48 protein-coding genes and 1 pseudogene (1 of these 49 cut by a window edge) are annotated in these 56,139 nt (G+C 72.7%); 26 read left to right on the plus strand and 23 right to left on the minus strand.

Features of this window, described 5'->3' with window-relative positions; translation table 11 throughout:
• Positions 1 to 125: 125 nt before the first annotated feature.
• Genes ACZ4VI_RS22800 through ACZ4VI_RS22830 form a run of 7 tightly spaced genes read right to left on the minus strand, consistent with a single transcriptional unit; the run spans position 126 to position 8,104 of the window.
• A complete protein-coding gene (locus ACZ4VI_RS22800; protein ID WP_468001793.1) occupies positions 126 to 932 on the minus strand; it encodes an HpcH/HpaI aldolase/citrate lyase family protein in 807 nt (268 codons plus the stop codon).
• A complete protein-coding gene (locus ACZ4VI_RS22805; RefSeq protein WP_468001795.1) occupies positions 929 to 2,134 on the minus strand; it encodes a CaiB/BaiF CoA transferase family protein in 1,206 nt (401 codons plus the stop codon). Before ACZ4VI_RS22805 ends, ACZ4VI_RS22800 begins: the two co-directional genes overlap by 4 nt.
• Positions 2,131 to 3,051: a ribokinase gene (gene rbsK, locus ACZ4VI_RS22810; RefSeq protein WP_468001797.1), complete on the minus strand. Its 921-nt coding sequence runs from the start codon at positions 3,049 to 3,051 to the stop codon at positions 2,131 to 2,133. The genes ACZ4VI_RS22805 and rbsK overlap by 4 nt, the downstream gene beginning before the upstream one ends.
• Positions 3,048 to 4,406, minus strand: coding sequence for an ADP-ribosylglycohydrolase family protein (locus ACZ4VI_RS22815; protein WP_468001798.1), 1,359 nt, complete (start codon positions 4,404 to 4,406; stop codon positions 3,048 to 3,050). Before ACZ4VI_RS22815 ends, rbsK begins: the two co-directional genes overlap by 4 nt.
• On the minus strand, positions 4,403 to 5,563 hold the full coding sequence (locus tag ACZ4VI_RS22820) for an ADP-ribosylglycohydrolase family protein (RefSeq protein WP_468001800.1): 1,161 nt from the start codon (positions 5,561 to 5,563) through the stop codon (positions 4,403 to 4,405). The genes ACZ4VI_RS22815 and ACZ4VI_RS22820 overlap by 4 nt, the downstream gene beginning before the upstream one ends.
• Positions 5,538 to 7,097: an ADP-ribosylglycohydrolase family protein gene (locus ACZ4VI_RS22825; protein ID WP_468001802.1), complete on the minus strand. Its 1,560-nt coding sequence runs from the start codon at positions 7,095 to 7,097 to the stop codon at positions 5,538 to 5,540. Before ACZ4VI_RS22825 ends, ACZ4VI_RS22820 begins: the two co-directional genes overlap by 26 nt.
• The gene (locus ACZ4VI_RS22830) at positions 7,094 to 8,104 is read right to left on the minus strand and encodes an ADP-ribosylglycohydrolase family protein (RefSeq protein WP_468001804.1); all 1,011 of its coding nucleotides are present in this window, start codon (positions 8,102 to 8,104) and stop codon (positions 7,094 to 7,096) included. The genes ACZ4VI_RS22825 and ACZ4VI_RS22830 overlap by 4 nt, the downstream gene beginning before the upstream one ends.
• Positions 8,105 to 8,347: 243 nt before the next feature.
• Here ACZ4VI_RS22830 and ACZ4VI_RS22835 point away from each other — a divergent pair, with 243 nt between their 5' ends.
• The 3 genes from ACZ4VI_RS22835 to ACZ4VI_RS22845 all read left to right on the plus strand — a co-directional run bounded on the left by ACZ4VI_RS22835 (position 8,348) and on the right by ACZ4VI_RS22845 (position 15,532).
• Positions 8,348 to 9,076, plus strand: coding sequence for a VIT1/CCC1 transporter family protein (locus ACZ4VI_RS22835; protein WP_468001805.1), 729 nt, complete (start codon positions 8,348 to 8,350; stop codon positions 9,074 to 9,076).
• A 431-nt stretch (positions 9,077 to 9,507) separates the two neighbouring features.
• Complete coding sequence (gene gltB, locus ACZ4VI_RS22840; RefSeq protein ID WP_468001807.1) at positions 9,508 to 14,079, plus strand: glutamate synthase large subunit; 4,572 nt, start codon at positions 9,508 to 9,510, stop codon at positions 14,077 to 14,079.
• Positions 14,072 to 15,532, plus strand: a complete 1,461-nt coding sequence (locus tag ACZ4VI_RS22845; protein WP_468001809.1) for a glutamate synthase subunit beta — start codon at positions 14,072 to 14,074, stop codon at positions 15,530 to 15,532. The genes gltB and ACZ4VI_RS22845 overlap by 8 nt, the downstream gene beginning before the upstream one ends.
• A gap of 227 nt (positions 15,533 to 15,759) precedes the next feature.
• Here the strand turns inward: ACZ4VI_RS22845 and ACZ4VI_RS22850 are convergent, their stop codons facing one another.
• The 3 genes from ACZ4VI_RS22850 to ACZ4VI_RS22860 are packed head-to-tail and all read right to left on the minus strand — an operon-like array spanning position 15,760 to position 18,472.
• Complete coding sequence (locus tag ACZ4VI_RS22850; RefSeq protein ID WP_468001811.1) at positions 15,760 to 16,623, minus strand: alpha/beta hydrolase; 864 nt, start codon at positions 16,621 to 16,623, stop codon at positions 15,760 to 15,762.
• Positions 16,620 to 17,345, minus strand: coding sequence for a glucose 1-dehydrogenase (locus ACZ4VI_RS22855; RefSeq protein ID WP_468001813.1), 726 nt, complete (start codon positions 17,343 to 17,345; stop codon positions 16,620 to 16,622). Before ACZ4VI_RS22855 ends, ACZ4VI_RS22850 begins: the two co-directional genes overlap by 4 nt.
• Positions 17,342 to 18,472, minus strand: coding sequence for an LLM class flavin-dependent oxidoreductase (locus ACZ4VI_RS22860; protein WP_468001815.1), 1,131 nt, complete (start codon positions 18,470 to 18,472; stop codon positions 17,342 to 17,344). The genes ACZ4VI_RS22855 and ACZ4VI_RS22860 overlap by 4 nt, the downstream gene beginning before the upstream one ends.
• 88 nt (positions 18,473 to 18,560) lie before the next feature.
• Between ACZ4VI_RS22860 and ACZ4VI_RS22865 the strand changes: the two genes are divergently transcribed.
• Positions 18,561 to 19,157 (plus strand): PadR family transcriptional regulator, encoded by a 597-nt coding sequence (locus tag ACZ4VI_RS22865; protein WP_468001896.1) that lies wholly within the window; start codon positions 18,561 to 18,563, stop codon positions 19,155 to 19,157.
• Between the two features lie 223 nt (positions 19,158 to 19,380).
• Here ACZ4VI_RS22865 and ACZ4VI_RS22870 read toward each other — a convergent pair whose 3' ends face one another.
• From ACZ4VI_RS22870 to ACZ4VI_RS22880, 3 genes are read right to left on the minus strand one after another with little or no spacing between them, the layout of a single operon-like run.
• A complete protein-coding gene (locus ACZ4VI_RS22870) occupies positions 19,381 to 20,157 on the minus strand; it encodes a hypothetical protein (protein WP_468001817.1) in 777 nt (258 codons plus the stop codon).
• Positions 20,157 to 20,570 (minus strand): hypothetical protein, encoded by a 414-nt coding sequence (locus ACZ4VI_RS22875; protein ID WP_468001819.1) that lies wholly within the window; start codon positions 20,568 to 20,570, stop codon positions 20,157 to 20,159. Before ACZ4VI_RS22875 ends, ACZ4VI_RS22870 begins: the two co-directional genes overlap by 1 nt.
• Positions 20,571 to 20,597: 27 nt before the next feature.
• On the minus strand, positions 20,598 to 23,651 hold the full coding sequence (locus ACZ4VI_RS22880; protein WP_468001820.1) for a CHAT domain-containing protein: 3,054 nt from the start codon (positions 23,649 to 23,651) through the stop codon (positions 20,598 to 20,600).
• Positions 23,652 to 23,732: 81 nt separating this feature from the next.
• On the opposite strand from ACZ4VI_RS22880, the gene ACZ4VI_RS22885 reads away from it, so the two are divergent.
• Together ACZ4VI_RS22885 and ACZ4VI_RS22890 are read left to right on the plus strand one after the other, a co-directional pair.
• A complete protein-coding gene (locus tag ACZ4VI_RS22885) occupies positions 23,733 to 24,452 on the plus strand; it encodes a vWA domain-containing protein (protein ID WP_468001822.1) in 720 nt (239 codons plus the stop codon).
• A 94-nt stretch (positions 24,453 to 24,546) separates the two neighbouring features.
• Entirely contained in the window at positions 24,547 to 25,062 is a 516-nt protein-coding gene (locus ACZ4VI_RS22890; RefSeq protein ID WP_468001824.1) for a pyridoxamine 5'-phosphate oxidase family protein, read from the plus strand.
• On the opposite strand, the gene ACZ4VI_RS22895 is transcribed toward ACZ4VI_RS22890, so the two are convergent.
• Together ACZ4VI_RS22895 and ACZ4VI_RS22900 are read right to left on the minus strand one after the other, a co-directional pair.
• Positions 25,057 to 26,271: an acyl-CoA dehydrogenase family protein gene (locus ACZ4VI_RS22895; RefSeq protein WP_468001826.1), complete on the minus strand. Its 1,215-nt coding sequence runs from the start codon at positions 26,269 to 26,271 to the stop codon at positions 25,057 to 25,059. The two genes, ACZ4VI_RS22890 and ACZ4VI_RS22895, sit on opposite strands and share 6 nt — an antisense overlap.
• A complete protein-coding gene (locus ACZ4VI_RS22900) occupies positions 26,271 to 27,410 on the minus strand; it encodes an acyl-CoA dehydrogenase family protein (RefSeq protein WP_468001827.1) in 1,140 nt (379 codons plus the stop codon). Before ACZ4VI_RS22900 ends, ACZ4VI_RS22895 begins: the two co-directional genes overlap by 1 nt.
• 57 nt (positions 27,411 to 27,467) lie before the next feature.
• Between ACZ4VI_RS22900 and ACZ4VI_RS22905 the strand changes: the two genes are divergently transcribed.
• The 6 genes from ACZ4VI_RS22905 to ACZ4VI_RS22930 all read left to right on the plus strand — a co-directional run bounded on the left by ACZ4VI_RS22905 (position 27,468) and on the right by ACZ4VI_RS22930 (position 33,326).
• Positions 27,468 to 28,604, plus strand: coding sequence for an acyl-CoA dehydrogenase family protein (locus tag ACZ4VI_RS22905; protein WP_468001898.1), 1,137 nt, complete (start codon positions 27,468 to 27,470; stop codon positions 28,602 to 28,604).
• The gene (locus ACZ4VI_RS22910; RefSeq protein WP_468001829.1) at positions 28,601 to 29,386 is read left to right on the plus strand and encodes an SDR family oxidoreductase; all 786 of its coding nucleotides are present in this window, start codon (positions 28,601 to 28,603) and stop codon (positions 29,384 to 29,386) included. Before ACZ4VI_RS22905 ends, ACZ4VI_RS22910 begins: the two co-directional genes overlap by 4 nt.
• Positions 29,387 to 29,401: 15 nt before the next feature.
• On the plus strand, positions 29,402 to 30,037 hold the full coding sequence (locus ACZ4VI_RS22915; protein WP_468001831.1) for a TetR/AcrR family transcriptional regulator: 636 nt from the start codon (positions 29,402 to 29,404) through the stop codon (positions 30,035 to 30,037).
• 26 nt (positions 30,038 to 30,063) lie between these two features.
• Entirely contained in the window at positions 30,064 to 31,221 is a 1,158-nt protein-coding gene (locus ACZ4VI_RS22920) for an acetyl-CoA C-acetyltransferase (protein WP_468001833.1), read from the plus strand.
• Between the two features lie 196 nt (positions 31,222 to 31,417).
• Entirely contained in the window at positions 31,418 to 31,621 is a 204-nt protein-coding gene (locus ACZ4VI_RS22925) for a cold-shock protein (RefSeq protein ID WP_290114082.1), read from the plus strand.
• 103 nt (positions 31,622 to 31,724) lie between these two features.
• Positions 31,725 to 33,326, plus strand: a complete 1,602-nt coding sequence (locus ACZ4VI_RS22930; protein WP_468001835.1) for a DEAD/DEAH box helicase — start codon at positions 31,725 to 31,727, stop codon at positions 33,324 to 33,326.
• Here the strand turns inward: ACZ4VI_RS22930 and ACZ4VI_RS22935 are convergent.
• From ACZ4VI_RS22935 to ACZ4VI_RS22955, 5 genes are read right to left on the minus strand one after another with little or no spacing between them, the layout of a single operon-like run.
• Positions 33,323 to 34,219 carry a tyrosine-protein phosphatase gene (locus tag ACZ4VI_RS22935; protein ID WP_468001836.1) on the minus strand — a complete coding sequence of 299 codons (897 nt, stop codon included), beginning with the start codon at positions 34,217 to 34,219 and terminating at the stop codon, positions 33,323 to 33,325. The two genes, ACZ4VI_RS22930 and ACZ4VI_RS22935, sit on opposite strands and share 4 nt — an antisense overlap.
• A gap of 43 nt (positions 34,220 to 34,262) precedes the next feature.
• Entirely contained in the window at positions 34,263 to 35,312 is a 1,050-nt protein-coding gene (locus ACZ4VI_RS22940) for an NAD(P)H-dependent flavin oxidoreductase (RefSeq protein WP_468001838.1), read from the minus strand.
• Positions 35,312 to 36,034: a CoA-transferase subunit beta gene (locus ACZ4VI_RS22945; protein ID WP_468001840.1), complete on the minus strand. Its 723-nt coding sequence runs from the start codon at positions 36,032 to 36,034 to the stop codon at positions 35,312 to 35,314. Before ACZ4VI_RS22945 ends, ACZ4VI_RS22940 begins: the two co-directional genes overlap by 1 nt.
• Positions 36,031 to 36,876, minus strand: coding sequence for a CoA transferase subunit A (locus tag ACZ4VI_RS22950; protein ID WP_468001842.1), 846 nt, complete (start codon positions 36,874 to 36,876; stop codon positions 36,031 to 36,033). The genes ACZ4VI_RS22945 and ACZ4VI_RS22950 overlap by 4 nt, the downstream gene beginning before the upstream one ends.
• Positions 36,873 to 37,622, minus strand: coding sequence for an enoyl-CoA hydratase family protein (locus ACZ4VI_RS22955; protein ID WP_468001844.1), 750 nt, complete (start codon positions 37,620 to 37,622; stop codon positions 36,873 to 36,875). Before ACZ4VI_RS22955 ends, ACZ4VI_RS22950 begins: the two co-directional genes overlap by 4 nt.
• Positions 37,623 to 37,690: 68 nt before the next feature.
• Here ACZ4VI_RS22955 and ACZ4VI_RS22960 point away from each other — a divergent pair, with 68 nt between their 5' ends.
• The 6 genes and pseudogenes from ACZ4VI_RS22960 to ACZ4VI_RS22985 all read left to right on the plus strand — a co-directional run bounded on the left by ACZ4VI_RS22960 (position 37,691) and on the right by ACZ4VI_RS22985 (position 41,634).
• Positions 37,691 to 38,455 carry an SDR family oxidoreductase gene (locus ACZ4VI_RS22960; protein ID WP_468001846.1) on the plus strand — a complete coding sequence of 255 codons (765 nt, stop codon included), beginning with the start codon at positions 37,691 to 37,693 and terminating at the stop codon, positions 38,453 to 38,455.
• Position 38,456: 1 nt separating this feature from the next.
• The gene (locus ACZ4VI_RS22965; RefSeq protein WP_468001848.1) at positions 38,457 to 39,338 is read left to right on the plus strand and encodes an SDR family oxidoreductase; all 882 of its coding nucleotides are present in this window, start codon (positions 38,457 to 38,459) and stop codon (positions 39,336 to 39,338) included.
• 93 nt (positions 39,339 to 39,431) lie between these two features.
• Positions 39,432 to 39,596 (plus strand): hypothetical protein, encoded by a 165-nt coding sequence (locus tag ACZ4VI_RS22970; RefSeq protein ID WP_468001902.1) that lies wholly within the window; start codon positions 39,432 to 39,434, stop codon positions 39,594 to 39,596.
• 108 nt (positions 39,597 to 39,704) lie between these two features.
• Positions 39,705 to 39,860, plus strand: coding sequence for a hypothetical protein (locus ACZ4VI_RS22975; protein WP_468001904.1), 156 nt, complete (start codon positions 39,705 to 39,707; stop codon positions 39,858 to 39,860).
• Positions 39,851 to 40,087: pseudogene (locus ACZ4VI_RS22980) on the plus strand (guanyl-specific ribonuclease); the annotation flags it as partial. The gene ACZ4VI_RS22975 and the pseudogene ACZ4VI_RS22980, both read left to right, overlap by 10 nt.
• A 77-nt stretch (positions 40,088 to 40,164) precedes the next feature.
• Positions 40,165 to 41,634: a PE-PGRS family protein gene (locus ACZ4VI_RS22985; RefSeq protein ID WP_468001850.1), complete on the plus strand. Its 1,470-nt coding sequence runs from the start codon at positions 40,165 to 40,167 to the stop codon at positions 41,632 to 41,634.
• A gap of 290 nt (positions 41,635 to 41,924) precedes the next feature.
• On the opposite strand, the gene ACZ4VI_RS22990 is transcribed toward ACZ4VI_RS22985, so the two are convergent.
• Together ACZ4VI_RS22990 and ACZ4VI_RS22995 are read right to left on the minus strand one after the other, a co-directional pair.
• Entirely contained in the window at positions 41,925 to 43,610 is a 1,686-nt protein-coding gene (locus tag ACZ4VI_RS22990; protein WP_468001852.1) for an ankyrin repeat domain-containing protein, read from the minus strand.
• A gap of 50 nt (positions 43,611 to 43,660) precedes the next feature.
• On the minus strand, positions 43,661 to 44,536 hold the full coding sequence (locus tag ACZ4VI_RS22995) for a hypothetical protein (protein ID WP_468001853.1): 876 nt from the start codon (positions 44,534 to 44,536) through the stop codon (positions 43,661 to 43,663).
• 142 nt (positions 44,537 to 44,678) lie between these two features.
• Between ACZ4VI_RS22995 and ACZ4VI_RS23000 the strand changes: the two genes are divergently transcribed.
• On the plus strand, positions 44,679 to 45,479 hold the full coding sequence (locus tag ACZ4VI_RS23000; RefSeq protein WP_468001855.1) for a S1 family peptidase: 801 nt from the start codon (positions 44,679 to 44,681) through the stop codon (positions 45,477 to 45,479).
• Positions 45,480 to 45,525: 46 nt separating this feature from the next.
• Here the strand turns inward: ACZ4VI_RS23000 and ACZ4VI_RS23005 are convergent, their stop codons facing one another.
• Positions 45,526 to 47,268 carry a glycoside hydrolase family 35 protein gene (locus ACZ4VI_RS23005; protein ID WP_468001857.1) on the minus strand — a complete coding sequence of 581 codons (1,743 nt, stop codon included), beginning with the start codon at positions 47,266 to 47,268 and terminating at the stop codon, positions 45,526 to 45,528.
• Positions 47,269 to 47,374: 106 nt separating this feature from the next.
• On the opposite strand from ACZ4VI_RS23005, the gene ACZ4VI_RS23010 reads away from it, so the two are divergent.
• From ACZ4VI_RS23010 to ACZ4VI_RS23040, 7 genes are all read left to right on the plus strand, one after another.
• Positions 47,375 to 48,262, plus strand: a complete 888-nt coding sequence (locus ACZ4VI_RS23010; protein WP_468001859.1) for a helix-turn-helix transcriptional regulator — start codon at positions 47,375 to 47,377, stop codon at positions 48,260 to 48,262.
• A gap of 11 nt (positions 48,263 to 48,273) precedes the next feature.
• Entirely contained in the window at positions 48,274 to 48,582 is a 309-nt protein-coding gene (locus tag ACZ4VI_RS23015; protein ID WP_468001860.1) for a chorismate mutase, read from the plus strand.
• 13 nt (positions 48,583 to 48,595) lie between these two features.
• A complete protein-coding gene (locus ACZ4VI_RS23020) occupies positions 48,596 to 49,756 on the plus strand; it encodes an asparaginase (protein ID WP_468001862.1) in 1,161 nt (386 codons plus the stop codon).
• Positions 49,757 to 49,827: 71 nt separating this feature from the next.
• Entirely contained in the window at positions 49,828 to 52,305 is a 2,478-nt protein-coding gene (pepN, locus tag ACZ4VI_RS23025; RefSeq protein WP_468001864.1) for an aminopeptidase N, read from the plus strand.
• A gap of 205 nt (positions 52,306 to 52,510) precedes the next feature.
• The gene (locus tag ACZ4VI_RS23030; RefSeq protein ID WP_468001865.1) at positions 52,511 to 53,350 is read left to right on the plus strand and encodes a nuclease; all 840 of its coding nucleotides are present in this window, start codon (positions 52,511 to 52,513) and stop codon (positions 53,348 to 53,350) included.
• Between the two features lie 158 nt (positions 53,351 to 53,508).
• On the plus strand, positions 53,509 to 54,912 hold the full coding sequence (locus ACZ4VI_RS23035; protein WP_468001867.1) for a pyridoxal phosphate-dependent decarboxylase family protein: 1,404 nt from the start codon (positions 53,509 to 53,511) through the stop codon (positions 54,910 to 54,912).
• Positions 54,909 to 56,139: the 5' portion of a lysine N(6)-hydroxylase/L-ornithine N(5)-oxygenase family protein gene (locus ACZ4VI_RS23040; RefSeq protein WP_468001869.1), read on the plus strand. The gene runs 191 nt beyond the window's last position; the window shows 1,231 of its 1,422 coding nt (coding positions 1-1,231); its start codon is at positions 54,909 to 54,911; the stop codon falls past the right edge of the window. The genes ACZ4VI_RS23035 and ACZ4VI_RS23040 overlap by 4 nt, the downstream gene beginning before the upstream one ends.

Here is a 56,139-nt window from a genome sequence, read left to right on the forward strand (position 1 = left end):
ACCCCCCCCCCCCCCCCCCCCCCCCCCCCCCCCCCCCCCCCCCCCCCCCCCCCCCCCCCCCCCCCCCCCCCCCCCCCCCCCCCCCCCCCCCCCGGCCCTGTGTCGTACCCGGGCGCGCCCCCGGGTCAGGACGGTCTTGCCGCCAGGGTCAGGACGCGGCGGGCGCCCTCGACGACTGCCGCGTCGACGAAGCGGCCGTCCGGGAGGGCCAGGGCGCCCTCCTCGGTCTGGGCGGCCTTCACGACCTCCTCGGCCGCCGCGACCTCGTCGGGCGTGGGGAGATAGGCCTGCTCGATGACCGGGAGCTGGCGGGGGTGGATCGCCGCCCGGCCCAGGAAGCCCATGGCGCGGCCCCGCGCGCAGCTCGCCGCCAGGGCGTCCAGGTCGCGGATGTCGGGATGGACCGACTGGACCGGCGGTGGGAGGGCCGCCGCGCGGGCGGCGACCACGAGGCGGCCGCGCGACCAGTCGAGGCCGCTGTCGTGCCGTACCCCAAGATCGGCGCGGAGATCCGCCTCGCCGAGGGCGATGCCGTGGACGGCGGGATGGGCGGTGGCGATGGTGTACGCCCGCTCGACGGCGAGGGCGTTCTCCAGGAGGGCGTAGAGCGGAGTTCCGGCGGTGACCTCGGCGATCCGGTGGATGTCAGTGGCGTGTGTCACCTTGGGAACACGAAGACCACGGAGGCCGGGGAGGGGGGCCAGTGAAGGGATGTCGCGTGGGGTGTGGATGCGGACATGGATCGGTACGGGGTGGGGGTCGGAGAGCAGATCGGCCGTCGCGTCCAGCGCGTACGCCTTGCGGTCCGGGGCCACCGCGTCCTCGAGATCGACGATCACCACGTCCGCGCCCGAGACCAGGGCCTTCTGGACGACGGCGGGGCGGTCCCCGGGGGCGTACAGCCAGGTGAGGGGGAAGTGCGAGCCGCTCATACGGCTCCTTCGCCGCGCAGGGCACCGATCTCGGCGGGGGTGAGGCCGAGTTCGGCGAGGACCTCGGCGGTGTCCGCGCCGTGCGGGCGGCCGGCCCAGCGGATCGCGCCGGGCGTCTCGGAGAGCCGGAAGAGGACGTTCTGCATCCGGATCGGTCCCAGCTCGGGGTCCGGGACCTCGGTGACGGTGTCCAGGGCGCGGAACTGCGGGTCGGCCATGACGTCCCGGACGTCGTAGACGGGTGCGATCGCCGCCTCCGCCTTCTCGAAGGCGGCCATCGCCTCGTCGCGGGTGTGGCGGGCGATCCAGGAGCCGACCGCCTCGTCGAGGACGTCCGCGTGGGCGGCCCGGCCGGCGCCGTCGGCGAACCAGGGCTCGTCGATCAGCTCGGGGCGGCCGACGAGGCGCAGCACGCGTTCGGCGATCGACTGGGCGGAGGTGGACACGGCGACCCAGGAGCCGTCGGCGGTGCGGTACGTGTTGCGGGGGGCGTTGTTGCGGGAGCGGTTTCCGGTGCGGGGCTGGACATAACCGAGCTGGTCGTACCAGAGGGGGTGGGGGCCGATGACGGAGAGCATCGGTTCGATGATGGCCATGTCGACGACCTGGCCGCGGCCGGTGGTCGTCCTGGCGGTGAGCGCGGTCATCACCGCGTACGCCGTGGCCAGGGCGGCGATCGAGTCGGCCAGGCCGAAGGGGGGAAGGGTGGGCGGACCGTCCGGTTCGCCGGTGATCGCGGCGAAGCCGCTCATCGCCTCGGCGAGGGTGCCGAAGCCGGGACGGTGGGAGTACGGGCCGAACTGGCCGAAGCCGGTGACCCGGGCCAGGACCAGTCCGGGGTTGACGGTGGAGAGCTCCTCCCAGCCCAGATCCCAGCGTTCGAGGGTGCCCGGGCGGAAGTTCTCCACGATCACGTCGGCGTCGGCGGCCATCCGCAGGAGGGTGTCCCGGCCGCCGGGGGTGGAGAGATCGAGGGTCACGGTCCGCTTGTTGCGGCCCAGGACCTTCCACCAGAGACCGACGCCGTCCTTGGCGGGGCCGTGGCCGCGGGACGGGTCGGGCTTGCGGGGGTGCTCGATCTTGATGACGTCGGCGCCGAAGTCGCCGAGCATCATCGCCGCGAGCGGGCCGGCGAAGAGGGTGGCGAGATCGAGGACGCGCAGTCCGTGGAGGGGAGGTGTGGTCTCGGAGATACGGGTCATACGGCGTCGACCTCCTGGTTGGTGAGGGAGTCGTAGGCCGCGTCGATCTCGGAGCGGTACGGCATCGAGGACGAGGCGCCTTCGCGCTGGACGGAGAGCGCGGCAGCGGTCGAGGCCCAGGCCAAGGCGTCGCGGACGGGCCGGCCCTCGCCGAGGGCGACGGCGAGCGCGCCGACGAACGTGTCGCCCGCGGCGGTGGTGTCCACGGCCCGGACGTGCGGGGCGGGGACCGCGAACGGCTTGCTGTCGCGGGACGCGTGGAGACTGCCCGCCGCGCCGAGGGTGATGACCACCTCGGGGACGCGGCCGAGCAGGGCGGTGGCGGCGGCGTGGGGGTCGGCGATGCCGGTGAGCGCGGTGGCCTCGTGCTCGTTGGGGACCAGGAGGTCGGTGGCGGCGAGGAGTTCGGGGGGCAGCTGCTGGGCCGGGGCGGGGGTGAGGACGGTGCGCACGCCGAGGCGGCGGGCGGTGACGGCGCCTTCGGTGACCACGGAGAGGGGGAGTTCGAGCTGGAGGAGCAGCGCGTCGGCGGTGGCGATCAGCGCCTCGTCGCCGTGGGTGAGGGAGGTGACGGTGCCGTTGGCGCCGGGGACGACGACGATCGCGTTGCCGCCCTCGTCGTCGACGACGATGTGGGCCGTGCCGGAGGGGCCTTCGGCGGTGCGCAGCAGGTCGGTCTCGACCCCGGCCCCGTCGAGCGCGGCCCGGAGCCGTACGCCGAAGTCGTCGGCGCCGACCGCGCCGATCATCGACACGTCGGCGCCGGCCCGGGCGGCGGCGACGGCCTGGTTGGCGCCCTTTCCGCCGGGGATCGTCCGGAACTCCCGTCCGGTGACGGTCTCGCCGCGCGCGGGGGCCCGGGGCACGAAGGCGACGAGGTCCATGTTGGTGCTGCCGAGCACCACGATGCTGGTCATGGGCGTACTGCCTCCAGATACGTCAGTTCGGCGAGGGCGTCGAATCCGATGCCGTCGAAGGACGGGATCGAGGTGGAGAGCCGGTTCTTGAGGGGGGAGGTCCAGCGCTCGGGCAGCCGGTCGGGGTGACCGGCGAGGAGACCGGCGACGGAACCGGCGGTGGCGCCGTTGGAGTCGGTGTCCCAGCCGCCGGAGACCGCCGCGCAGATGGTGCGGGAGAAGTCGCCGTCGCCGTGGGTGAGGGCGGCGGAGAGGACGGCGGCGTTGGGGACGGCATGGACCCAGTGATACCCGCCGAGGGTGGCGTGGAGCTGGTCGACGACCGTGTCGAAGTCGGGTGTGGTGCGGGCGGTTTCGATGCCGAGGCGGACGGCGCGGGCGAGCCGCGAGTCGGGCGGGATCACGGCGAGGCCGGCGGCGAGGGCCTGGTGGACGTCGGCGGTGCCGGTGGCGGCGGTGGCGATCGTCGCGGCGACGAACTGGGCGCCGTAGAGGCCGTTGGCGGTGTGGGTGAGCGCCGCGTCCCGGTAGGCCTGCTCGGCGGCGGCCCCGGGGTCGCCGGGGTGCGTCCAGCCGTGGACGTCGGCGCGGATCTGGGCGCCGATCCATTCGCGGAAGGGGTTGCGGGTGGTGGCGGTCAGCGGGGGTTCGATGCCGTCGAGGAGGTTGCGGTAGGCGACGCGCTCGGCGGTGAAGGTGCGGCCGGCGGGGAGTTCGTCGAGCCAGAGGCGGGCGACGTCGGCGGTGGTGAAGTCGCGGCCGTACCGCTGGAGGAGGAGCAGGTTGAGAAGGGGGTAGTTGAGGTCGTCGTCCTCGGGCATCCCGTCGATGTTCTCGGCGAGGGAGGTGGCGGCGGACCGGCGGTTCCAGGGGTGGGCGGCGAGGAGGTGCGGGGGGACGCCTCGCGCGGTGAACCAGGTGGTGAGGGGCCAGTTCCCGGCGGCGCGGGCGAGTGCGCGGATGGCGGGGAGCGGAAGCTTCTCGACGGGCTTGCCGAGCAGACAGCCGGCGGCCCGCCCGAGCCAGGCGGCATGCAGCCGATCGAGCAGGGCATCGGGTTCCCCCGCGCGTCCCCTCCGCGTTTCGCGTGCGGGGGCAGGCTTCGGGGACGTCCATGGCCGGAGTGCGGGTTCCGCGGTGGGGAGGGCGGACAGTTCGTCGAGGAGGGTCTCGGCCAGAGCGCGGAGGTCGGGGCGGGGGGTTGGGGAGGCGCCGGCTGTCGACGGGGCGGGGTGGCCGCCCGCCGCGTACCAGCGGGCGGCCAGCGCGGAGGCGTCGCGGCCGTCCTCCGCGGCCTGGCGGAGTTCGTGGCCGACCAGGTCCTCCGGCTGGACCCAGGTGACGCGCAGGTTCATCGGACCGCCGCGCTCGTCAGGGCCGCGAACGCCGACTCGTGCGCCCGGCGGCGGGCCGTGTCGCGGGCGAAGACCTCGTGCGCGACGGCCGTCAGCGCCCGCGCCGGAGCGTGCAGGTCCAGGCGGCTCGCCTCCGCGACCTGCTTCGCCCAGTCGGAGGGGATCGCGGACTCGCCGGCCAGCGCACCCACGATCGCGCCCGCCATCGTCGCGATCGAGTCGCAGTCACGGCCGTAGTTGACCGCGCCGAGGACCGTACGCCGGTAGTCGCCGCCGCCGACGAGCAGCATGCCCAGCGCAATCGGCAGTTCCTCGATCGCGTGGAGGCGCGACGGGCGGCGCGCCCCGAGCGACGGCGCGCGATAGTCCGGGCCCACGGTGTCGAACGGCGCCACCGCCCTGCGGAGAGGGGCGAGGGCGGTCTCGAAGTCCGTGTGCCCGCACGCGACTTCGCACACCGACTCGATCGCCGCGCGTGTACCGTCCTTCGCCAGGGAGAGGGCTGTCGAGACGACGGAGTCCGGAGTCGCTCCCGGCTCGCACGCCGCCGCCACCGCCGCCGCGAAGACCCCCGCCGCCTCCCGGCCGTAGGAGGATTGGTGGGGGGCTGCGATGTCGAGAGCCTCCGCGTATGCCGCTTCCGGGTTCGCCGCGTTCACCAGCCCGACCGGCGCCATGTACATCGCCGCACCGCAGTTGACGATGTTTCCGCTGCCCGCCTCACGCGGGTCGACATGGCCGTAGTGGAGCCGGGCCACCAGCCACTTCTCCGCCAGGAAGATCCGGTGGAGAGGGAGGGCCTCCGTCTCGAGTTCCGGGATCCAGCGCGGGGTGGTGAGCAGATCGGGGACCAGGTGGTCCGCGACGGCGTACGCGTCGAGGTGGTCGCGGACCTTCTCGTACACCCTGATCAGCGCGTGGGTCATCAAGGTGTCGTCGGTGATGTGCCCGTCGCCCTTGTGGTACGGCGCGATGGGACGGGCCGTGCGCCAGGCGTCGCCGTTCCAGGGGCCGACGATGCCGGTGACGCGTCCGCCGTGACGTTCCAGGATCTGTTCGGGGGTGTAGCCCTCGACGGGGCCGCCGAGGGCGTCGCCGACGGCGGCCCCGATCAGACTGCCGGTGATGCGGTCATCGAGTGGAGGTGTGGGGGTCATGTCGGAATTGTCCACCCTGGGTGGTCAGTTCCGTGTCTCCGAGGAGCCCGGCGAGTTCGACGAGATCCGTGCCGGCGAGGCGGGGGAGCGCGCAGCCGGCGAGCGTGCGGCAGGCATCGCGCCAGGTCGCCGGGAGGGAGTCGGCGCCGCCGAGCGCACCGGTCAGCGCGCCCGCGAGCGCCGGCGCGGAGTCCGCGACACGCGAGAGGCAGGCGGCGGCGGGCACGGCCCCGGACGCCTCGCCGCGCGCGGCGAGCGCGAGCGCGAGGGCGACGGGGACGGTCTCGGCGGCGGCGATGCCGTAGCTGTAGACGTGGTCGACGATCTGGTGCTCCAGGAGGGGGACGAGTTCGAAGGCGCTCGTCGCGTCCTGGGCCATCTTCACGGCCTGCTGGGCGTTGCGGCCGATCTCGGTGGCGGACGGGAGTTGGGCGAGCGCCGCCTCCACGGCCTCGTCGACGGCCGCCCCGCCGAGGGCGACGGCCACGGCGGCGGCCATCGCGCGGGCGCCGTGGACGCCGTCGCCGTCCTGGGTGTACCGGGCGTCGAACTCGGCGAGTTCGGCGGCGGCGGCCGGGTCCCCGGGGTGGACGAGCGCGAGCACGGCGGCGCGGACGCAGGCGGCGTCGTCGAAGTAGTGCGGGTTGTCGTGGCCGGTCGCGGGTGGGCGGAGCCCGGTGGCGAGGTTGCCGAGACCGGCGCGTACGGAGATCCGGGCGCGGAGGGGGAGGACGGCGGACTCGACCTCGGGAGCGCGGTCGGACGCGGCGGCGATCTGGCTCGCGAGGGAGTTCCAGGCGAGGTCGACGGCGGCGCGGAGGCGGCGCTCCGGGGGGAGGGTGGCGAAGAGGGGGCCGGTGGCGGCGAGGACCGCCTCGGCGGTGAAGACCGCCCATTCGGCGTCGTCGGAGGGGCCGAGGCGGAGGGGTTCGGGGGGCTGGTTGAGGGCGATGGGGACCGGGAGGGTGGTGGTGGCGTTCTGTTCGGCGAAGGTGTCGAGTTCGCGGGTGAGGCGGCGGGTCCATTCGGGCATGCGGGCGGCTCGGTGTCTGGCCGCGGGCCAGCCGGCGGCGTCGCCTGCGGCGAGCCCGAGCAGGAGGCCCTCGATGGCCTCGCGCCGCGCGGGGCCCTTGCCTCGGGCGCCCGGACCTGGGGTGGGCCCCCGGCCCCCGTGGGCACCGTCCCTGTCCGGGGCGCCCGCACCCGGGGTGGCCCCCAGGCCCCCGTGGGCGCCGTCCTTGTCCGGGGCGCCCGGTCTCGTGGGCTGTGCCCACCCGTCCCGCCCTGCGGGACGATTGCCCACAGCTGGCGCAGCGGCAGCGGCAGCGGCGGCGGGAGTCGGAGTGGGGGTGGCGGGGCGGTTGCCCGCAGCAGCGGCGGCCCGGGCGGGGCGGTTGCCCACAGCGGCGGCGGCAGCGCGGGCGGGGCGGGTGCCCGTAGCGGCGGGGGTGGGGCGGGGGTCCACAGCGGGAGCGGGAGCGGGTGCGGGGGTGGCCGAGCCGTAGGCGCGGTGCGTGGGGTTCGTTGGGGTCATGCTGCTTCCTCCTCGTCCGTTGTCAGGAGGTCCGCGATGTCCAGGACGTGGTAGCCGCGCATCGACGGGAGGCAGCTGCCCGTCACCGGGGCGATCGCCGTCGCCCACTCCTCCGGGATCGCCGAGACGCCCGAGGCCGCGCCCGCGAGCGCGCCCGCCACCGCCGCCGTCGTGTCGGCGTCGCGGCCCATGTTGACCGCGGTCAGGACCGCCGTACGGAAGTCCCCGCGGGCCGCCGCGAAGGCGCCGAAGGCGAGGCCCACCGCCTCGGGGGCCAGGTCCGTCCACGGGTAGCCGGCGATGACGACCGCCGAGCGGACCGTGCGCTCCCGGGTCAGAGGGTCGGGCTGGATCCGCTGCGCCGCTACCACCGCGCGGCGCATCGAGCGGGCCGTCCAGGAGTCCATCGGGACCACCGAGAGGGCCGCCGCGATGACCGAGGTCACCGACGCGCCGCCCATCGCCGCCGCGACACCCGCCGCCACCGCCTGCCCACCGTAGATGCCCTCGCCGTCGTGGCTGACGCTGCCGTCGATCGCGACGAGCCGGGCCGCCTCCGAAGGGCGGCCCGCCGCGAACACCCCGAAGGGCGCGGCCCGCATCGCCAGACCGTCCGACCACGCGTGCCGGTGCTGCGCCGAGATGGGGGCCGCCAGACCGCGGCGGAGGTTCTCCAACGTGCCCCGCTCGCTGAAGCCCGCGCCACGGAACGGGCCTTCGTCCAGGTCCGCGATCCAGTGGTGCCAGGCCCGTTCCACATGCTGGACCGTCAGCGCCGAGCCGTGCCGGGCGAGCAGCAGCCCGGAGAAGATCGCGTACTCCGTGTCGTCCGTGCCCGCCGGACTGTCCGTCACGAAGCCCTCGATCCGGCCCCATCGGCGGCGGATCTCCGACGGGCGCATGTTCTCGGCGGGCGCGCCGAGCGCGTCGCCGACCGCGAGGCCGAGCAGCGCACCCCTGGCGCGCTCGCGCGTATCGCAGCCAGTCGTTCCCGTCTCGCTCACCATCGCGCACCCCTTTCACGGTTCCTGAAACGGTTCCTGGATCTGTGCCACGCCGGGGAGGCGATGTCGTCGCAGAAACGGTTCTGTCACCCGGCTGACACCTCGCCAGAAGAGCTTCAGAAGACCAAGGTCAGCCTTACTAAGTACGGCCTGCCTTGCTGGCGCGCCCCTTACATCGGGCGTATTTTCGAGGGTGTTGGGGGCGGCGGGTGCAGCCCGGCCCGCCGGATAAAACAGGGGAGAGCCATGTCCGTCATCGAAGCGCACGCACCACTGCACGAGGCCCACCGCGACAACCACACCCACCGCGATGTGAACGGTGGCTGGCTGCGCCCCGCGGTCTTCGGTGCGATGGACGGACTGGTCTCCAACCTGGCCCTGATGACCGGTGTCGCGGGCGGCGCGGTCTCGCATCAGACCATCGTCCTCACGGGTCTCGCGGGCCTCGCCGCGGGCGCCTTCTCCATGGCGGCAGGCGAGTACACCTCCGTCGCCTCGCAGCGCGAGCTCGTCCAGGCGGAACTGGACGTCGAGCGACGCCAGTTGCGCAAGCACCCGGTCGACGAGATGGAGGAGCTCGCCGCGCTGTACGTGTCGCGTGGCGTCGAGCCCGCGCTCGCCCGCGAGGTCGCGATGCAGCTCTCCCGGGACCCGGAGCAGGCGCTGGAGATCCACGCCCGCGAGGAGCTGGGCATCGACCCCGACGACCTGCCGTCGCCGATGACCGCCGCCGTGTCGTCGTTCGCGTCGTTCGCGCTCGGTGCCCTGCTTCCCGTACTGCCGTATCTGCTCGGCGCGAGCGCGCTGTGGCCGGCCGTGCTGCTCGCGCTCCTCGGGCTCTTCGGCTGCGGCGCGCTCGTGGCCCGGGTGACGGCCCGCAGCTGGTGGTTCAGCGGACTGCGTCAGCTCGTCCTGGGCGGAGCGGCCGCGGCCGTGACGTACGGGCTCGGCATGCTCTTCGGCGCCGCACTCTGACCGCCGCGCTCTGACCCTCGTACCCACAGGAGAAGGCCCCCGTACGTGCGACGGGGGCCTTCTACGTGCATGCTTGCTGTGACGTATATCCCCTGGGCGGATCGGCTGCCCGGTGAGACACTATGCACAGCGCGACATATGTAGCCGTTACTCGGCGGTTTCAAAGACTTCACCGCCGGGCATGAGGCGTAAGCGCCGCGGGCAATGAGGCCCGCTCTGCGTCGGGTCGTCCGACCCCATGAGATCCACCCTGAGAACCACGCGTTCACATGTGAACCACCATCACCGCTCTGTGTCAGCGGTGTCCGCATGCTGGAATGAGCTATCCGCCCCGCGAGAAGCCAGCCATCATGTAACCTGCACGAAATTTCGCGGAGGGCCAACGTCGTCCCTCGGCAGCTGCATATGCCACGACGACGACGGGAGAGCCGATGCGTTCCGACGCCTGGTCGCCCATGGACGGTCGCCCCGCTCCGCAGGGGATGTACGACCCCCGTAACGAACACGACGCCTGTGGTGTCGGGTTCGTGGCCACCCTGACCGGTGTTGCCAGCCATGCGCTGGTCGAGCAGGCGCTGACCGTACTGCGCAACCTCGAGCACCGCGGCGCCACCGGCTCCGAGCCCGACTCGGGAGACGGCGCCGGCATCCTGTTCCAGGTTCCGGACGCCTTCCTGCGCGAGGTCACCGACTTCGACCTCCCCGCCGCCGGCGCCTACGCCGTCGGTATCGCCTTCCTCCCTGCCGACGGCTCCGCACAGGCCGTCTCGCAGATCGAGACGATCGCGTCCGAGGAGGGTCTGAACGTCCTCGGCTGGCGCGATGTCCCCGTCGCCCCCGAGCTGCTCGGCGCCTCCGCCCGCGCCACCATGCCGGTCTTCCGCCAGCTGTTCGTGGCCGATGGACAGAACAGCGGCATCGCCCTCGACCGCAAGGCGTTCGTGCTGCGCAAGCGCGCCGAGCGCGAGGCCGGGACGTACTTCCCGTCGCTCTCCGCCCGCACCATCGTCTACAAGGGCATGCTGACCACCGGCCAGCTGGAGCCCTTCTTCCCGGACCTGTCGGACCGCCGCTGCGCCACCGCCGTGGCCCTGGTCCACTCCCGGTTCTCCACCAACACCTTCCCGAGCTGGCCGCTGGCCCACCCGTACCGCTTCGTCGCGCACAACGGCGAGATCAACACGGTCAAGGGCAACCGCAACTGGATGGTCGCCCGCGAGTCCCAGCTCGTCTCCGACCTCTTCGGCGAGAGCACGGACGGCAAGAGCCTGGAGCGGATCTTCCCGATCTGCACGCCGGACGCCTCCGACTCCGCGTCCTTCGACGAGGTCCTTGAGCTGCTCCACCTCGGTGGCCGTTCGCTTCCGCACAGCGTTCTGATGATGGTCCCCGAGGCGTGGGAGAACCACGACTCCATGGACCCGGCCCGGCGCGCCTTCTACCAGTACCACTCCACGATGATGGAGCCCTGGGACGGCCCGGCCTGCGTCACCTTCACCGACGGCGTCCAGGTCGGCGCGGTTCTCGACCGCAACGGTCTGCGCCCCGGCCGCTACTGGGTCACCGACGAGGGCCTCGTCGTCCTCTCCTCCGAGGTCGGCGTCCTCGACATCGACCCCGCCAAGGTCGTCCGCAAGGGCCGCCTGCAGCCCGGCAAGATGTTCCTCGTCGACACCGCCGAGCACCGGATCATCGAGGACGACGAGATCAAGGCCGGTCTGGCCGCCGAGCTGCCGTACGCCGAGTGGCTGGAGACCGGCGAGATCGAGCTCTCGGACCTCCCCGAGCGCGAGCACATCGTCCACACCCACGCCTCGGTCACCCGCCGCCAGCAGACCTTCGGCTACACCGAGGAAGAGCTCCGCGTCATCCTCGCGCCGATGGCCCGCCTGGGTGCCGAGCCGATCGGCTCCATGGGTACGGACTCGCCGATCGCGGCCCTGTCCGAGCGCCCCCGGCTGCTCTTCGACTACTTCACCCAGCTCTTCGCGCAGGTCACCAACCCGCCGCTTGACGCGATCCGCGAGGAGCTGGTCACCTCCCTGCGCTCCTCCCTCGGCCCGCAGGGCAACCTCCTCGAGCCGACCGCCGCGTCGTGCCGCAGCGTCACCCTGCCCTTCCCGGTGATCGACAACGACGAGCTGGCCAAGCTCATCCACATCAACGCCGACGGCAACATGCCCGGCATGAAGGCCTCGACCCTGTCCGGCCTGTACCGGGTCTCCGGCGGTGGCGACGCGCTCGCCGCCCGCATCGAGGAGATCTGCACCGAGGCCGACGCGGCGATCGAGGGCGGCGCCCGCCTGATCGTCCTCTCCGACCGGCACTCCGACGCCGAGCACGCGCCGATCCCGTCGCTGCTGCTCACCGCGGCCGTCCACCACCACCTCATCCGTACCAAGCAGCGCACCCAGGTGGGTCTGCTGGTCGAGGCCGGCGACGTCCGCGAGGTCCACCACGTGGCCCTCCTCATCGGCTACGGCGCCGCCGCCGTCAACCCGTACCTCGCCATGGAGTCCGTCGAGGACCTGGTCCGCGCCGGCACCTTCATCGAGGGCCTGGAGCCCGAGCAGGCCATCCGCAACCTGATCTACGCGCTCGGCAAGGGCGTCCTGAAGGTCATGTCCAAGATGGGCATCTCGACCGTCGCCTCCTACCGCGGCGCCCAGGTCTTCGAGGCCGTCGGCCTCGACGCTGCCTTCGTCGAGAAGTACTTCAACGGCACCGCCACCAAGATCGGCGGCGCCGGCCTCGACGTCGTCGCCAAGGAGGTCGCCGCCCGCCACGCCAAGGCGTACCCGGCCTCCGGCGTCCCCTCCGCGCACCGCGCGCTCGACATCGGCGGCGAGTACCAGTGGCGCCGCGAGGGCGAGCCGCACCTGTTCGACCCGGAGACCGTCTTCCGCCTGCAGCACGCCACGCGCACCAAGCGGTACGACATCTTCAAGAAGTACACGGACCGGGTGAACGAGCAGTCCGAGCGCCTGATGACGCTCCGCGGACTCTTCGGCTTCTCCACGGACCGCGAGCCGATCTCCATCGACGAGGTCGAGCCGGTCAGCGAGATCGTCAAGCGGTTCTCGACCGGCGCCATGTCGTACGGCTCCATCTCCCGCGAGGCGCACGAGACCCTCGCCATCGCCATGAACCAGCTGGGCGGCAAGTCCAACACCGGTGAGGGCGGCGAGGACCCGGACCGGCTCTACGACCCGGCGCGCCGCTCCGCGATCAAGCAGGTCGCCTCCGGCCGCTTCGGCGTGACGAGCGAGTACCTGGTCAACGCGGACGACATCCAGATCAAGATGGCCCAGGGCGCCAAGCCCGGCGAGGGCGGCCAGCTGCCCGGCCACAAGGTCTACCCGTGGGTCGCCAAGACCCGGCACTCCACCCCGGGTGTCGGCCTGATCTCCCCGCCGCCGCACCACGACATCTACTCCATCGAGGACCTGGCTCAGCTGATCCACGACCTCAAGAACGCCAACCCGGCCGCGCGTATCCACGTGAAGCTGGTGTCGGAGGTCGGCGTCGGCACGGTCGCCGCCGGTGTCTCCAAGGCGCACGCGGACGTCGTGCTCATCTCCGGCCACGACGGCGGTACGGGCGCGTCTCCTTTGACGTCCCTGAAGCACGCGGGCGGTCCCTGGGAGCTCGGCCTCGCCGAGACCCAGCAGACGCTGCTGCTCAACGGCCTGCGCGACCGGATCGTCGTCCAGACCGACGGCCAGCTCAAGACCGGCCGTGACGTCGTCATCGCCGCGCTGCTCGGCGCCGAGGAGTTCGGTTTCGCGACCGCGCCGCTCGTCGTCTCCGGCTGCGTCATGATGCGCGTCTGCCACCTGGACACCTGCCCGGTCGGCATCGCCACCCAGAACCCGGTCCTGCGCGACCGCTTCTCCGGCAAGGCCGAGTTCGTCGTCAACTTCTTCGAGTTCATCGCCGAGGAGGTCCGCGAGATCCTCGGCGAGCTGGGCTTCCGTACGCTCGAAGAGGCCGTCGGCCACGCCGAGCTGCTCGACACCAGCCGCGCCGTCACGCACTGGAAGGCGCAGGGCCTGGACCTGGCCCCGCTCTTCCACGTGCCCGAGCTGCCCGAGGGCGCGGTCCGCCACGCCCTGATCGAGCAGGACCACGGTCTGGAGAAGGCCCTCGACAACGAGCTCATCGAGCTCGCCGCCGACGCGCTGAACGCCGACTCCGCCGAGGAGGCCCAGCCGGTCCGGGCCCAGGTCGCGATCCGCAACATCAACCGGACGGTCGGCACCATGCTCGGCCACGAGGTGACGAAGAAGTTCGGCGGCGCAGGTCTGCCGGCCGACACCATCGACATCACCTTCACCGGCTCCGCCGGCCAGTCGTTCGGCGCCTTCCTGCCGGCCGGTGTCACGCTCCGCCTGGAGGGCGACGCCAACGACTACGTCGGCAAGGGCCTCTCCGGCGGCCGCGTCGTCGTCCGCCCGGACCGCGGCGCCGACCACCTGGCCGAGTACTCGACCATCGCCGGCAACACCATCGCGTACGGTGCGACGGGCGGCGAGCTGTTCCTGCGCGGCCGCACCGGTGAGCGCTTCTGCGTCCGCAACTCCGGAGCGCTGGTCGTCTCGGAGGGCGTGGGCGACCACGGCTGCGAGTACATGACCGGTGGTACGGCCGTCGTCCTCGGCGAGACGGGCCGCAACTTCGCGGCCGGTATGTCGGGCGGCGTCGCGTACGTCATCGACCTCGACCGGGACAACGTCAACTCCGGCAACCTGTCGGCCGTCGAGGCGCTCGACGACGCCGACCGGCAGTGGCTGCACGACGTCGTGCGCCGCCACCACGAGGAGACCGGCTCGACGGTCGCCGAGAAGCTGCTTGCCGACTGGCCCGCGAACGCGGACCGCTTCAGCAAGATCATCCCGTCCACGTACAAGGCAGTGCTCGCCGCCAAGGACGCCGCTGAGCTCGCCGGTCTCTCCGAGGCCGAGACCACCGAGAAGATGATGGAGGCGGCGACCCATGGCTGACCCCAAGGGCTTCCTGACCACCGGGCGCGAGGTCGCCAAGACCCGGCCGGTGGCGGAGCGAGTCAAGGACTTCAACGAGGTCTACGTTCCCGGCTCCCTGCTGCCGATCATCAGCAAGCAGGCCGGCCGCTGCATGGACTGCGGCATCCCGTTCTGCCACAACGGCTGCCCGCTCGGGAACCTGATCCCCGAGTGGAACGACTACGCCTACCGCGAGGACTGGTCGCAGGCGTCCGAGCGGCTGCACGCCACCAACAACTTCCCGGAGTTCACCGGCCGTCTGTGCCCGGCTCCGTGCGAGGCGGCGTGCGTGCTCGGCATCAACCAGCCGGCCGTCACCATCAAGAACGTCGAAGTCTCCATCATCGACAAGGCGTGGGACAGCAACGACGTCAAGCCGCAGGCGCCCGAGCGCCTGTCCGGCAAGACCGTCGCCGTCATCGGCTCGGGCCCGGCGGGTCTCGCCGCCGCCCAGCAGCTGACCCGGGCGGGGCACACGGTCGCGGTCTTCGAGCGCGCCGACCGCATCGGTGGCCTCCTTCGCTACGGCATCCCCGAGTTCAAGATGGAGAAGCGGCACATCAACCGCCGTATCGAGCAGATGCGGGCGGAGGGCACCAAGTTCCGTACGGGCGTGGAGATCGGCCGCGACATCACGGCGACGGACCTGCGCAAGCGGTACGACGCCGTGGTCATCGCCGCGGGCGCCACGACCGCGCGTGACCTGCCGGTCCCGGGCCGGGAGCTGAACGGCATCCACCAGGCCATGGAGTACCTGCCGCTCGCCAACAAGGTCGTCGAGGGCGACTTCGTGACCGCGCCGATCACGGCCGAGGGCAAGCACGTCGTCGTCATCGGCGGCGGCGACACGGGCGCGGACTGCGTGGGCACGGCCCACCGCCAGGGCGCGGCCTCGGTCACGCAGCTGGAGATCATGCCGCGTCCGGGCGAGGAGCGCGCGGCCGGCCAGCCGTGGCCGACGTTCCCGATGCTGTACAAGGTCACCTCGGCGCACGAGGAGGGCGGCGAGCGGGTCTACTCCGTCTCCACCACCCACTTCGAGGGCGACGAGGACGGCAACGTCCAGTTCCTGCACCTGGTCGAGGTCGAGTTCGTCGACGGCAAGCTCACGCAGAAGCCGGGCACCGAGCGGAAGATCCCGGCGCAGCTGGTCACGCTCGCGATGGGCTTCACAGGCACGGACGTCGAGAACGGCCTGGTCGCCCAGTTTGGTCTGGACCTCGACGAGCGGGGTAACATCGCCCGTGACGCGGACTTCGCCACCAATGTGGGTGGCGTGTTCGTGGCCGGTGACGCCGGCCGCGGCCAGTCGCTGATCGTCTGGGCGATCGCCGAGGGCCGCTCGGCGGCCCGCGGAGTCGACCGCTTCCTGACGGGCGCGAGCGACCTCCCGGCCCCGATCCGCCCGACGGACCGAGCCCTGACGGTCTGACCGTCCCCCCAACACGTCCCGTACAACGACGTACGGAACTGAGCGCGGCGCCCCCCGAATGTCCCCGACCGGACGACTGGGAGGGCGCCGCGGCGCGTTCGCCTCGCGTGGGGCGGGCAGCGTTCAGGGCCGGGCGCCCCCGGGCCTGGATCCGCTGTCCAGTCCCCTGGGCAGGTAGTCGGCGAAGGGGATGGTGATGTCGAGCGGGCGGTACGCGGCCGTGGGCTTCACCCGCTCACGGTAGTCACCCAGGCGGCCGCCCCGTCCAGTGCGTTGTCCGCTTCCGGCAGCACCCCCCGCGCCCCCAGGAATCCGTGGAAGACCCCGGTGTGCAGCTGCACTTGGGCCCGTACGCCCGCTGAGGACAGGCGGCGGGCGTAGGCCAGGCCCTCGTCCCGGAGGGGGTCGCAGTCCGCGAGGACCACGAGGGTCGGGGGGAGGTCGGTGAGGTCGGGGGCCAGGCCGGGGGAGGCGGCGACCGGGTCGCCGTCCGGGCCGACGTACTGCTCCCAGTACCAGCGCATGTGCGCCGTGGTGTGGAAGAAGCCCTCCGCGTACGCCTCCGCCGAGAGGGAGTCCAGGCGGTGGTCCAGGGCCGGGTAGAAGAGGAGCTGGCCCGCGACCGGCGGGCCGCCCGCGTCCCGGGCGCGCCGGGCCGCGCCCGCCGCGAGGTTGCCGCCGCTGGAGTCGCCCGCCAGGATCAGCGGGCCTTCGTACCGGGCGGCGGCCCACTCCAGGACCGCGTACACGTCGTCCTCGGCGGCGGGGAAGCGGTGTTCGGGGGCGCGTCGGTAGTCCACGGAGACCACGGACGCGCCGGTGCGGTGCGCCAGCTCCCGGCACAGGCCGTCGTGCGTGTCGAGGTCGCACAGGACCCAGCCGCCCCCGTGGGCGAAGACGATGACGGGGCCGGACGACTCCTCGTACAGCCGGACGCGTACTCCGTTCGCCGTCGTCTCGCGCGACGCTTGTATCTCCCGTACCCCCGCCCTTGCCGCCGCCCGGAGCGCTGCCGGGTCGCCCGGGCCCGGGAAGACCGCCGACATCGCCTCGCACACGGCCCGCGCCGCCGGTGTCAGTGGACCCGTCATCCCGCCGTCAACCCCCCGTCCACCGTGAACTCCGCGCCCGTCACATAGGAGGAGGCGTCCGAGACCAGGAAGGCGACCAGGCCGCCGACCTCCTCCGCCCGGCCCATCCGGCCGAGCGGCACGTGCGACCAGTCCTTGTCCGCGACCGCCGCCGTCATCGGGGTGTCGACGGCCCCAGGATGCACCGAGTTGACGCGGATGCCGTGCTTCGCCAGGTCCAGCGCCGACGAGCGGGTCAGGCCGCGCAGGCCGAACTTGCTGGAGCCGTACGCCGCGTGGCCGGGGATGCCGACGAGACCGGCCGTCGAGGACACGTTCACGATCGAGCCGCCGCCCGCCTCGCGCAGCGCCGGCACGACCGCCTGGATGCCGAGGAACGGGCCCAACAGGTTGACCCTGAGGAGGAGTTCGAAGTTCTCGTACGTCTCCGACTCCACCGACGCCGTCCGCCACAGCGCCGCGTTGTTGACCAGCGCGTCGATCCGGCCGTACGCGGTGACGGCGGCCGAGGCGACCGCCCGCCAGTCCTCCGCCGAGGTCACGTCGTGCCGTACGAACATCCCTGCGTCGCCCAGCTCCGCCGCGACCGTCTGTCCCTCCTCCTGCCGTACGTCCGTGCAGACGACCCGCGCGCCCGCCGCCACAAGGAGACGTGCCTCCGCCGCGCCCTGGCCGCGCGCCGCGCCCGTCACGATCACGACCTTGCCCGCGAGGGAGGTCACGAGGGCTCCCCGGAGAGGGCGCGGACGTGCGGGATGACCTTCTCGCCCCACTGCCGGATGGTCTCCATGCAGACGTCCTGGGGGACGGTGCCCATCTGGATCAGGCACATCACCTCGTCGACGCCGATCTCGCGCAGCCGCTCGACGTACGCGATGGCGGTGTCCGCGTCGCCATAGGCGTGGTCGGTGTTGTACGTGCCGGTGTCGACCGGGCGGGCCGGGATGTTCGCCTCGTGGAGGCGGGCGACCAGCTCCTCGCGGCGCTTCTCCAGGGCACCCGTGTGGTCCTCGTCCTCCGCGTAGCCGGTCGGGGCCGGGGAGTTGCCGTACCAGTGGGCGATCGACTCGGCGAAGAAGCGCTGCCCGCGCGTGCCCAGCCGGAGCGCGCGCTCGGCGTCGTCCAGGACGATCGTCGGGCAGAGCGCCGAGAAGTGGTCGTTGACCTCGGAGGAGACGAGGCGGGAGCCGTCGCGTACGGCGATGGCGTCGTCGTACACCGTGCGCATCGCGCGGACGTCGTCGGCGCCCGCGAAGCCCAACACCAGGGCACCGATGCCGAGTTCGGCGGCGAGCTTGAGCGTGTCGTGCTTCGAGCAGGCCATGAAGAGGGGAGGGTGCGGGCCCTGCACCGGGCGAGGGAGGACGGCGCCCGGGCCGATGTCGATCGAGCCGTGCCACTCGAACTGCTCCTCGCGCCAGGCGTGCGAGAAGATCCGCAGCGCCTCCTCCATCTGCGGATACGTGTCCTCCGGGCGCACCCCGTACATCCGCATCTCCTGGCGGGTCGCGCCCCGCCCGGCGCCGATGTCCACCCGGCCGCCACTGAGGACGTCGAGCATGGCGGCGCGCTCCGCCACCCGCACCGGGTGCTGGTAGCCGAAGGGCATGGTGACGACGCCGTGGCCGATACGGATCCGTTCGGTGCGGGCGGCGACCCAGGCCAGGAAGATCTCCGACGCGCTCATGTGCGCGTACTGGGCGAGGGAGTGGTGCTCGACGGCCCAGATCCGGTCGAAGCCCATCTCCTCGGCGTGGACGGCCTGTTCGACGCAGTCGTGGATGACCTGACGCTCACGTTCGGGGGTCGGGTCGACGAGCTGGGCCTCGAAGATCATCGAGAACTTCACGCTGGCCTCCTCTATTTCGAATAGGAATACTTCTAGCAGTCATACTCGGGGTGCGGAAGGGGGCCGTAGACTTCGGTCCGTGGCGGACATGACGACGGCTGACGAGGACCACCTTCCGACGCTCCCGGCGACCAGTTGGGCGGTGCTCGGGCTGCTCTCCTTCGGGGAGGAGCTGTCCGGCTACGACCTGAAGAAGTGGTCGGACGGGTCGCTGCGGTTCTTCTACTGGAGTCCGTCGTTCAGCCAGATCTACAGCGAGCTGAAGCGGCTGGAGAAGGCCGGTTACGCCACCTCGCGGATGGTCGCGCAGGAGACGGGCAGCCGCGACAAGCGGGTCTACCGGATCACGGACGAGGGGATGACCGCCGTCCGCACCTGGGCCCGTACCGCGCCCGTCGACCCGCCCGTGCTGAAGCACGGACCGATGCTGCGGCTCTGGCTCGGGCACCTCCTCGAACCCGAGCAGATGCGTGAAGTCCTCGCCCGGCACCGGGAGTTCGCCGAGTCCATGCGGCTGCGCGCCGAGGCCGACGTGGAGGGGGCGAAGGCCGAGGAGGCGTGGGCGTACCCCATGCTGACCCTCAAGTGGGCAGAGCGGTACTACGCCTCCGAGCGCGATCTGGCGGACGCCATGCTCGCGGACATCGAGGAGCTGGAGGCGAGGCGCGCGGGCAAGCGCCCGTAGGTGCGCCGGACATAGAGCAGTGGGCCGGTGTCCCGGTGTGCGGTCAGGGAGATGGCCGAGCGCGATGGCGTGTCGCCGCCGTCCAGGACCGCGTCGAGCGCCAGGTAGCCGAGGTGCGTGCCGCACGGAGCAGACGAGCGGCCGATCGAGCGAGACGGACGAGAACGACCGCACCGCCATGCCGACGGGCCGTCCACCGTCCGGATCCACGCCGCCCTCGGGCTCAACGCCCCTTGTTGAGCAGCTCGTTGATCAGCGCCCCGTCCGCCGGAAGCACCCGGCCGTGCCGCAGCGGTACCCCGAGCACCTCCGCAAGACCCCGCAGGCCCGTGTCCACGGCCGCCTCGACGGCCACGGCGAGGCCCACCACGGCCGCCCGTCCCTCCCGCACGCCCGTGAGGGCGAGACCGGCCGCGATGACCACGGCCGGCCACGATCCCGCCACCGCGGCGAGGGCGGCGTACGGCACCGTCCACGCGGTCCGCAGCGCCGCCGCCGCATAGCGGTCCCAGGCCGCGTTCACCTCCTGCCGGCTTCCGTCCGGCGCGAGCTGCCAGAGGCGCGGCCACACCAGGGACATGTGGACGCCGTGCTGGACCCGTATCCGCTCCTCGACCGCGCCGAGCCGGGCCCCGATCCAGGTCGCCCGGGCCGGCACCTCCGTAGCGCCGCGCAGCCGTCCCGCCGCCCGCCGCAGCCAGGGCGCCCGCCCGGCCCACAGCCGCCCGACGCCCGAGGCCAGCCAGTCCGCGACCAGCGCCGACCCGGCGACCGCGAGGAGCAGGATCACCAGCGCCGCGGCCCGGCCGGACGGCGACGCGTACCGGCCCGTGCGCAGTCGCTCCAGCCACTCGATCGTCGCCGTCACGTCGACCGGACCCGAGCGGCCCGGGGTCAGGGCCACGACGCCGGCCACCACGAACAGCAGCCCCGGCAGGACAAGCCGGGTCAGCCAGCGCTCAGTGACCTTCTTGCCGACCTCCGAGAGGAACCCGTCCATCACCCAGGGCCCCCGTCCGGGGGCTGCGCCGACGCCGCCGGCCTGAGCGGCACACCGTCCGGATCGTCCGGGTCGAGATAGCACATCGGCCAGCCGCCCGCCTCGTCGCGCGAACGCCGGGCCGTGCAGCGGCCCGTCGCGCGCGGGCAGCGGAAGACACTGCTCACCTCGGTCTCCTCGCTCCACAGCCCGGCCGCGCCGACGCCGTCCCTGCGCCGCTCGCCGAGCACCAGGGCGGGATCGTGGCCGAGCCGCCGCATCGCCTCGAGCGCGCTGCCGCCCTCCCGGACCTCGTCGAAGACCTCCTCGAACTCGTCGAGCGCGTCGTCCTCCTCGAAGTCCCCACGGACACTGAGGTACTGGTCGCACAGCCACGTACGGGCGCGTTTCTCCAGGGCGCGGTCGTCGATCATCTTCTCCTCTTCTTCGGGTGGGTGGGGTCAGGCCCCGACGTGGATGTACGGCATCCAGACCTTCGGCTGGTACGGGTGCTCCGCGCGCAGCTCCGCGAGCGTGGCGTGCAGCGCCCGCGGCGCCTGGTCGGCTTCCAGGACCCCGTCGCGTACGAGCCGCCCGTACACGGCGTCGGTCACCGCCGGAGCGCTCGCGTCCTGTACGGGATACAGGCTGGCCAGCACATGACGGAAGCCCCCGAAGTGCAGCACCGCCGCCGGGTGGGTCGCCTCGTCGGGGACCTCCGGGTCCGGCACGGCGGTGTCGCAGGCCGACAGGAACGCGAACTCCGCGTCCACGGCCGGGATCCGGGCGAGCTGCAGCGGGGTGAGGATCTCGCCGCCGCCGATCCGCAGGCCCTCGCGGGCGATGCCGTGACAGACGGCGTGGAAGCGGGTGTGGTCCGGCAGGAGGCGGGTCACGGCGTCGACCGTGGCGCGGTCGTCGTGCAGCCGGACCACCTCCGGCATGTGACGCGCGACGACCTCGGCTTCGGTGCCGACCTCCGGCAGATCCGGCTCGGGCACGGTCAGCAGGAGCAGCCTGCCGTCCGTGCGAGGAGCCTGCCGGGGGCGGCGGGCGTGCAGCAGGGAGGTGAGCGTGGGTGCGTACGAAGGGACGACCCGGCCCGGCACCGACTCCCGTACGCCACCGCGCCGGGAGCCGGCGGCGTGCAGCGGAAGGTAGGTGGCCAGGCCCGTCGGACACCACCAGAGCCGGGACAACTCGCGTTCCTCCGCGTCGAGTTCGGGCAGCGCTTCGAGCACCGGCCGGGCGACCGCCTCCCACAGCCAGTCCAGCATCCGGGCGCTCGTCTGCGCACGCCGCATCTCGGCCCGGATGACGACCGCCTCGGCGGCGGCGATGGCGTCGGCGCCGCCGGAGGCCGCCGTCCCCGCGTCCTCCCGTGCCCGCCGCAGCGCCGCGTGTGCCTTGACCAGGCGCTCGTCGGCCTTGTTCGCACGCTCCAGGGTCTCGGTCGCCGCCTCGTACGTCACGGCGTCCAGCGGCACGACGGTCGGGGGCCCCTCGTGGCGCACCACCAGGGCATGGCAGCCGAAGGCGGTGATGTTCACGACCACGACCGGGCCCTCGGCCGCGGCCGCCCGCAGGGTCGCGTAGTCCGGGGGCCGGAGCAGGCCCGCCTCCCGGATCCGGGTCTGCCACTCGCGGGCCAGAGCCGTGCGGCGCTCCGACTGCGCCGGGGTCTCCGCCCCGCCCTCCGGTAGGGGCGTGTCCAGCTCCTCCCGGATCGCGTCGAGACGCGCGAACAGCTCCGGATCGTCGGCCCGCAGCCGGGAAAGCTCGGTCGTCCGCAGGTCGAGCAGCTGCGACCACATCACGGTACGGCCCCGCTCCAGGAGCTCCACGGCCCGCTCGGGCCGCCCCGCGCCCACGGCGGCGGCCGCCGCGTCGACGGCGAGCTCGTACAGACCGGCCAGCAGGGCCCGCTGGTCGCCGTGGTCGACACCGCGCCACACGACCAGCGGCAGCAGCTCCACGGCCTGCGCGAGCCCGTCGGCTCCGGAGGCCCACAGCCGTTCCTCGGTCGCGCCCACCCGCTCCCTTGCCACTCGGCCGGTGGCGAGCTCCACGGCCGTCCCGGCGGCGAACACGCCCCACATCCGCGCCGCGTGCAGCCGCACCTCGGCGGGCATCGTCGGGTTCTCCGCCGCCGCCCTGAAGGCGTGCGTGGTCTCCTCCCACAGTGCGGGTACCGGCTCCGGGTCCTCATTGACCAGCTCCAGGAGCACGATGCCCAGAAGGTAGCGCCACGAGCCCTCTTCTGCCGTGCCCGGCTCCGCCCCGTCGGCCGACTCCTCGGCCCGTCCCCGCGCCTCGGCCAGCGACGCGGCCCGTGGGCCCTCCCTGGGCGCCTCGATCAGGGCGGTGATCAGCTGGTAGAGACACCCGGCGTCGTCGGACCCCGCTTCGAGGGCGACGCCCTCGCGCAGGGCCGCCACGGCCGCCTCCCACGCCGCGATGCCGCCCTTCCCCTCCCGGACACCGCGAATGTGCTGCCGGCCCAGATTGCGCAGAGCGGTCACGCTGGGGCCCTTCCCCCACGGGTGGGCGCGCACGGCTCGTTCGGCGATCTCCACGGCCTCCCGGAGATCGCCCTCGTCGCCCCTCAGATCGAACCGGGCGCCGAGGGCGTCACTGAGCTGGATGAGGTACGGGCGTTCGTCGACGCCCCTCAGCCGGCGGGGCGCGGCCAGCACCTCGCGGCGGATCAGAATCACCTCGTCGAGCGCCGCCGAACTGTGCGTGTCCTCGTAGCGCTGCCACAACGCGTCTCCGAGGTGGTCCCGCAACGACCAGAGGAACCGCCGGGACGTCCAGCCCGGGAGCACCTGGATCCCCGTGACTCCGTGCCGGGCCGCCGCGAGGCCCGCGTCCAGCGACCCCAGATCCTCGGTCCGGTTCAGGTGGTTGATCAGCGCCCAGCTGTCGAGGGCCGCCATCATCCCCTCGTCGAGCGCGTTCAGGCTCGGCAGCCTCCGGGGCCTGCGCAGCGGCGCGGTGAGGGTCCGGAGCGCCTCCACGTCGCCCGCCCGCAGCGGCTTGCTCGCCGCATGCATGAGCAGGACCCGGAGCACGGCGTGGCGGCCCTCGTAGTGGATCAGCGGAACCCACACCAGAAGGGGGGCGGCCATGGTGAGCATCAGCTGCATCAGCCCGCGCAACTCGACCGGGGTCCTCCGCCACACCTCTCCCGGGCCGTCGACGAGGTCGAAGCCGAGCCCCAGGACGGCGCCGCGCGCCGCGAGCGCCACGAGGGCGAGGCACCCGAACGCGGCGGTGTAGCCCAGGGGGAGCAGTACGCGCAGCAGCGGCGGTGTGTACCGCCAACTCTCCGGGATCAGGGGCCCGTACCCCGAGCGGACGAGCATGGCGCCCGCCAGCGGGCCGAACAGGGCCAGCGAGACCACCTGCACCATGGTCATCCCGGCCGGCGGGCCGTCCAGATACACCAACAGGCCGCACGTGCCCGGCAGTACGGCGTAGACCGCCCCCAGGATCCATAAGCCGATACGCATGGGGGTCAGTCTTCCAAAGGGCTCCCGGCCCTGATCACGTACCCTCGGCATCCTGTAGGCGAACAGGGAGGGGAGGGGCCCATGGCCCTCAGTCTGCGCAAGGTCGAGGAAGCCGCGCCCGCGCTGGTGAGCCTGTACAAGTCGGCGGGGGTCTCCCTTCAGAAGTACGGCATGAGCGGACAGCGCGTCGCCGTCTACCTGGTGCTCGACTACTCGGGCTCGATGAAGCCGTACTACGGGGACGGCAGCGTGCAGGCGCTGGCCGACCGGGTGTTGGGTCTTTCGGCCAACCTGGACGACGACGGGCGGGTGCCGGTGGTGTTCTTCTCCACCGACATCGACGCCGAGACGGACATCGAACTCGCCGACCACCAGGGGCGGATCGACCGGATCGTCGCCGGACTCGGCCATATGGGCAAGACCAGCTACCACCTGGCGATGGACGCCGTCATCGACCACTACCTCGACAGCGGCGCCACCGCGCCCGCACTCGTCGTCTTCCAGACGGACGGCGGACCGATCAACAAGCTCGCCGCCGAACGGTACTTGTGCAAGGCGGCGAGGCTGCCGATCTTCTGGCAGTTCATCGGCTTCGGCGACCCGGGCAGCCGGCAGTTCGAATTCCTGCGGAAGCTGGACGAGTTGGCGGTCCCGGAGAAGCGGCCCGTCGACAACGCCGGGTTCTTCCACGCGGGGAAGGACCCGCGCCGGGTCCCGGACGCGGAGCTGTACGACCGGCTCGTCTCCGAGTTCCCCACCTGGCTCTCCGCCGCCCGGGCGCAGGCGATCGTCCGCTCCTGAGGTCTCCGACGGGAAAGGGTGCCGGCCGGGCGGAGCGCGAGCGCACGGAGTAATCCAGACAGAAGGTGTCGGGAATCCGGTGTTTCCTGGAGGCATGAGCGACACCGGAACCGGAAATACCTGGGCGGCCTTCGAGGCCGCCGAACCCGAACTCGCCGCGACCGTGCGGGAGCGGTTCGGGCAGTTCACCCACCACGCGCTCGCCACCCTGCGGAAGGACGGCTCGCCCCGGCTCAGCGGGATCGAGGCGGGCTTCCGCTTCGGGGAGCTGTGGCTCGGCATGATGCCCGGCTCCCGCAAGGCGCTCGATCTGCGGCGCGACCCGCGTCTCTCCCTGCTCGCCAACCCGGGCGCCGGGACGGACATGGGCGGCGGTGACGTCCGGGTCTCGGGGCGGGCGGTCGAGATCACGGACGCGGAGGCGCTGGAGCGGTACGCGGAGGCGTCCGGGGAGCCGCAGCCGTACCACCTCTTCCGGGTGGAGCTGACGGAGGTGGTCCGCACGTTCGTCGACGGCGAGGAGCTCGTCGTCCGCACCTGGTCCCCGGGGCGGCCGGTGCGGACGCTCAGGCGCGGCAACGACGACAGTCCGCCGCGCGAGGAGTCATGAGCTGAAGCTGCCGTCGTACGTGTCGATGACGCGGGCCCGGCACCAGGACGGGGTGCCCCAGGCGTCCCGGAGGGGGCGGGCCTTGCGGAGCCAGAGGGAGAGGTCCAGCTCCTCGGTGTAGCCGATGGCGCCGTGGATCTGGAGGGCGGTGCGGGCGGCGGCGTACGCGGCCTCCCCCGCCGTGACCTTGGCGGCGGCGAGATCGGTGCTCTGAAAGGTGAGCGCTGCTCCGAAGAGGAGGGGGCGGGCGAACTTCAGGGCGATCAGGGTGTCGGCCAGCCGGTGCTTGACGGCTTGGAAGGACCCGATCTCGGTGCCGAACTGGCGGCGCTGCTTGGCGTACGCGACGGTCCGGTCGAGCAGGGTGAGCCCGACGCCGAGCGCTTGCGCGGCGGTCGCGAGCATCGCCCAGTCGTGGGCGTGCGCGGAGGCGGCGGTGACGGCGGGGCCGGAAGCCAGTCGCTCGCCGCCGGGGGAGGGGCGGGCGAGGCGGCGGGCGGGGTCGGCGCCGCCCCGGAGGTCCTCGTGCCCGGGTGCCGCCCACAACTCGTCCCCCCGGACGACGAGGACGACATCGGCGACGTCCGCGTCCAGCGCGAGCCCCGTGCCCCACCCCGTTGTGGGCATCTGTTCCGCTGGGGCGGAACGGGTGGGCACAACGGACGGCGCCCTTGCCGGGCCCAGGCTCCCCGTGCCTAGGGCGACCACGGGTGCGGCGCCGTGGTGGGGTTGTGCCCACCCGTCCCGCCCTGCGGGACGATTGCCCACAACCCGCGTGGCGGGTTCCTGCCCACAACCCGAGTGCGGGCCGAGGGCGGGGCGCGGGGGCATCGTCAGGGTAGCCAGGGTTTCGCCTGAGGCGAGGTGCGGGAGGAGGTGTTTTGCCGGGGCAGGCTCACCCCGCCGCGCCAGTTCCGACAGCAGCGCCGACGTCGCCACCGTTTCCACCACCGGGCCCGGCACCCCGTGGCGGCCCAGTTCCACGAAGGCCGTCGTCAGTTCGACCGGGAGCGGGCCCAGGCCCTCGTACCGCTCCGGGATCGCCAGCGCGAAGACGCCCGCCTCCGCGAGGCGGGACCACAGGGCGCGGCCCGGGGACGGGTCGCCCGTCGCCCAGGAACGTATCGCCGTCGGCGTGTCCGCCGCCGTCAGCATCGCGTCCAGCGAGCGCGCGAAGTCGCGCTGCTCCTCCGTCGGCAGGAATCGCATCAGCGCCGCCCCTTCGGCAGGCCGAGCAGCCGCTCGGCGATGATGTCGCGCTGGATCTCGTTCGTGCCCGCGTAGATCGGGCCCGCGAGGGAGAACACGTATCCCTCGCTCCACTCGCCGTCCGCCGACTCGCCCTCCCCGCCCAGCAGATCGAGCGCCGTCTCGTGCAGCGCGATGTCGTACTCCGACCAGAAGACCTTGTTCAGGCTCGACTCCGCCCCGATCGACGCCCCCGACGCGAAGCGCGACGCGCCGCCCGCCGTGAAGAGCTGGTACGCCCGCGCCCCGATCACCGCGTCCGCGACCCGGTCCCGCAGCCTCGGGTCCGAACCCGTCTCCCGCCACAGCCGGACGAGCCGGTCGGCGGCTGCCAGGAAGCGGCCGGGGGAGCGGAGCATCAGGCCGCGCTCGTTGCCGGTCGTGGACATCGCGATCCGCCAGCCCTGGCCGGGCTCACCGATCACGTCCTCGTCCGGCACGAAGACCTCGTCGAGGAAGAGTTCGGCGAACGCCGGCTTCCCGTCGAGCCGTCCGATCGGCCGGACCGTCACCCCCGGCGCCCGCAGGTCGAACATCAGGTAGGTGAGCCCCTGGTGGGGCTTGGCGGCCCCCGGATCCGTGCGGAAGATGCCGAAGGCGCGGTCGGCGAAGGCGGCCCGCGAGGACCAGGTCTTCTGTCCCGACAGCAGCCAGCCGCCCGACGTCCGTACCGCCCGCGAGGTCAGCGACGCCAGGTCGGAGCCGGACTCCGGCTCCGACCAGGCCTGCGCCCAGACCACCTCGCCGGTCGCCATCGACGGCAGCACCCGGGCCCGCTGCTCCTCCGTCGCGTGGTCGAAGAGGGTCGGGGCGAGGAGGTTGATGCCGTTCTGCGAGACCCGGCCGGGCGCCCCCGCCGCGTAGTACTCCTCCTCGAAGACCAGCCACCGGAAGATGTCCGCGTCCCGGCCCCCGTACCGCTCCGGCCAGGAGACCACCGACCAGCGGCCGGCGGCGAGTTCGGCCTCCCAGGCGCGGTGCGCGGCGAAGCCCTGCTCGGTTTCCAGGGACGGCAGCGGCTCGGCCGGGACATGGGCCCTCAGCCACTCCCTGGCCTCCGCGCGGAAGTCGTCCTCCTCGGGGGTGTACGACAGGTCCATGACGCTCCTTCCCTAACAAGTGTTTGGTAGGTTAACGTACCCGTCATGAGCAGCGCCATGAGCAGCGTCGAGGAGTTCCGCGCCGAGGTACGGGACTGGCTACAGGCCCACCTCAGGGGCGAGTTCGCCGGACTGAAGGGGCTCGGCGGACCCGGCCGCGAACACGAGGCGTTCGCCGAACGCCTCGCCTGGGAGCGGCACTTGGCGGCCCACGGCTGGACCTGCGTCGGCTGGCCGACGGAGTACGGCGGGCGCGGCGCGAGCGTCGAGGAGCAGATCGCGTTCCACGAGGAGTACGCCCTCGCCGACGCCCCCGCCCGCGCCAACCACATCGGCGAACAGCTCCTCGGCCCCACCCTGATCGACCACGGCACCGAGGAGCAGAAGGCCCGCTTCCTGCCCCCGATCCGCGCCGTCGAGGAGCTGTGGTGCCAGGGCTACAGCGAGCCCGGCGCCGGCTCCGACCTCGCCGCCGTCCGGACGCGCGCCACCCGCGAAGGCGACCAGTGGGTCGTGAACGGCCAGAAGATCTGGACCTCGCTCGCCCACGAGTCCCAGTGGTGCTTCGTCGTCGCCCGCACCGAGCCCGGCTCGCACCGCCACGCCGGACTCTCGTACCTGCTCGTCCCCATGGACCAGCCCGGCGTCGAGGTCCGGCCGATCGTCCAGCTCACCGGCACCAGCGAGTTCAACGAGGTCTTCTTCGACGGCGCCCGGACCGACGCCGCGAACGTCGTCGGCGCGCCCGGCGACGGCTGGCGGATCGCCATGGCCACCCTCGGCTACGAGCGCGGTGTCTCCACGCTCGGGCAACAGGTCGGATTCCGCCGCGAGTTGGAGGACCTCATCGCGCTCGCCCGGCGCAACGGCGCCCTCGCCGACCCGATCGTCCGCGACCGGCTCGTCAAGGCCTGGACCGGACTCCAGGTCATGCGCGCGGGCGCCCTGCGCGGCACCGAACCCTCCATGGCCAAGCTCTACTGGTCGCACTGGCACCGCGACCTCGGCGAACTCGCCATGGACATCTGCGGCGCCGCCTCCACGGTCCTCGCCGCCGAGCCGTACGAACTCGACGAGTGGCAGCGGCTGTTCCTCTTCTCGCGCGCCGACACCATCTACGCCGGATCCAGCGAGATCCAGCGGAACCTCATCGCCGAGCGGGTGCTCGGCCTCCCGAAGGAGCCGCGCCCATGACACGTGCACCGCTCTACGAACCCGGCCACGGTCTCCTCACCGGCCGCACCGCCGTCATCACCGCCGCCGCCGGAGCCGGCATCGGCGGGGCCACCGCCCGCCGCTTCCTGGAGGAAGGCGCCAGGATCCTGATCAGCGACGCCCACGCGCGCCGCCTCAAGGAGACCGAGGCCGCCCTCGCCGCCGAGTTCGGCGCCGACCGGATCGACGCACTCCCCTGCGACGTCACCGACGAGACCCAGGTCCAGGCCCTCTTCGACACCGCCGTACGGCTCCACGGCCGCCTCGACGCCGTCGTCAACAACGCCGGCCTCGGCGGCACGGCCTCGCTCGTCGACATGACCGACGAGCAGTGGACGCGCGTGCTCGACGTCACTCTGAACGGCACCTTCCGCTGCACCCGCGCCGCCCTGCGCCACTTCGCCGCGGCCGGCCACGGCGGTGTGATCGTCAACAACGCCTCCGTCGTCGGCTGGCGCGCCCAGGCCGGCCAGGCCCACTACGCCGCCGCCAAGGCCGGCGTCATGGCCCTCACGCGCTGCGCGGCCGTCGAGGCGGCGGCGTACGACGTCCGCGTCAACGCCGTCTCCCCGTCCCTCGCCATGCACCCGCACCTGGTCAAGGTCACCTCCGCCGAGCTGCTCGCCGAGCTGACCGAGCGCGAGGCCTTCGGGCGGTACGCCGAACCCTGGGAGGTCGCCAACGTGATCGTCTTCCTCGCCAGCGGCTACTCCTCCTACATGACCGGCGAGGCGGTCTCGGTCAGCAGTCAGCACCCGTAGGACCAGAATGGACGTGTGCCGAAGACCGTCAGCAACAGCAGCAAGAAGAAGCCCCCGGTGACCGCCTCGCCCGAGCGCCGCAGGGAACTCCTGGACATCGCGGCCGAGGTGTTCGCCGCCCAGGGGTACAACGCCACGACCGTACGCAAGATCGCCGACGCCGCCGGCATGCTCGCCGGCAGCCTCTACTACCACTTCGATTCCAAGGAATCGATGCTCGACGAGATCCTCTCCACCTTCCTGACCGAGCTGTGGGAGGGGTACGACGCCGTCCTCGCCGCCGGGCTCGGCCCCAGGCAGACCATCGAGGCCCTCGTCACCGAGTCCTTCCGGGAGATCGACCGGCACCGCGCCGCCGTCGCCATCTACCAGAAGGAGTCCAGGCACCTCACCGACCAGCCCCGCTTCCACTACCTCTCGGACTCGCAGCAGAAGTTCGAGAAGGCGTGGCTCGGCACGCTGGAGCGCGGAGTCGAGGCCGAGGTCTTCCGGGCCGACCTCGACATCCGGCTCACCTACCGGTTCGTGCGCGACACCGTCTGGGTCGCCGCGTCCTGGTACCGGCCGGGCGGACAGCACAGCCCGGAGGAGATCGCCCGCCAGTACCTGTCGATGGTCCTGGACGGTATCGCCGTACGTACCCAGCCGTAGATTCGTCACCCTCTGGAGGAGTCGTCATGGCCGAGGCCTACATCGTCGAAGCGGTCCGCACCCCCGTGGGCCGCCGCAAGGGAGGCCTCGCCTCCGTACACCCGGCGGACCTCGGCGCCCACGTCCTGAAGGCCCTCGTCGCCCGCTCCGGGATCGACCCCTCCGCCGTCGAGGACGTCGTCTTCGGCTGCCTCGACACCGTGGGCCCGCAGGCCGGCGACATCGCCCGTACGGCCTGGCTGGCGGCCGGCCTCCCCGAGGAGGTCCCCGGCGTCACGATCGACCGGCAGTGCGGCTCCTCCCAGCAGGCCGTGCACTTCGCGGCGCAGGGCGTCCTCTCCGGCACCCAGGACCTGGTCGTGGCCGGCGGCACCCAGAACATGTCGATGATCCCGATCGCCTACGCCTCCCGGCAGGCCGCCGAACCCCTCGGCCTGACCGAGGGGCCGTACGCGGGCTCCGAGGGCTGGCGCGTCCGCTACAGCGACGCGCCCGTCAACCAGTTCCACGGGGCCGAGCTGATCGCCGAGAAGTGGCGGATCACCCGCCGTGACCAGGAGGAATTCGCCCTCCGGTCCCATGAGCGGGCCCTGCGCGCGATCGACGAGGGGCGCTTCGCCCGGGAGACCGTGGCCTACGGGGACGTGACCGTCGACGAGGGACCGCGCCGGGACACCACCCTGGAGAAGATGGCCGGCCTGAAGCCCGTCGTGGAGGGCGGCACCATCACGGCGGCCTGCTCCTCCCAGGTCTCCGACGGCGCGGCGGCGATGCTGCTCGCGAGCGAGCGGGCCGTACGGGAACACGGCCTCACCCCGCGCGCCCGGATCCACCACCTCTCCGTGCGGGGCGAGGACCCGATCCGGATGCTCTCCGCGCCGATACCCGCGACCGCGTACGCCCTGAAGAAGACCGGCATGACCATCGACGACATGGACCTGGTCGAGATCAACGAGGCCTTCGCCCCCGTCGTCCTCGCCTGGCTGAAGGAGACCGGCGCCGACCCGGAGCGGGTGAACGTCAACGGCGGCGCGATCGCCCTCGGCCACCCCCTGGGCGCGACCGGCGTGAAGCTGATGACCACCCTCCTCCACGAACTGGAGCGCACGGGCGGCCACTTCGGCCTTCAGACCATGTGCGAGGGGGGCGGTCAGGCCAACGTGACGATCATCGAGCGGCTCTGACCTCCGCACCGGCCGTCAAAGGCCCGGTGTGACGTGCGTCGCCGTCCCGCCCGTTCGGGTGGGGCGGCGTGCTAAGGTCTAAGAGTTGCTAGTTGGTACCCATGAACTTTATGTGCGCCTGACGGGAATGTTCCTCAGGCGCAATTTTGTTTTCCGGACTCTCCGGGATGGGACCCTTACCTATTCAGGAGAAATCATGGCTACCGGAACCGTGAAGTGGTTCAACGCCGAAAAGGGCTTCGGCTTCATCGAGCAGGACGGCGGCGGCGCTGACGTCTTCGCCCACTACTCCAACATCGCGACCTCTGGCTTCCGCGAGCTGCAGGAAGGCCAGAAGGTCACCTTCGACGTCACGCAGGGCCAGAAGGGCCCGCAGGCGGAGAACATCCTCCCGGCCTGATCGCCGGACGCGTTTTCTCACAGCCGGGACCCGCACCGCGCAGGTGCGGGTCCCGGCTCGTGCTGTGCTCAGGCACTGCGCTCAGGCCAGGAAGGCATTTCCCATGACCCGCTCCGAAAGGCGGCCCCGCCGGGCCGCCGAATCCCGTTCCGGAACCCCGTCCGGAAATACCCGCCGTGGCTCCGCCGCCCCCAAGGGCAGCGGCAGGGCCAAGGGCGCCGGCCGCGGCCGTGGACCTGCCACGCCTCCGCCGCCGCGTGAGTTCACCCTGCCCGAGACGCTGACGCCCGCGCTCCCCTCCGTCGAGTCCTTCGACGCCCTCGACATGCCCGCGGCCCTGGTCAAGACGCTCGGCGCCCAGGGCGTGACCGAGCCGTTCCCGATCCAGGGCGCCACCCTGCCGAACTCGCTCGCCGGCCGGGACATCCTCGGCCGCGGCCGTACCGGCTCCGGCAAGACCCTCGCCTTCGGCCTCGCGCTGCTCGCCCGCACCGCGGGCCGCCGCGCCGAGCCCAAGGCGCCGCTCGCCCTGGTCCTGGTGCCCACGCGCGAGCTCGCGCAGCAGGTCACCGACGCCCTCGCCCCGTACGCCACCTCGGTGCAGCTGCGGCTCGCCACCGTCGTCGGCGGTCTGTCGATCACCAAGCAGGCGAACTCCCTGCGCCGTGGCGCCGAGGTCGTCGTCGCCACGCCCGGACGCCTCAAGGACCTCATCGAGCGGGGCGACTGCCGGCTCGACCAGGTCGCGATCACGGTCCTGGACGAGGCCGACCAGATGGCCGACATGGGCTTCATGCCGCAGGTTGTGGCGCTGCTCAAGCAGGTCGAGCCGGACGGTCAGCGCATGCTGTTCTCGGCCACCCTCGACCAGAACATCGACCGGCTCGTCAAGATGTTCCTCGACGACCCGGTCGTGCACTCCGTCGACCCCTCCGCCGGCGCCGTCACGACGATGGAGCACCACCTGCTCTACATCGCCGACGAGACCGACAAGAAGGCCGTCACGATGAAGATCGCGGCCCGCGACGGCCGCACGATCCTCTTCCTGGACACCAAGCGGGCCGTGGACCGGCTGGTCAAGCGGCTGCTCGCCAACGGTGTACGGGCCTCCGGCCTGCACGGCGGCCGCTCGCAGCCGCAGCGCAACCGCACCCTGGACCAGTTCAAGAACGGCCAGGTCACCGCGCTCGTGGCGACCAACGTGGCGGCCCGCGGCATCCACGTCGACGACCTCGACCTCGTCGTGAACGTCGACCCGCCGATCGACCACAAGGACTACCTGCACCGCGGCGGCCGCACCGCCCGGGCCGGCGAGTCCGGCAGCGTCGTCACCCTCGTCCTGCCCGAGCAGAAGCGCGACATGGGCCGGCTGATGTCGAACGCCGGCATCAGCCCGCGCACGGCGCAGATCAAGTCCAGCGACGAGGAGCTCGTCCGCCTCACCGGCGCCCGCGAGCCCTCCGGCGTCCCGGTCGTCATCGAGGTCCCGCAGCCGGCCCAGCCCGCCGCCGCCCGCAGCGGCGGTCAGCGCTCGCGCCGTGGCGGTTCCGGCGGCGGTGGCGGTGGCCGTTCCCGTACCGGCGCCAACGCCCGTACGGGTACGGGTGGTTCCGCCCGTACGGGTACGGGTGGTTCGCCCACCCGCACCCGTAGCGGCTCTGGCGGCTCTGGCGGCGGCCGTGGCCGCCGTGGCGGCGCCGCCTAGCCGACGAGCCGGTCCTGGAGCTCTGCCAGCGTGCGCAGCTCCAGGCCCAGGCCCTCGGTGAGGTAGCGGAAGAGGCCGCCGTAGCCGGACTTCACCTCGGCGAGCGCCGCGTCCAGGTACTCGGTCCGCACCTCCTGCATCGGGATGAGCAGGTCCGGGTTCTGCATGAGCCCGGCCTGCCGGAGCCCCTCCCGCAGCCGTGCGTCATAGGCGGCCCGGAAGGTGTTGGAGGCCAGGAAGTCCTCCACGGCGTACTGCTCCGGTACGCCCGCCACCGTCAGCACCAGGTAACTCAGCCAGCCCGTACGGTCCTTGCCCGACGTGCAGTGGTACAGCAGCGGGCCGCTGCCGGGCCGGGCGATGTCACGGATCGTGGCGGCGAACTGCGCCCGGTTGTCGGCGCTCGTGACGAACGAGCGGTAGACCTCCTGCATGAACGCGGCCGCCTTGCCGCCGCCCAGCATCTCCTCCTGCCTCACCGGGTCCCGGGACCCGATCACGGCCCGCAGCAGGGCGTTGAGACCGTTGTCGGTGACCGGCCGGGAGACCGGGACGAGTCCGCCGGGCAGCCGGTCCGCGCCGTCGGACTGGACCTCCAGCGGGATCCGGAAGTCGACCACCGTGGCGAGGCGCAGCCCCGAGAGCGTGGTCAGATCGGCGTCGGTGAGCTTGCCCAGGGCGTCGCCCCGGTAGACCAGTCCCTCGCGCACGCGTTCGCCGGTGTACGTGAGGTATCCGCCCAGGTCACGGACGTTGACGGCGCCCTGGAGCGGGATCTGGCGGATGGCCGTGACGCCGGCGCGGGGCCTGCGCGCCGCGACGGCCGGGGGAGCGAGGGCCACCAGAGCGGTGGCCGCGGCGGTGCTCAGCAGTGCGCGTCTGGAAAGGGGCATGACTGAACTCCCTGTGCTGAACTCCCTTAGGGGGAGGGCGGGTTCACCCTGGTGTCGGCAGGGTGCGGAGCACATGTGCGGCCTCGGACATGATCCGCAGGACGAGTTCCTCGCAGCTGGGGAGGTCCTCGATGATCCCCGCGACCTGTCCGGACGCCATGACACCGAGGTCGGTGCGGCCCTCGACCATGGACGCCTTGAGGAGCATGGGGGTGTTCGCGGCGAGCAGGACCTGGCTCCACGACAGGTCCTTGCCGTGTTTCATCGCGAGACCGTCGCGGACCATCCGCGACCACGACAGCCCCGAGATCCTTCGGAAGCCCGCCGCACGGCGAACCGCCTGCGCCAACGCCCGCACCCGGCCCGCCCGTTCGAGGGCGGCGACCATCTCCGTACGGAGCATCCGGTGCGGCAGTCCGTCGACGGCGGTCGTCACCGTCACGTCCTTGACCGTGGCCGCGAGGTACCGCGCCTTGACGGCCTCCGGGACGGTGGAGTCGGAGGTGAGGAGGAAGCGGGTGCCCATGGCGATGCCCGCGGCCCCGTAGGCGAGCGCGGCCACCAGACCGCGGCCGTCGTGGAAGCCGCCGGCCGCGATCACCGGGATGCCGACCGCGTCGACGACCTGCGGCAGCAGGACCGTCGTGGCCACCTCGCCGGTGTGCCCGCCCCCTTCGCCGCCCTGCACGATCACCGCGTCCGCGCCCCAGGCCGCGACCTTCTCGGCGTGCCGCCGGGCCCCGATCGAGGGGACGACGACCACGCCCGCGTCCTTCAGCTCCGCGATCAGCTCGCGGGACGGGGCGAGCGCGAAGGAGGCGACCCGTACGCCCTCGTCGACGATGATCCGCACCCGCTCGCGGGCGTCGCCCGCGTCCGCGCGCAGATTGACCCCGAACGGCTGGTCCGTACGGGACTTCACCTCACGGACCGCCGCCCGCAGCTCCTCCACGGTCATCGTCGCCGAGGCGAGGATGCCGAGAGCCCCGGCGTTCGCGGAGGCCGAGACCAGGCGGGGCCCGGCCACCCAGCCCATGCCGGTCTGGACGATCGGGTACCGGACGCCGGTGAGCTTGGTGAGCGCCGTCTCCATCAGGCCCTGACCTCCCGGTCCCGCAGCCCCTGGGGGTCGATCACCTCGCGGATCAGCCGCAGCTCCTCGGCGGTCGGCTCGCGGGTGTACGGGACGTCGTCGCCGATCACCAGGTCGAAGCCGGTGGCCTGCCTGACCTGCTCCACGGTGACGCCGGGGTGCAGGGACGCGAGCCGCATGGAGCGGTCGGGTGTCTCGAAGTCGAAGACGCCGAGGTCGGAGACGACCCGGGGGATCCGGTGGAAGCGGTCTGCCCCGGCGGCGGCCGCCCGGTCGTAACCGACACCGCTGACCATGTCCACACGCTCGACGAAGACCCGGGGGGAATGCTTAGGGATCCAGTAACTGGTCGGATTGTTGAGGGTGTTGACGGGCGCGCCGCGGACGCCGAGGAGTTGGCGGGTGGGCCGGGACCAGTCGCCGATGCAGGAGATGTTCTGGTTGCCGTACCGGTCGATCTGGCTCGCGCCCATCATGACGTGCCGCTTGCCGCCGGTGACCATGGTGAGGTGGCGGCGGTACGGCAGCCAGCCCTCGGCCTCCCCGTCGAGGCCCACGAGCATCGCCTCGCCGTCGGTCAGGAGCAGGTCGGGGGCGAAGGAGCGCTTGGCGAGCCGGGCGCCGAAGGAGGAGACCGGGGCCATGGCGGCGGCGAGGACCTCGCCGTTGTCGCGCCAGGCTTCGGCGCAGGCGACGACGCAGTATTCAGGGCGGGTGATCATCGCTGCTCCTCGTGCCAGGTCCGTACGGCCTGCTGGTAGTCGTCCTCGCTCTTGCCGGAGAGGAACCGCTCGGCGAACTCGGGCCAGGGGGTGGTCGCGTACAGCTTCTGGAAGGGTTCGTCGCGGCCGTGGTCGGGTGCGCAGGAGGTGAAGTGGGCGCCGTTCGGGGTCTCGACGACGCCGGTGACGCTGTGCCGGCTGACGAGCAGGGACTGTGGGGCGGTGTCGGGGTCGAAGCGCTGGACGATCTGCTCGCAGGAGACGTACGCGGTGTCGGCGGCCTCGCAGAAGAGGTCGTCGAAGTACGGGTCGGGGCCCAGGTACTGGCCGTTGCCGAGCCGGTCGGCGCGGTTGAGGTGCACGAAGGCGGCGTCCATGCGCAGCGCGGGGACGGCGACGAACGTCTCGCCGTCCTCGTACGGCGAAGTGACCGTCCGCAGCTCGGGGTTGACCGTCATCACGTCCGAACCGAGACCGGCCCGGACGGGCAGGAAGGGCAGCCGGTTGGCGGCGGCGTGGAGGCCCCACATGAACATGGCCTCGTCGAGTTCGGTCAGCTCGAAGGCGCCGCGTTCGCGGGCGGCGCGGAAGTGCGGTTCGAGGGGGATGGAGTCCAGGGTGGTGAAGGCGGCGACGAGGCGGCGGATCCGGCCGGCGGCGGCCAGCAGACCCACGTCGGGGCCGCCGTAGGAGATCACGGTGAGATCGGTGATCTCGGACCGGAGCAGCGCTCTGACCAGGGCCATCGGCTTGCGCCGCGAGCCCCAGCCGCCGATGCCGAGGGTCATTCCGGACCGGAGGCGGGACACGACCTCGTCGGGTGTCATGGTCTTGTCGGTCACAGGGAGCTCTCTTTTCCGAACGTGTCGCGGACGCGGTCGGCGACCCCGCTGAGGTTGGCCTCGAAGGTGAAGCCCTGCTCGAAGCGGTAGCTGCGGCGCACGTCGACGGGGTCGATGCCGTTGATCGCGGCCTTGGCGAGCCGGATCAGATACCCGTCCTTGCGCGCGATCTCGCCCGCCAACTCCAGCGCCGAGTCCATGAGTTCCTCGCGCGGTACGACCTTCCAGACCGAGCCGTGGGCGTGCAGTTCGGCAGCGGTCGCGGTGCGCGAGGTGTAGTACAGCGCGCGCATCAGATGCTGCGGGACGAGCCGGGCGAGATGGGTCGCGGCGCCGAGTGCGCCCCGGTCGAGCTCGGGCAGCCCGAAGGTGGCGTCCTCGGAGGCGACGATCGCGTCCGCGTTGCCGACGAGTCCGATCCCGCCGCCGAGGCAGAAGCCGCCGACGGCCGCGACGACCGGCACCTCGCACTCGTACACCGCCGCGAACGCCTCCGCGCAGCCGTGGTTGGCGCCGATGAGGCTGCCGTGCCCCGTGTCCCGCTGCATCTCCTTGATGTCGACGCCGGCGTTGAATCCGCGGCCTTCGGCGGCCAGGACGACACAGCGGGTCTCGGGATCCCGGCCGGCCGCGCGGACGGCGTCGGCGAGGTCGTACCAGCCCTGTACGGGAAGGGCGTTGACGGGTGGGAAGTCGACGGTGACGAGGGAGATGCCCTTGCCGGGGCTTGCGGTGGAGACACCCATGAGCGGATCAGCTACCTTTCCACCAAACATTTGTTAGGTGACTGCTTGGTGAGGAAAGGTAGCAGCGGATGGAGCTGGACGGGAGGGTCGCCGTCGTCACCGGCGGCACACGAGGGGTCGGCGCGGGCATCGCGCGGGCCTTCCTCGGGGCGGGCGCGCGGGTGATCGTCTGCGCGCGCAGACCACCTGACGCGCCCGTGAGGGACGGGGGGCGCGTGGCCGACTTCGTCCCCCTCGACCTGCGGGATCCCGCCGCCGTCGGCGCGTTCTTCGCCGACGTCGGCGAGCGGTACGGATGCCTTGACGTGCTGGTCAACAACGCGGGCGGTACGCCGTACCGGCTGCTGGGGGAGGGGGAGGCCGAACGGCACGCGCGGGTACTGGAGTTGAACCTGACCGTCCCGCTGCGGGTCTCGCTCGCCGCCCACGGGCTGCTGCGGGCCTCGCGCGGCACGGTCGTCATGACCGGCAGCGTCAGCGCGACCCGCCCCTCGCCCGGCACGGCCGCGTACGGCGCCGCGAAGGCCGGCCTGGAGAACCTGGCCCGCTCGATGGCCGTGGAGTGGGCCCCGTACGTCCGGGTGAACACCCTGGTCCTCGGGATGGTGCGGACCGAACTCTCCCGCCTGCACTACGGGGACGAGGACGGGATCGCGGCCGTCGCCCGAACCGTGCCGCTCGGCCGGCTCGCGGAGCCCTCGGACGTGGGCCAGGCGGCCGTCTTCCTCGCCTCCGACCGGGCCGCGTACGTCTCGGGGGCCTCACTGCTGGTGCACGGGGGCGGCGAGCGCCCCGCGTTTCTGGATGCCGCGACGGTCAACAAGGAGAGCTGAGATGGGTCTGTGCGAGGGGCGTGTCGTGATCGTGACGGGCGCGGGGCGGGGTCTGGGGAGGGCGCACGCCCGCGCCTTCGCCGCCGAAGGGGCGCGGGTCGTCGTCAACGACCTGGGGGTCGGGCTCGACGGCTCGGCCGGCTCCGGCTCGCCCGCTGTTCAGGTGGTCGAGGAGATCCGTACGGCGGGCGGCGAGGCCGTCGCGCACGGCGGCGACATCGCGACGGAGGAGGGAGCGGCCTCGCTGGTGGCCGCCGCCCTGGACACCTTCGGACGCCTCGACACCCTGGTCAACAACGCGGGTTTCCTGCGGGACCGGATGCTCGTGAACCTGGGCGAGGACGACTGGGACGCGGTGATGCGCGTCCATGTGAAGGGCCACTTCCTGCCGCTGCGGCACGCGGCCGCGCACTGGCGTGCGGAGGCCAAGGCGGGGCGCGAGGTGGTGGCGCGGGTCGTCAACACCACATCGGGAGCAGGCCTGTTGGGCAGTGTCGGGCAGGGGAACTACGCGGCCGCCAAGGCCGGGATCGTCGGCCTGACGCTGGTCGCGGCGGCGGAGATGGGCCGGTACGGCGTCCAGGTCAACGCGATCGCCCCGGCGGCCAGGACCCGGATGACCGAGCAGGCCTTCGCGGGCCTGGAGGGCGTACCGGAGGACGTCTCCCCGCTGGTCGTCTGGCTGGGCTCGGCGTCCTCGGCGGGCGTGACCGGCCGGGTCTTCGAGGCGGAGGGCGGCCGGATCACCGTGATGGAGGGGTGGCGACCGGGCCCGACGGCCGACAAGGGGGCGCGGTGGAGCCCGGCGGGGGCGGGGGAGGCGGCGCTGAAACTCCTCGCGGAGTCGGAGGTGCCGCAGCCGGTGTACGGAGCTGATCGGTGAGGCGTTTCGTCGCGGCCCGCCGGCGGGCGGTGGCGCCGGTCGGGAAGCGGGTGATCGTGAGTAGTCCTCGGTGGTTAACTCCTCGTAGACTTCGTGCACTTCGCGCGCCTGGTCGCTGACGAGCGGGGCGAGTTCGGCCAGTTTCTCGGGGCGGCGGCGATCGGCACGGCGTACTTCGCGGACCTGTCGGTGGGCGCGGCGATGCCGTGGGTGGCGGGTTGGGGGTTTCCCCCACCCCACCCCTCCCCGAAACCCTGACGGGACCGGGGGCTCCGCCCCCGAACCCCCGGCGGTGCGCGGCAGCTCCGCGTCGCGCGGCTTGGCCCCGTTGGCGTCGGGAGCGGTGCGTCTCCCTCTCCAGCGACGGTGGAGGCTTCGTATACGGCCCAGGTGCACCTGGACGGCCAGGTCCACCGGGTGACCGGCGGGTCCGCCATCCCGCTCGGCTTCGACGCCCCGTACTCCTGCCGCGAGGGCGCCTGCGCGGCTCTGGCGGACGGTCATGTGCCGGCCTCCGCCTGATCGAGCAGGGCGGCCCCTTCCCGTACAGCCAGGACGGCAGCGTCTTCCAGAACCGCGAGAGGCTCCTGCCCGCCCACTCCCTCGGGTACTACCACGAGTACACGGTCAAGACCCCGGGCAGCACCACGCGCGGCGCGCGCCGCATCGTGACGGGCACCTCCTACCAGGAGGACTACTACACCGCCGACCACTACGCCTCGTTCGACCTGGTCGACCACAGCTGCTGACCCGCGACACCACCAGCCCCCGGTCCGCGGCCGGACCCCCCACGTCAGCCGGCCGCGGACCGGGCAGGATGGTGCCCATGACATCCGACGAGCTGGTGGAGCCGGTCCACGGCTGGGAGTACCTGGGCTTCAACCGGGCTGTCCCCGAGGAGCTGCTGATCCGGCTGCTCGACGTAAAGCCTTGGTTCCTGTTCCGCAAGGATCTGCCGCCAGCCGTCATCGACGCCGCCGTCGGCCATCCGGGCAAGAACGTGCGTGCCGTGCTCGCGGAAGCCAGGCAGCGACTGACCGCCGAGCAGTGGACCCGTCTCCTCCTGGCAGAGACGAGCGGTGTCCGGCGTGCCCTGTTCGTCGAGGACGCCGCGCACGCGGCCGCGCACCTGGCCGCCGCGGGCTACGAGACGCTCGCCGCCGACGCCTCCCCCCTGGTCCGGGCCGAGGCCGCCGGGCTGCGCGGACTGCCCGTCTCCCTGCTCCACACCCTCGCTGCCGACCCCGTTCCCGCCGTACGGGCCGCCGCCTGCGCCCCTGCCTGGCCCCACCTCCCTCCGCCCGTACGGGAGCGGCTGCTGGCCGACCCCGACGAGCAGGTCCGTACCACCGCCCAGGTGCGCCACCACCAGGACCAGCCCCTGGACGAGGCCGCTTTCGAGGAGCTCGGCGGCGCGGCCGGCAAGGCTTGGGACGCCTGCCGCCTCGTGCCCGCACTCGCTGTCCGCCTCGCGAAGCATGAGGATCCGACGGTACGTTCACGGCTCGCCGACAATCCACATCTCGACCCGGCTGCGGTCGCGTTGCTCGTCGACGACGAGGCCGACGGCGTTCGGTACCCCCTCGCCCTGCGCGCCGACCTCACCGAGGAGCAGCGGGCCGCCGTCCGCGTCGACATCGAGCCCGGTGCCAGGCACCCCTACGCGGTTCCCTGGGTCGCCGCCCTCCACGACGACCCGGAGGCCATGCGCCGGCTCGCCGCCTCCAGCCATCCGTACATCCGCAGTAGTGTCGCCCGCGCCCGGCGCCTGCCGCCGGACGTCGCCGAACGGCTCGCCCGCGACGAGGACCGGACCGTACGGCTCTTCCTCGCCGAGTCCTGCGACGACGCGCCCCCGGACATGCTTCTGGAGGTCTGGCACTGGTGGGACGGCAGCCTCAGTTTCCCCGGCCGTCCGCGCACGAACCCGAACTTCCCGCGTACCGGTCTGCTCCGTTACGCCACCGACCCGAACCCGAGGCTGCGCCGACTGGCCCTGAGCGACCCGGAGTCCACACCTGAACTGGTCGAAGAGTTCAGCAGGGACGAGGCCGACGAGGTGCGGCGGGATGTGGCGCAGGATCCGAGGCTCGCTCCCTCGGCGGCCACACGTCTGCTCGGAGACCCCGACTCCTCCGTGCGGGCCTTCGCCGCCCGCAACCCCGCCCTCCCTCAGGACGTTCTGCTCCGGCTGCTGCGCGACCCGCAGACCGCCCGTGACGCGGTGACGAACCCCGCGCTGCCCGTACCCGTGATGCGTCGGATCGTCGATCTGCTGGCCACATCCACTCGCTGAAGCGCAGACAACCCGTCATCGCGTCGATCTACTCCTCCGGCGCCCGCGTCTTCGTACGGCGCTCGGGGCGTTCAGGTCAGTGGGGCGCCGCGGCCACTGCGAGCCGGGCGGCGAGGTCCGCGCCTCGAAGAGCCCGGCGAGGGTGTCGAGCGGGTTCACATGGCCTGCCGGCGCAGGGCGGCGCGCCTGGCAGTACCGGCGCCATGTCATGTCGGTCTCCGACGACGAGGAGGAGCGGCAGCGCGGCGACGTTCCGGGCCCGCCGAGCGCCCCGGCGCGACGATCGGCGGTCATCGACATCTCGGGGCCGTCCACTCCAGTCGGGTCCTGACCCGGGGGTCCTGGATGTACTCGACGGCGGCCAGCGCGGTGTCCCGGGCGGTGCCCTCCGGGTCGCCGTCGGCGAGGATGCCCGCCAGCACCTCGACAGCCCGCGGGTCCTGACGCATCGCCAGACCCCGCGCGGCCTCGGCCACCGCGTCCTCGTCGTCGTCCGCGAGCCGCGCCGCGAGCGCCTCGCGCAGTACGGGGGTGTCCTCCGGGACCTCCGCGAGCGCCAGGGTCGCCCAGTCCCGCACCCCGTGGTCGTGATCCCGGCTCAGCGCGACCAGCGTCGCCACGGCCTCGGCGTGCCCGGCGGGCACGGGCCCGGTGAGCGCGCACCCGAGCGCCCGCCGCACCTCGGCATCGGGATGCAACGCCAACGCCAACATCTCCGGCAACGCCTCCGGCTCCCCGCACTGCCCCAGCGCCACGACAACGGAAAGCGCGGGCTCCCGCGCGGCATATCCGGCCCGGGCTTCCGCGGCCGACGTTCCGGCGCCGAAGCCGCCACCCGGCCCGCCGGGCCCAGGGGCCGCGGGCTCCGGGGCCCGCCGCGCCGCCATGGGCGTGCCCGCCTCGGGCGGATGCCCCGGGCGCCCGGGTCCGGCGGCCGCGGTCGCGCCGGCGGAGCCGACGCGGCGGTCGGCGCGGATCCCGGGCGGACGGCCCGGCCCCCCGGGCCCGGCGGCCATCGTCGCCGCCAGGCGGCGGAGCACCGGTACCGCACGTGCCGTGAAGCCGTCCAGGCCGCCCAGGACGCGGGCGCCCAGGGCCCGGCGCAAGGGGTCCTGGGCGCTGCACCAGGCGGACGCCGCGCGGAAGGTCTCCTCGTCGGCGCGGTGGGCCAGGACGCGGACCGCCTCCTTCCAGTCGTCCAGGTCCGGGTTCCCGCAGCGCAGGGCCCGGGTGGCGAGCTCCTCGGGCGCCACCCGCACACCCAGCGCGCGCTCCAGGAGCGTGGCGATCGCCGCGTGACCGGTCTGCTGCTCGTTGCCCCTGCTCGGCGCGCCGTCCGCCCGCAGCAGGTCGACGACGACGGTCACCCCGCCGTCCTCGTACACGCGCCGCACCACGGTCTCGCCGGCGTCGCCGCCCCCGTCGAGCAGGCCCCGCCGCAGCTCCTCCTCGATGTCGACGCCGATCCAGCGCCGTGCCTCCCGCAGCGCGTCCTCGGCCGGCCCCGCGCCGAACTCCAGGAGCGCCCGCACGCTCGCGGTCGAACCGCGCCGCGCCGCCGCCACCAGCGGCGGGAGCCCGTCGGGGCCCGGCCGGCTCGGGGCGGCGCCGTGCTCGAGCAGGAGCCGTACCGTCTCCGCGTGCCCGAGCCGCACCGCCCAGTCCAGCGCCGTGAACCCGTACGACTCCGCCTGGTCCGCCCGCGCCCCGCCCGCGAGCAGCGCCCGCACCACGTCCGCGTGCCCGCCGCACGCCGCCCCGCACAGCGGCAGGTCCCCCGCCTCCTCGCCACTGCCCCGCCCGGGATCCGCCCCCGCCGCCAGCAGGAGCCGTACGACCCCGGGCTCGTTCGCGACGGCCGCCTGGTACAGCGCGGTCTCACCGTCCTCATGAGTCGTCTCGGGGGAGGCCCCGGCCCGCAGGGCGCGCACGACGGCGTCGTCCCCCTCGTGAATCGCCTGGAACAACGTGCTCATCCACCGACCTTCACCCGCCGGCCACGGACGGCGCAAATGGGTAACGGCACCTACGCGTCGCACTCCAGGACCGACTCGCACACCCCGCACCTGGCCCGCACCCGCCGGCCCGCCGGCACCCGCAGCCGCTGCATGCACACCGGGCACGGGAAGGAGACCCGGGCCGAGGCCCCGCTCCCCTCGAAGGCGTACGGAGCGTCCGCCGCCGCCCGCCCGTACCGGCGGTCCTTCGCGTACCGGTGCCGCGCCGCCCACCCGGCCGCCGCCAGCGGGGGCCGGCGGGCGTCCCGCGCCGCCTCCTCCCGCCCCCGCGTCCACGCCTCGTACGCCCGCGCGCTGGTGAACCACGGCGAGGGGTCCTCGCCGAACAGCTCCGCCCGCTTGGCCAGCACGTACCCGAACTCCTCCGGCGTCAGGTACCCCAGCTTCTGGCTGGAGACCCCGTCCTCCCGGAACGCGTCGAGCAGCAGCCAGCCCGCCCCCAGATAGGCGGTCACCACATCGGTGAGGATCTCGTTGTCCCGGGTGCCCGGAAACCCGAGATCGAGGCGGTGCAGCAGCACGTGCGTGATCTCATGGGCGAGCGCCGCGCCGACGTCCCTGCGGTGGCGCCTGAAGCGGTCGTTCAGCTCGACGAAGTACTCCGGACCCGCCTCCAGTTCGACGCTCGCCGCGTGCTCCATCTCCCGGAAGCTCACGACCATCCGCGCCTCGGGCAGCCTCAGCTGGTGCACGAGGGCCTTCGCCACGCGCTGCGCCCCGAGGTGGAGGTCGTCCTCGTCGGTGAAGTCCACGGCCGCCGCGGGCACGCTCGCCGCGTACTGCGCCACCCCGTCCGCCGACAGCCTCCGGTACAGCGCGGTGATCGCGGCCCGGACCGTGGCGAGGTGCGGGAATCCATGGACGACTTCGTTTCCGATCGGCACGCCGCACCCCCTTCCCTCCACTGTACGAGCCCGCGGCGGGAGCGGGGCGCTGGCCGAAAACGCGTTCTTGTGGGCCCTGCGACGCCCTGCCCATAATCCGGTCAAGCCTTGACGGGCACATGCCATCAAGGCTCAACCCCCCATGAAAGGCAGACACTTGAAGAAGAACAGGCTCGTGCGCGCCCTGCAGAGAATCGCCGCGACCGGCGCCGTCGTCCTCGCCGCTGTCTCTCTCCAGCCCTCCACCACCGCCTCCGCCGCGCCCACGCCCGTCGTCGGCGGAACCCGCGCCGCCCAGGGCGAGTTCCCCTGGATGGTCAGGCTCTCCATGGGCTGCGGCGGCTCCATGCTGACCCCGCAGATCGTCCTCACCGCCGCCCACTGTGTGAGCGGCTCCGGCGACAACACCAGCATCACCGCCACCGCCGGAGTCGTGGACCTGCGCTCCAGCAGCGCCATCAAGGTCAAGTCGACCAAGGTCCTCCAGGCCCCCGGCTACAACGGCCAGGGCAAGGACTGGGCCCTGATCAAGCTGGCCTCACCGATCACCTCGGTGCCCACCCTCAACATCGCCGAGACCACCGCGTACAACAGCGGCACGTTCACCGTCGCCGGCTGGGGCGCCACCCGCGAGGGCGGCGCGCAGCAGCGGTACCTGAGGAAGGCCACCGTCCCGTTCGTCTCCGACGCCGACTGCCAGAGCGCGTACGGCAGCTCGCTCATCCCGGGCGAGGAGATCTGCGCCGGCTTCAACGAGGGCGGCGTCGACACCTGCCAGGGCGACTCCGGCGGCCCGATGTTCCGCCGCGACAACGCCGGCGCCTGGATCCAGGTCGGCATCGTGAGCTGGGGCGAGGGCTGCGCACGCCCGGGCCTCCCCGGCGTGTACACCGAGGTCTCGACCTTCGCCGCCCAGATCAAGTCCGCGGCGGCGACACTCTGATACGACCCTGAGGTGTACGGGGGCAGCGCCACCGCCCCCGTACACCTCAGGCCATCCGCACGTCCCCCGCCCCGCCCTCCAGCTCAAGCACCCACACCTCGTTGGCGCCCTCCCGCAGCACCGGGCCCGGCACGAACAGGGAGTCCTGCGGGCCCACACCCCAGTACCGGCCCAGGCAGAAACCGTTCACCCACACGAAGCCCCGCGTCGCCCCCGGCAGGGACAGCGCCGCGTCACCCGGCCCGGACACCTCCACGACCGCCCGGTACAGCCCCGGCACCCCTTCCCCGGACACCGGCCGGAACGGCACCTTCGCCACCGCCCCCGCCTCGAAGGCGTCCAGCCGCAGCCCCCGCGCCCGCACCCCGTGCACGTACTGCCGCTCGTGCCGGACGCCGCCCGTGATCCCCTTCGGCTCCGCCTGCCGCGGCCCGTAGTTGACCCGCCCCAGCGACTCCACCCACAGCTCCACCACCGCCGGCCCCGCCACCGGCTCCGGGAGCACCGCGTCCTCCGCCGTCAGCACCCCCGCCCGGACCCCGTCCACGTACACCACCGCACGGTCGCGCAGCCCGGTCACCGACAGCGGATACGGCTGCCGCGGCCCGGGGATCTCCAGGCGGTAGCGCACCAGACCCCGGTCCACGCCCAGCTCCTCGAAGGTCGGCGGCATCGGCGTGTACGACTCCTCGTCGCCGAGGACCTCCAGGACCTCCGCGAGCGGCGCCCACTCCACCAGGGCCGCCTCCACCGGCCCGGCGATCCGCCGCGGCGGCTCCGGCACCTCCGGCAGCGGCCCCTCCGCGTACTCCGCGAGCACCTCACGGAACCGCCAGTACTTCTCCGTCGGCAGCCCCGCCTCGTCGACCGGCGCGTCATAGTCGTACGAGGTCACCGTCGGCCGCAGCTCGCCCTCGTGCAGCGCACCGGCCCGGTTCGCCCCCGCCCAGCCCGCGAAGTTCGTCCCGCCGTGCGCCATGTAGACGTTCACCGACGCCCCGCACTCCAGGATCCCCCGCAGCGTCGCCGCCGCGTCCGCCGCGTCCCGTACGGAGTGCTCCGTGCCCCAGTGGTCGAACCAGCCGCACCAGAACTCCATGCACATCAGCGGCCCCGACGGCTGATGCCGCCGCAGCGCCGCGAACGCCTCCCGCGCGTCCGAGCCGAAGTTCGCCGTCGCGAGGACCCCCGGCACCGACCCGCCCGTCAGCATGTGGTCCTCGGGACCGTCCGAGGTGAACAGCGGCACCTCCACCCCGCAGTCGAGCAGCAGATCCGCGAGACGGCGCAGATACGCCTGGTCCGAGCCGTAACTCCCGTACTCGTTCTCCACCTGGACCATGATCACCGGACCGCCGAGGTCGATCTGCCGCTCCACCACCTGCGGCAGCAGCGTGCGGAACCAGCGCTCCACATGGCCCAGATACTCCGCGTCGTCCGTCCGCACCCGCCGCCCCAGGCGCCCCGTCAGCCAGTGCGGCAGCCCGCCGTTCTCCCACTCGGCGCAGATGTACGGCCCCGGGCGCACGATCGCCCACATCCCGGCCGCCGCCACCGCGTCCAGGAACCGGCCCAGCGCGCCCACGTCCCCGTACCGGCCGGGCTGCGGCTCGTACAGATTCCACGGGACGTACGTCTCCACACAGGTGAGCCCCATCGCGCGGAGCATCCCCAGACGATGGCCCCACTGCTCCTCATGCACCCGGAAGTAGTGCAAAGCCCCCGACAACAGCCGCACCGGCCGGCCGTCCAGAAGAAAGTCCTCGTCACCCACAGCGAACGTGCTCATGGCCTCACCCTCGCCCTCTGGCGGCGGGCCGGTCCATGGACAAAGATCGTCGCTGTTTGGACGGAAGAACGGGACCGCAGGACCGGGAGAAAGGCAGGCACAGCGGATGTACCACACCTGGATGCGCTACTTCACGCCCAGCCCGGTCCACCACCGCCTCGGACTCGTCTGCCTCGGCGTCGGACTCCAGCACGGCGCCCTGCCCACCGTCGGCCCACGCACCCTCGACCACCACGTCGCCGTCGTCGTCAGCGCCGGCAGCGGCTGGTACCGGGGCCCCGACGGGCGCCGCACCACCATCGCCGCACCCGCCCTGATCTGGCTCACACCCGGCGTCCCCCACCACTACTCCGCCGACCCCGAGACCGGCTGGGACGAGGCCTTCGTCGACTTCGCGGGACCCGCCACCACCACCTACACCGAACTCGGCTACATCGAACCCGACCGGCCCGTCGTCCCCCTCTCCGACGCCGCCGCCCCCCGCACCGCCATCGGCCGCATCGCCCGCGCCGCCCGCCGCGGCAACCCCCTCCTGGAGGTCGAGACCGGCGCCGCCGTCCACGAACTCCTCGTCGCCCTGCGCCGCGCCCGCGCCGACACCAACGCCGACGGCGACCCCGTCCTCACCGCCCTCGCCCGCGACGCCTTCCAGCCGCTGTCCGTCGCCGAACACGCCGCCCGCCACGGCATGACCCAGGCCGAACTGCGGACCGCCGTCCGCCGCGCCGCCGGCTGCAGCCCCAAGGACTACCTGCTCACCATCCGGCTCGGCCGCGCCAAGGAACTCCTCGCCGCCACCGAACTCCCCGTCGCCGCCGTCGCCCGCCGCGTCGGCTACGACGACCCCGCCTACTTCTCCCGGCTCTTCACCCGCAGGGTCGGCACCGCCCCCATCCGCTTCCGCGAACAGCAGGGCCGGACCGTCCCCGGCGGCTGGAGCAACCGGATCCCGGATCCCGAACACCCGCCGACGATCGCCTCCCGATCCGTCTAAGCTCGCTGCTCATGAGCGAGATCGACGAGTCCGTACGAGCGGAACTGACCCGGCTGCGCGAAAGCATCGACAACATCGACGCGGCGGTCGTCCACATGCTCGCCGAACGCTTCAAGTGCACCCAGCAGGTCGGCGTCCTCAAGGCCAAGCACCACCTGCCCCCCGCCGACGCGGCCCGCGAGGCCCGCCAGATCGCCCGCCTGCGCGAGCTGGCCGAGAACGCGAAACTGGACCCGGCGTTCGCGGAGAAGCTGCTGAACTTCATCATCGCCGAGGTCATCCGGCACCACGAGACGATCGCGGACGGAACGCAGGGATGAACGGAGCACAGGGATGAACCGCGTCACGGTCTTCACCCTCGGCGGCACGATCTCCGCCCGCGGCGGCGACGCGTCCCGCATGACGGGGACGGAGGTCCTCGCGGCCCTCGGCCTGACGGCCCCCTCGTCCGCCTCCGGCACCTCGGCCACCGCCGAGCCACCCGGAACGCCCGGGCTCTCCGACAGCTCCGGCACCTCGGCCACGCCGCCCGCCTCGGCCGCCTCCGGCACCTCGGGCATCCCCGCACCCTCGGCCGCCCCCGCACCCTCGACCACCTCCCGCGCCGCCGAGCTCGACGTGGAGCTGCGTGACTTTCGGCGTCTCCCCAGTTCCTCCCTCACCTTCGAGGACCTCGCCGCGCTCGCCCGCGAGGTGGGCGAGGCCGTCTCCGCGGGTTCCGGGGTCGTCGTGGTTCAGGGAACCGACACGCTTGAGGAGACCGCGTTCCTCCTCGACCTGCTCTGCGAGACCAGCCGACCCGTCGTCGTCACCGGCGCCATGCGCCGCCCCGACCTGCCCGGCGCCGACGGCCCCGCCAACCTGGCCGCCGCGATCGCCGTCGCCGCCGACCCCGGCTGCGCCGGCCTCGGCGTCCTCGTCGTCCTCGCCGACGAGATCCACGCCGCCCGCCTCGTCCGCAAGACCCACACCACCTCCGTCGCCACCTTCGCCTCCCCTGGCGCGGGCCCGCTCGGCACCGTCGTCGAGGGCGAGCCGCGCATCCTGCTGCGCCCCGCCGGCACCAGCGCCATCCACCCCCTCCGCTTCGACCCGGCGGTACGGGTCGCCCTCGTCACCCTCTCCCTCGGCGACCGCGGCGAACTCCTCGACGCGGTCGACACCCGCTTCGACGGCCTCGTCGTCGCCGCCTTCGGCGCCGGCCACGTCCCCACCTGGCTCGTCGAACCCCTGGAACGGCTCGCCACCCGCATCCCCGTCGTCCTCGCCTCCCGCACCGGCGCGGGCGCCACCCTCTCCCGTACGTACCGAGGACCCGGCTCCGAGTACGACATGCTGCACCGCGGCCTCATCCCCGCCGGCCCCCTCGACCCCGCCAAGGCCCGCCTCCTCCTCCACGCCCTCCTCTCCACCGGCGCCAAGAGCCCCTCCGGCTACGACCGCCCCGGCATCACCGCCGCCTTCACCCACGTCACCGGCACCGGCCTCGCCTGACGAGACGGCGGCGCTGAGCTCTCAGCGGAACCCCCCTCCCGGGGCCGTATCCCATCGGGCAGCATGGCCCCATGTCCGTACTGACGCGCGACGAAGCGCAGACCCGTGCCCAGCTCCTCGACGTCCACCACTACACGGTCGACCTCGACCTCACCACCGGCGACGAGACCTTCGAATCCACGACCGCGATCCGGTTCACCGCCCGCACCGCCGCGGACACCTTCGTCGAGCTGAAGCCCGTCACGCTCCACTCCCTCCACCTCGACGGCCGGCCCCTCGACCCCGCCTCCCTCCACGAGAACCGGGTCCCGCTGAGCCTCACCGAGGGCGAGCACGAGCTGCGCGTCGTCACGACGATGCGGTACTCCCGCACCGGCGAAGGCATGCACCGCTTCACGGACCCCACCGACGGCGAGTCGTACGTCTACACCCAGCTCTTCATGGAAGACGTCCAGCGCGTCTTCGCCGCCTTCGACCAGCCCGACCTCAAGGCCGTCTTCGAGGTGAGCGTCAAGGCCCCCGACCACTGGACCGTCCTCGCCAACGGCATCACCGAGCAGCAGCCCGACGGCCGCTGGAAGGCCGCCGCCACCCCTCTCCTCTCCACCTACTTCGTCTGCGTCGCCGCCGGCCCCTGGCACTCCATCCGCACCGAACACGCCGGACTGCCCTTCGCCATCCACTGCCGCCGCTCCCTCGCCCCCCACCTCGACGCCGACGCCGACGAGATCCTCGACATCACCAAGGCCTGCTTCGACCGCTTCCACGAGAAGTTCGAGGAGCCCTACCCCTTCGACTCCTACGACCAGGCCTTCGTCCCCGAGTTCAACGCCGGCGCCATGGAGAACCCCGGCCTCGTCACCTTCCGCGACGAGTTCGTCTACCGCTCCGCCGTCACCGTCACCGAACGCCAGACCCGCGCCATGGTCATCGCCCACGAGATGGCCCACATGTGGTTCGGCGACCTCGTCACCCTGCGCTGGTGGGACGACATCTGGCTCAACGAGTCCTTCGCCGAATACATGGGCTACCAGACCATCAACGAAGCGTGCTCCGACCGCTTCCCCAACACCTGGATCGACTTCGGCATCGAGCGCAAGGCCTGGGGCTACGACGCCGACCAGCGCCCCTCCACCCACCCCGTCGCCCCCGACCCCGACGCCGTCCCCGACACCGCCTCCGCGCTCCTCAACTTCGACGGCATCTCCTACGCCAAGGGCGCCTCCGCCCTGCGCCAACTCGTCGCCTGGATGGGGGAGAAGGACTTCCTCGCCGGCATCAACACCCACTTCAAGCGGCACAGGTTCGGCAACGCCACCCTCGCCGACTTCATCGACAACCTCGCCTCGGCCACCGACCGCGACGTCCACGGCTGGGCCGAGAAGTGGCTGCGCACCACGGGCGTGGACACGCTCACCCCGGAGCTGGGCGAAGCGCTCACGGTGCGGCACGCGGGCAGCCGCCCGCACCGCATCGCCGTCGGCGTCTACGACCGCGACCTCGTCGACGGCCGCCGGCTCGTCCTGCGCGAACGCCTGGAGACCGACGTCCCGCAGACCGAGCCCCTGGACCTCTCCGGCCCGCGCCCCGCCCTCGTCGTCCTCAACGACGGCGACCTCACCTACGCCAAGGTCCGCCTGGACGAGACCTCCCTGGAGACCGTCCTGCGCGGCATCTCCGGCATCCCCGACGCCCTCACCCGCGCCCTCGTCTGGAACACCCTGCGCGACATGGTCCGCGACGGCGAACTGGAGCCCTCCGCCTACCTGCACACGGCCGAGGCCCACCTCCCCGAAGAGACCGACCTCGCCATCGTGCAGGGCGTCCTCGCCTTCGCCCGCACCCAGATCGCCGACCGGTACGTCTCCGCCGAGGAACGCCCCGCCGGGCTGGCGCTGCTCACCGGCATCGCCCGCGACCTCATCCGCCGCACCGAGGACGGCGAGAACCCCGGACTGCGCCTCACCGCCGTCCGTACGGTCATCAGCAGCGCCACCCAGCCCGACACCATCGCCGCCTGGCTCGCCGACGGAACCGTCCCCGGCGGCCCCGAGGTCGACCCCGAACTGCGCTGGCGCATCCTCGCCCGCCTCGCCGTCCTCGGCGCGACCGACGAGCCCGCCATCGCCGCCGAACTCGAGCGCGACCCCAGCGCCACCGGCCAGGAGGGCGCCGCCCGCTGCCGCGCCGCCCTGCCCACCCCCGAGGCGAAGGCGGCCGCCTGGGCCGACCTCTTCGACTCCGACGACCTGTCCAACTACCTCTTCACGGCGACGGCCCAGGGCTTCTGGCAGCCCGAACAGGCCGATCTGGTACGGGAGTACGTCCCCCGCTTCTACCCGGCGGCCACCGCCCTCGGCGCCCGCCGCGGCCCCGCGATGGCCGAGGCCGCCGGCCGCTACGCCTTCCCGGCATACGCGATCGACGCGGAGTCCCTCGCCCTGGGCGACCACCACCTCCAGGACGAATCCCTGACCCCGGCCCTCCGCCGTAAACTCGTCGACCAACTCGCCGACCTCCGCCGGGCACTGAAGGTCCGCACGGCCTGACCCACCGGCGAAGTCGCTGGGCGGTTCAACCTCACGCACCACAGAGGTTGAACCGCCAACAGGACCCGCCGACCTCCGGGACGCATAGTGGGCAGGGGAACGCCTGCGCGGCGCCCGCCCCGGGCCTTCCCCCGCCCACCCCATTCCTGCGGGCGTCTGCGAGGCCCTCATGCCGTATCTCCGCATCCAAGGCGAATTCCGGATCGTGGGAACACGCCCCGACGGCGACACCGTCCGGTTCTACCCGGACGATCCGACCGCCTGGGCCACCTTCCCCGGCCCCCATCCGATAGTGATCCGCGGCCCCGGCGGGGCCAATCTGCGCCTGGAGGGCATCGACGCCCTCGAGACCCACTTCAAACCGCCCTTCGTCAGCGGCCCCGAACTGCACCAGCCCAAGGTCCCCGCCGACGCGGCTGCCGCCGAGCTGCTCCGGCTCCTCGGCTTCGACCCCGTCCAGCGCACGCCCAGCGGAAAGGTGAAGGCCCCCACCAACCCGGCCGCGGTCCGCGGTTACGTGATCACGCGCGGAGCCGACCCGCACGGCCGCTGCATCGCGTTCACCGGCCCGGGCGACGGGCCCGCGGCCGACGCGAACGGCGAGCTCTTCTTCACCCCCGCGATGATGCACGAGACGGTCAACCACAAGCTGCTCGCCAAGGGCTTCGCCTACCCGATCTTCTACCGCACGCTCTTCCCCGACCTCCGGAACGACCTCACCGCGACGGCGGTCAAGGCCCGAACGGACGGCGAGGGCCTGTGGCCGCTCGACAAGACCCACAGCAACACCACCGTGATCGGCCCGCCCAAGATCGACGAAGACGTCATCTACCCCAAGTTCTTCCGCCGGCTCGGCGAGTACGTGCTCGAGAACGACGGGGACCCGGCGCTTGACGGCTTCGTGGTCTACCTCCGCCGCAAGGCCGACAAGTTCACCCTTCTCTCCACCGGGCACTTCAGCACCGGCCTCGACCTGATCATCGAGGTCAACGCGAACAAGGTCCGCTGGACCCACCCGGTCGAGGACATCGTCTTCGAGGAGTGAGCGCCGGCGAGGGGTGCCAGTGAGGAGTGAGCGACGGTGGGGAGTCAGCGCAGGTAGTGAGCGCCGGTCCCGGGCGCGCCGCAAGGCCCCGTCCCCCGTTCGGGTTGCGTCGGAACGCTCCCCGGACAAACCCGTAGAACCCCCGGCACGGTGGTGCCATGTGTGCCGCGCCCACCCCCGATGCCTCACTCCTCGCCGGAGGCGACACCGGACCCGACGCCCTGCGCCCCCTCCTGGACACCGTCCTCGACGCACTGCGCACGGGCGCGGCGGCACGCGGCGGCCCGATCCCGCCCGGCGGCCCGCAGGCAGTGGCCGCACAGGTCCGCGATGCCCTCGGAGGCACCGCACTCCCGGAGACCGGCACCGACCCCACCACCGCCCTCCACACCCTCACCCGCGCCCTCGCCCAAGGCGCCGCCGACCCCGCCCACCCCCTCTGCGCCGCCCACCTCCACACCCCGCCCCTCGCGCTCGCCGCCGCCGCCGACCTCGCCGCCGCCGCGCTCAACCCCTCCATGGACTCCTGGGACCAGGCCCCCGCCGCCTCCGCTCTCGAAGCCCTGGTCACCGAGGCCCTCGCCCAGGCCGTCTACCCGCGAGCGACAGCCCCCGACGCCCTCGTCACCACCGGCGGCACCGAGTCCAACCAGCTCGCCCTCCTCCTCGCCCGAGAGCGCCACGGCCCCGGCCAACCCGTCCAGACCGTCGTCGGCGCCAACGCCCACCACTCCTTCCGCCGCGCCGCCTGGCTCCTCGGCCTCCCCGAGCCAGTGACCGTCCCCACCCCCCACGGCACCCTCGACCCCGCCGCCCTCGACGAGGCCCTCACCGACCTCCACGGCCCCCTCCTCGTCGCCGCCACCGCCGGCGCCACCGACACCGGCCGCATCGACCCCCTCCCCGAGATCGCCGACCTCTGCGACGCCCACCGCGCCGACCTGCACATCGACGCCGCCTACGGCGGCCCCCTCCTCTTCAGCGACACCCACCGCCCCCTCCTCACCGGCCTCGACCGCGCCCGCACCGTCACCCTCGACCTGCACAAACTCGGCTGGCAGCCGGCCGCCGCCGGACTCCTCGCCGTACGGGACGCGAGCGACCTCACCGCCCTCTCCCACACCGCCGACTACCTCAACGCACCCGACGACACCGAAGCCGGCCTCCCGGACCTCCTCGGCCGCTCCCTGCGTACCACCCGCCGCCCCGACATCCTCAAGATCGCCGTCACGCTGCGTGCCCTCGGCCGCAACGGACTCGGCGCGCTCGTCGACCAGGTCTGCGCACGCGCCCAGCAGCTCGCCGACCTCATCGACAAGTCCCCCACCCTCGAACTCCTCGAGCGCCCCACCCTCACCACCGTCCTCTTCCGCCCCACCGACGCCGACGACACCACCGTCGCCGCGATCCGCCGCACCCTCCTCACCGAAGGGCGCGCCGTCCTCGGCCGCGCCCACGAGGACGGCCGGCTCTGGCTCAAGGCCACCCTGCTCAACCCCCACGCCACCCCCGGCGACCTCCAGCACATCCTCAACCTCGTGGAAGGCAGCACCGACCGATGACCGGCAGCACCCCGCAGCGCCCCCACCGCGACCTCGACCACCCCCATGACCTGGTGGGCATCGGCATCGGCCCGTTCAACCTCTCCCTCGCCGCACTCGCCCACGGCGTCCCCGGCGGCCTCGCCACCACCTTCTACGACCAGAACCCCGCCTTCCACTGGCACCCCGGCCTCCTCATCGACGGCGCCACCCTCCAAGTCCCCTTCCTCGCCGACCTGGTGACCCTCGCCGACCCCGCCAGCCCCTGGTCGTTCCTCAACTACCTGCGCTCCCGCGACCGCCTCTTCCCCTTCTACTTCGCCGAGAAGTTCCACATCCAGCGCGCCGAGTACGACGCCTACTGCCGCTGGGTCAGCGACCAGCTCCCCGGCCTGCACTTCGGCCACCAGGTCGACGCCGTCCGCTGGAACCCCGAACGCGCCCTGTTCGAGGTCGACTTCACCCAGCTCGACACCGACGGCGAGGCCGAGGCCCTGGGTCGCGCCTACACCCGTAACGTCGTCCTCGGCGTCGGCACCGAACCGTACGTACCCGAACCCCTCAAGCCGCTCGCCGACGCCCCGAACGTCCCCGTCATCCACTCCGCCGACTACCTCGACCACCGCGAACGGCTCATCGCCGCCGAACACGTCACGGTCATCGGCTCAGGACAGTCCGGCGCCGAGATCTTCCTCGACCTGCTCCGCGCCCGGCCCGCCGGAGCCGAGAAGATCCACTGGCTCGCCCGCACCGAGGCGTTCGCGCCCATGGAGTACTCCAAGCTCGGCCTGGAACACTTCACCCCCGACTACACCCGCTACTTCCACTCCCTCACCGAGCAGGCACGCAACGAACTCGTGCCCCGCCAGTGGCAGTTGCACAAGGGCATCGACACCGACACCATCGCCGCCATCCACGACGAGCTCTACCGGCGCACCCTCCACGGCGGCTGGCCCGACGCCGTCCTCACCCCCGGCGTCCGCGTCCGCACCGCCGGCCGCGTCGCCACCACCAAGGTCGAACTCCACCTGGAACACGTCCAGCAGTCCACCCGCTCCCGCCTCACCACCGACGCCGTCGTCCTCGCCACCGGCTACCGCGAACGCCCCCTCGACCGGATCCTCGCCGGACTCGACCCCTACCTGCGCCACGACTCCGCCGGACGGGCCAGGATCGACCACGAGTTCCGGCTCGTCCTCGACGAGTGCGTCACCGGAAACGTCTACGTACAGAACGCCGAGAAGCACA

This window comes from Streptomyces sp. NPDC029169, from assembly GCF_055563935.1.

Bases quoted from the DNA above. Each gene is read 5' to 3' on its own strand.
- ACZ4VI_RS23005 (WP_468001857.1), bottom strand. From the start codon at position 47,268: ATGAGCACGTTCGCTGTGGGTGACGAGGACTTTCTTCTGGACGGCCGG.
- ACZ4VI_RS22935 (WP_468001836.1), bottom strand. From the start codon at position 34,219: ATGCCCCTTTCCAGACGCGCACTGCTGAGCACCGCCGCGGCCACCGCT.
- ACZ4VI_RS22960 (WP_468001846.1), top strand. From the start codon at position 37,691: ATGGAGCTGGACGGGAGGGTCGCCGTCGTCACCGGCGGCACACGAGGG.
- ACZ4VI_RS23000 (WP_468001855.1), top strand. From the start codon at position 44,679: ATGAAAGGCAGACACTTGAAGAAGAACAGGCTCGTGCGCGCCCTGCAG.
- ACZ4VI_RS23010 (WP_468001859.1), top strand. From the start codon at position 47,375: ATGTACCACACCTGGATGCGCTACTTCACGCCCAGCCCGGTCCACCAC.
- pepN (WP_468001864.1), top strand. From the start codon at position 49,828: ATGTCCGTACTGACGCGCGACGAAGCGCAGACCCGTGCCCAGCTCCTC.
- ACZ4VI_RS22825 (WP_468001802.1), bottom strand. From the start codon at position 7,097: ATGACCCCAACGAACCCCACGCACCGCGCCTACGGCTCGGCCACCCCC.
- ACZ4VI_RS22945 (WP_468001840.1), bottom strand. From the start codon at position 36,034: ATGATCACCCGCCCTGAATACTGCGTCGTCGCCTGCGCCGAAGCCTGG.
- ACZ4VI_RS22875 (WP_468001819.1), bottom strand. From the start codon at position 20,570: ATGATCGACGACCGCGCCCTGGAGAAACGCGCCCGTACGTGGCTGTGC.
- ACZ4VI_RS22920 (WP_468001833.1), top strand. From the start codon at position 30,064: ATGGCCGAGGCCTACATCGTCGAAGCGGTCCGCACCCCCGTGGGCCGC.
- ACZ4VI_RS22910 (WP_468001829.1), top strand. From the start codon at position 28,601: ATGACACGTGCACCGCTCTACGAACCCGGCCACGGTCTCCTCACCGGC.
- ACZ4VI_RS22815 (WP_468001798.1), bottom strand. From the start codon at position 4,406: ATGAACCTGCGCGTCACCTGGGTCCAGCCGGAGGACCTGGTCGGCCAC.
- gltB (WP_468001807.1), top strand. From the start codon at position 9,508: ATGCGTTCCGACGCCTGGTCGCCCATGGACGGTCGCCCCGCTCCGCAG.
- ACZ4VI_RS22865 (WP_468001896.1), top strand. From the start codon at position 18,561: ATGACGACGGCTGACGAGGACCACCTTCCGACGCTCCCGGCGACCAGT.
- ACZ4VI_RS22850 (WP_468001811.1), bottom strand. From the start codon at position 16,623: ATGACGGGTCCACTGACACCGGCGGCGCGGGCCGTGTGCGAGGCGATG.
- ACZ4VI_RS22830 (WP_468001804.1), bottom strand. From the start codon at position 8,104: ATGGTGAGCGAGACGGGAACGACTGGCTGCGATACGCGCGAGCGCGCC.
- ACZ4VI_RS22940 (WP_468001838.1), bottom strand. From the start codon at position 35,312: ATGGAGACGGCGCTCACCAAGCTCACCGGCGTCCGGTACCCGATCGTC.
- ACZ4VI_RS22885 (WP_468001822.1), top strand. From the start codon at position 23,733: ATGGCCCTCAGTCTGCGCAAGGTCGAGGAAGCCGCGCCCGCGCTGGTG.
- ACZ4VI_RS22835 (WP_468001805.1), top strand. From the start codon at position 8,348: ATGTCCGTCATCGAAGCGCACGCACCACTGCACGAGGCCCACCGCGAC.
- ACZ4VI_RS22930 (WP_468001835.1), top strand. From the start codon at position 31,725: ATGACCCGCTCCGAAAGGCGGCCCCGCCGGGCCGCCGAATCCCGTTCC.
- ACZ4VI_RS22900 (WP_468001827.1), bottom strand. From the start codon at position 27,410: ATGGACCTGTCGTACACCCCCGAGGAGGACGACTTCCGCGCGGAGGCC.
- ACZ4VI_RS22955 (WP_468001844.1), bottom strand. From the start codon at position 37,622: ATGGGTGTCTCCACCGCAAGCCCCGGCAAGGGCATCTCCCTCGTCACC.
- ACZ4VI_RS22895 (WP_468001826.1), bottom strand. From the start codon at position 26,271: ATGCGATTCCTGCCGACGGAGGAGCAGCGCGACTTCGCGCGCTCGCTG.
- ACZ4VI_RS22845 (WP_468001809.1), top strand. From the start codon at position 14,072: ATGGCTGACCCCAAGGGCTTCCTGACCACCGGGCGCGAGGTCGCCAAG.
- ACZ4VI_RS22870 (WP_468001817.1), bottom strand. From the start codon at position 20,157: ATGGACGGGTTCCTCTCGGAGGTCGGCAAGAAGGTCACTGAGCGCTGG.
- ACZ4VI_RS22965 (WP_468001848.1), top strand. From the start codon at position 38,457: ATGGGTCTGTGCGAGGGGCGTGTCGTGATCGTGACGGGCGCGGGGCGG.
- ACZ4VI_RS22890 (WP_468001824.1), top strand. From the start codon at position 24,547: ATGAGCGACACCGGAACCGGAAATACCTGGGCGGCCTTCGAGGCCGCC.
- ACZ4VI_RS22990 (WP_468001852.1), bottom strand. From the start codon at position 43,610: ATGAGCACGTTGTTCCAGGCGATTCACGAGGGGGACGACGCCGTCGTG.
- rbsK (WP_468001797.1), bottom strand. From the start codon at position 3,051: ATGACCAGCATCGTGGTGCTCGGCAGCACCAACATGGACCTCGTCGCC.
- ACZ4VI_RS23035 (WP_468001867.1), top strand. From the start codon at position 53,509: ATGTGTGCCGCGCCCACCCCCGATGCCTCACTCCTCGCCGGAGGCGAC.
- ACZ4VI_RS22905 (WP_468001898.1), top strand. From the start codon at position 27,468: ATGAGCAGCGTCGAGGAGTTCCGCGCCGAGGTACGGGACTGGCTACAG.
- ACZ4VI_RS22820 (WP_468001800.1), bottom strand. From the start codon at position 5,563: ATGACCCCCACACCTCCACTCGATGACCGCATCACCGGCAGTCTGATC.
- ACZ4VI_RS22880 (WP_468001820.1), bottom strand. From the start codon at position 23,651: ATGCGTATCGGCTTATGGATCCTGGGGGCGGTCTACGCCGTACTGCCG.
- ACZ4VI_RS22805 (WP_468001795.1), bottom strand. From the start codon at position 2,134: ATGACCCGTATCTCCGAGACCACACCTCCCCTCCACGGACTGCGCGTC.
- ACZ4VI_RS22985 (WP_468001850.1), top strand. From the start codon at position 40,165: ATGACATCCGACGAGCTGGTGGAGCCGGTCCACGGCTGGGAGTACCTG.
- ACZ4VI_RS23020 (WP_468001862.1), top strand. From the start codon at position 48,596: ATGAACCGCGTCACGGTCTTCACCCTCGGCGGCACGATCTCCGCCCGC.
- ACZ4VI_RS22925 (WP_290114082.1), top strand. From the start codon at position 31,418: ATGGCTACCGGAACCGTGAAGTGGTTCAACGCCGAAAAGGGCTTCGGC.
- ACZ4VI_RS22800 (WP_468001793.1), bottom strand. From the start codon at position 932: ATGAGCGGCTCGCACTTCCCCCTCACCTGGCTGTACGCCCCCGGGGAC.
- ACZ4VI_RS23015 (WP_468001860.1), top strand. From the start codon at position 48,274: ATGAGCGAGATCGACGAGTCCGTACGAGCGGAACTGACCCGGCTGCGC.